We start from the raw sequence: 57,671 nt of genomic DNA on the forward strand, positions 1-57,671 counted from the left end.
GGTTATGAACCATGTTTCTGTATTTCCTCATAGTAACAAAGAAACCTACGTTATAACAAGACAACAAAGGCCAAACATTGGCAATATCCAATTTTATACTGGAAGTTTGAGTGATCTGATTGTGAAACTCAAGGCACAGGAGGGAAAACATATTTTTGTTGACGGAGGTGCAGAACTTGTGAACGCGCTATTGAAGGAAAATCTCATTGATGAATTTATCATTTCAATTATTCCTGTTCTTCTTGGCAATGGGGTGAGCTTATTTAAATCTGACAACTTTGAAATTCCTTTGAAATTGGTAAGTACTAAGCAATTTGACAAGGGTCTGGTTCAGCTTCATTATAAACGAATGCCCACCTAAGTTATATGTAACTTGCAGAATATTAACCATGATGATAAAAGGACTAACAACCAATGAAGCGATTGATCGTTTGAAGTTACACGGATTCAATGAACTAGCATCTGCTAAACCCAAGAACATTTTACGTATTGCTTTAGAGGTAGTTAAGGAGCCCATGTTTCTTTTATTGATCAGTTGTGGATTACTTTATATGCTTTTAGGTGATTATAGGGAAGGCATTATACTATTGTTTACTATTTTTATAATAATATTCATTACCTTTTATCAATATCAAAAAACTGAAAAAGCATTAGAAGCACTTAAAAGACTTTCTTCTCCCTGGGCATTAGTCAATCGCGACGGAATAGAAGTCAGAATTCCGGGAAGAGAAGTTGTGCCTGACGACATTCTTATATTAAATGAAGGTGACCGCGTCCCAGCTGATGCAAAACTAATTGACAGCTTGAATTTAACCATTGACGAATCTTTGCTTACTGGGGAATCCGTTCCGGTTTTAAAAATATAGATAATGACGATTCAACTACCTTGAGTTTACTTTTTAGCGGAACACTAGTAGTGCAAGGCAAGGGCACTGCCAAAGTTTTGACAACGGGTTCAAAAACTCAATTTGGAAAAATAGGTGCATCCTTGCAAGACATCAAGCAAGATGAAACACGATGATAAAAAGAAATGAAATTGCTTATTCGCACGCTCTTTATTGTAGGTTCCATTATTAGTGTTGGAATAGTAATATTATTTTATTTTACAAGAGGAAATTTAATTCAATCCGTACTTAATGGACTCTCAGCAGCAATGGCCATTTTACCTGAAGAGTTTCCTGTAGTTCTAACTATTTTTCTTGCTTTAGGAGCATGGCGTTTATCTAAGAAAAATGTTTTATCAAGGAAACCTTCCTCCATTGAAACACTTGGCTCTGCTACAGTTTTGTGCAGCGATAAGACAGGAACTATTACAAAGAATAAAATGGAGGTCGTTGCTTTGTTTAGTAATGGCAATTTGTACAACAAAATAGATTTTCAACAGAATAAAGAGCAATTAACAGATTTAATTGTAAGTGCATTTTATGCTTCACAAAAGGACTCTATTGACCCTATGGAGAAGGCAATCAGTAAGGTGCATTCTGAATTAATTGCTGATAGGAATCCTGGTACTAAGCTATTAATGGAATATCCATTAAGCAAACAACTTTTTGCCATGACACGTGTATTGCAGGATACTTCGGATGATTCGATATCAGTTTATTGTAAAGGAGCACCGGAAACTATTTTTAAATTATGCCAGTTGGATGCTCAGGAATCTACCAAGAATTTAGCGATTCTGAATCAATTGGCAGGGAATGCATATCGAGTTATTGGGGTTGCAAGTGCTTCATGGAATCGCCAAGCTTTGCCTGATACACAGAAGGATTTCGATTTTAAACTGATTGGTCTCATTGCTTTCGAAGATCCTATACGAGTAGAAGTTCCACAGGCTATAAAGGAATGCAAAGAAGCTGGTATAAAAGTGATTATGATTACAGGAGATTTTCCTGTTACAGCTAAAAGTATAGCCCAACAAATTGGACTTGAATGTGATCATGCAATTTTAACCGGAAGTGAATTGGAGCAAATGAATGAAGCTCAACTTAGAGAGCGGATTAAAACCACATCTATTTTTGCTCGAATTATACCGGAACAAAAGCTCCAAATCATAAAGGCATTAAAAGCAAATGGTGAAATTGTAGCAATGACTGGCGATGGGGTAAATGACGCGCCTGCATTAAAAGCAGCTGACATTGGAGTAGCCATGGGAGGAAAGGGTACGGATGTAGCAAGGGAAGCATCTTCTTTAGTATTGCTTGATGATAATTTTGCATCAATTGTATCAGCTATAAGGTCTGGGAGAAAAATATACGACAACTTGCAAAAGGCCATGTCCTATATTATAGCAATTCATATTCCAATAATAGGACTTACACTTTTACCTGCCTTTGATAGTTCACTCCCCTTGTTATTAATGCCATTGCATATTGTTTTTATGGAACTCATTATTGATCCAATTTGTTCAATAGCTTTTGAATCTCAGCAAGAAGAAAAAGGTATTATGAATCGTCCCCTCGAAATTCTAATGAATTATTTTTTGGTTGGTCTAAATTGGCATCCAGTTTATTTCAGGGGCATTGTTATTAGTAATGGTATTAACCGTTTACTATTTATCATTACATGAAGGTCACAACGAAGGAGAAGTAAGAGCAATCGCATTTTCAGCTCTTATTGTTGGAAATATTTTTCTCATTCTGACTTCATTGTCAAAAACCAGAAATATTATTTCTGTATTGTCAGAAAAAAATATTTCTGTATTAGTAATTATTGGGATTGCGTTAACTTTACTATTTCTCACGATATCGGTACCAGCGCTTCAAAATATTTTTAGCTTTCATTTTCCAGGTTTTAATCATTTTATTACTTCTCTAACAGGCGCTTTTATCATATTGGTACTTTTTGAATCGTATAAATTTTACAAGACGAAAAATGCTTGGTAATGAAATTTGGTTTAGGTATTATATATCACGCATACAGTCCCAACATGCTTGAACTTGAAGTATTATGTTTAATTCGCTGAGTTCGGTAAAATTAATTCTTAGATTATCTTGAAGAATGAATAAAAGGATATTATCTTTTATTAGAGATACTCAGATTCTCTTATGTGGAGAACTTTAAGTAAAAGCCGCAAATAGCTTCAAATAGATCTAAATCGCTCCGGCTTGAATCTTTTATATAATTTAACTTTCTAAAAATCTATTTTAGTTCTCAGTAAATGTTTAAATAAAGGGCTTGGCCAGTCATTATACATAGTGAACTGAATGTCAGTTATAAGCTTAATAATAAGCATTTTAAAATTGTTCGTAAAAATGCTTTGATTATTTTTGAATCAAGTCAAATTCACATTTTTATTAAAAATCAATAGATTTGCAAATTATTTAAGAAATTAAAATGATATTTAAAATTACGGTGTCAGCCATTTACAATTGTTCTTTAGAGCGTGCCTTTAAAACTCCGATGCTATGCGATGTTTCTAAAGTACATACAGGGTATGGCTTAATGCCAAAAGTTACACATAGTACAGATGATGAGCACTGGGGAACTCCAGGCTACTCAAAGAATATATTTGTTGCAAAATCACTCACACAAAATGGCGGTTGGGCTTCAACGGATAAAGTTTTAGAACGGATTGAAAATGCATACTGGAAAATTGAAGTAAGTAATTTTAAATCCTGGATGTTAGGCTTTTCTAAATTTATTGGGGAGTGGAAAACAACTGAACTTGAACCTAATAAAATTTTAATTGAGTATTCCTATTCCTTACATTCAGACATTGCAATACTTTATCCATTAAATTGGCTTTTCGCTAAGACCTTTTGGAAACGGTATATGAAAAGAGTTTTAGAGAATATCCGAACAATGACACTTATGAAAGAACCCTATTTATATAATTAAAAATAGTGGACCAATATGTCTAAAAATAGTAAAAAGGAACTTAATTCAACTCAAATTACTGAGCTGCTAGAGATTTTAAAAAGTCGTTTTGATAAAAACATGCAACGTCACAAAAATCTTGATTGGAATCAAGTACAAGCGAAACTTAAAGCTCAGCCCGGTAAACTTTGGTCACTCCAAGAAATGGAACAAACGGGTGGTGAGCCAGATGTTATTGATTATGATAAAAAATTGGATGATTTTATTTTTTGTGATTGTTCGGTTGAGAGTCCAAAGGGCCGGAGAAGTTTATGTTATGATCGCGAAGCCTTGATTTCAAGAAAGGAATTTAAACCTGAAAATAGTGCAATGGATTTGGCAGAAACCATGGGCATTGAACTATTGACTGTAGAAAATTATCGGGATTTACAAAAACTTGGAACCTTCGACGCAAAAACTTCGAGTTGGATAAAAACACCTGCTGCAATTAGAAATCATGGCGGTGCATTATTTGGTGATTTTAGATACGGTACTGTATTTATATACCACAACGGTGCATCATCGTATTATGCGGCAAGAGGATTTCGGGGATTGTTACGCGTTTAATTTTTTATCTAAACTTTTCCTCCAAAATAATTGGAAAATAAATTTTGAGCTTAGTCAATTTACATTGCTTAAAATCCTTATTAATATTTTTGTCTTACGGACCCTCAGTTCCTCAGCCCTCCAGTCCCTCAGACCTCCAATTCCTCAGCCCTCCAGCCCTCCAGTCCCTCAGCCCTCCAGCCCTACAGCCCTCCAGCCCCTCAGCCCCTCAGCCCTCCAGCCCTACAGCCCTCCAGTCCCTCAGCCCTCCAGACCTCCAGTCCCTCAGACCTCCAATTCCTCAGACCTCCAGACCTACAGCCCTCCAGCCCTCCAGCCCTCCAGCCCTCCAGTCCCTCAGCCCTCCAGCCCTCCAGTCCCTCAGACCAACAGACCTCCAGACCTCCAGTCCCTCAGACCAACAGACCTCCAGACCTCCAGTCCCTCAGACCTCCAGCCCTCCAGTCCCTCAGACCTCCAGCCCTCCAGACCTCCAGTCCCTCAGACCTTTAATTTCATCCATTAAAATTATACTACCTTATTTCCTTTCCTGGAACTTCCGGCATTTTATAAGCTTTGTTTTTTAATAAGCTTTGTGTTTCCTGCAATGCTCTTATCAATTGCGCATCCTTACCATTCGAAAGTGCAGTTAAATCTTCCATAACTTCGATATCTGGATCCACTCCATGACCTTCTTTAAACCAAGTGCCGTCCGGATTGTACATTCTGAAAGTAGGTGCAGTAATTCCGCCCCCATCAATTAATCCAGGAACCCCACTGATTCCAATAAGTCCACCCCAGGTACGAGCACCAATTAGCGGTCCTAATTTCTTCTTTCTAAAATAATCAGGGAAGGCATCACCACCAGAACCACTCCAACCATTAATTAGCATAACTTTTGGACCAAAATGAGCGTAGGGTGGCCATGGCCAAGATTTACCATCACGAATGGCCCAAAACGCCAAAGGTTCTCTATTTAATAATTCGACAAAACGATCAGGAATTTGTCCGCCATTGTTAAAGCGTTCATCAATGATCAATGCTTTTTTCTGCCATTGTGCATTAAACTGACGGACCAACTCATTTTGTCCGTCCAATCCGGTACTGCGAACATAAATATATCCTACTTCACCATTGCTATTTGCATCCACCCATTTGCGATTGGATTCTATCCATGCTAAATGTCTTAAACGAGCTTCATTGGCAATTGTTTGAACAATAATTTTCTTTGCATTTTTCCAATCTGGAGTGGTGTTATAGGTTAATTCAATGGCTTTGTTTGCAAGACCTTGCATAAAGGCCGCTGGTTCTTGACTTGTGTTTAACGAGTTGCCATTTACAGCCAAAATATAATCCCCTTCTTTAATTTGTAAACCAACTGCATCTAATGGGGAGCGTACTTCTGCATCCCAATCTGCAGCGCGGATAATGTTCTTAATTTTATAAAAATTTCCTTCTGCTTGCCAGTTGATGCCCAAATACCCAACATTTTTACGGATTGCCTGCTCTTCATCGCCCCCCCCATTATAAGTATGAGATGCATTCAATTCGCCGATCATTTCACCCAATATAAAGTTCAATTCCTCCCGCGTGGTAACCCCTTCAAGCATTTTCAAATAACGTTGTTTAACTTGTTCCCAATTGACACCATGCATATCCCCATCATAAAAATAATCTCGCTCCAAACGCCAGGCATCTATGAGCAATTGACGCCATTCTTTCATGGGTTCAATCGTCATTTCCATTTCATTTATACGAATTGGTTTTTCAAATTTTTGATTTTCTTCCGGTTTGATTACAGCAAATGATCCATTTTTTACAATCAACATTTTAGAACCATTTGCACAGAGCAAGTAATCTTCGGAATCATCCATTATAGTTTTTTCTTCACGTTTTTCAATGTCATAAAAAACAGTAGATGCTTTACTATTTGCAGACGCACCCGTGTTTGGATATTTTTGATAGATAATTTTACCCTTAACAGCGCTCAGGTTTCCATAATTTCCTGCTTTGAGAGGAAGTAATTCCAAACGGGATTCAATTCCCGTAAAATCTATTTCTACGGGTGAAATAACTGGTTTCTTACCAGATGCAGTGTCTTTAGTAGCTGATTTGGATTTCTTTTTATCTTTTGAATTTTCATCCGCAACGATGTCTTCTTTTTTAATTTCAACCGTATCGTTTTTGACATAAAGTAAGGAAGGAGTTGTTTTTAATAAACTAATTGCAGCCAGCTGTGTGGAATTCGCATAAATAAAGGTGTTATCCAGATCGCTGTATGATGGTTGGAAATATTGATTTGTTAGCAAGTAAAGGTATTTTCCTTCAGGATCAAATACTGGATTGTTGCATTCATAATATCCACTGGTTATCTGATGGCTTTTATTATTTTGCATATCAAAAATAAAAACTGCATTGTGATAATTATCAAGATCCCGGTGGTAAGCCATCCATCGACTGTCCGCTGACCAATTGACTTTAAATCCAAGTAAAGGACCATGCGACATGCGCATTCCCTTGTCAACATCCGTAGTAAGCCCTGTATTGATATCCAATACTTTTATTTGCATGGCTTTGTCAATAAATGCTAATTTCTTACTGTTTGGTGACCAATAAGCTTGGTATCTGAAACCAGGACCGTAGCTGGTAATTTTTTTCGGTTCAAATTTACCTTCCGTACTTTGGATCCACAATTCATATTCACCCGATTGATCACTCCAATAAGCAATTGTTTTTCCATCTGGAGACCATATAGGAGCGCGTTCTGCAATGCCACAACTTGAAGTAAGGTTTTTTACAAAACCATTTTCAGCCGGCAATGAAAATACATCCCCTCTAGCTTCGACCAAAACCCGATTTCCATCTGGTGCAATGGATACATTTTGAATTAATTTATCAACCGTTTCAATTGAATTTTTAAGAGCAATTCGGTCTGATACAATGTTTACTTTTATTTCTTTTAATTGTTTGTTGTTAAGATGAAATAAATATAATTTTCCTTCAGCCTCAAAAACAATTTCTTCAGGTCCGATGGACGGAAAATGTACGTCATATTCTTTAAAAAAACTTAATTGACTGCGAGTTTTAGAATTTAGATCGTATTCCCAAAGATTCATTCGTTTTTCAGGGCCATTATCAGATAAGTAGTAAATTTTTGAACCATGCCACATAGGCAATTCTTCGCCCGCATCTATTTTAGAAGATATGTTTTCAGAGGCTTTATTTTCTAAATTAAAAAGGTAAATATCTGCAACGTCTCCACCCCGGTAACGCTTCCAGGTACGGAAAACCTCAGAACGAAATACCAATGCCAATTGATTTCCATCTGGCGAATAGCTGCCGAACTCCCCATAGGGTAAGGGTAATTTATCTGGATTGCCTCCATTTCTGGATATCGTATAAAATTGATTGAAGCGCTCTTTTTCACTTTCCCGACCCGATGCAAACAAAATTTTACTTCCATCCGGATGCCAGTTGATTACCCGGTCTGTCATGCTGTGATAGGTGAGTCTTTGTGGAATCCCTCCATTTACAGAAACTAAATAAACATCCGTATTCCCGTCATAATTTGCTGAAAATGCGATCTCTTTACCATCAGGTGAAAATTTTGGAAAACTTTCCACCCCAACCGGTGAACTCAGTTTTGTTGCGGTACCACCTGTTTTAGGGACTAACCATAAATCATTTGAGTAACTAAAAACGATTTGATCCTTTGAAACATCTGGAAAGCGATATAATCCGGCATTGACTTGCGCCTCCATGTTGTGTAACTGAAATAACACACAAAGCATAAGTGATACGAAACGTAGCATTTAATAAAATTTTAATTATTTTTGAATGGACACACAAGATAACAGGAAATTCAAATTGCAAAATGTATTTGACACTATTTTATTGCACGCCTGGCTTAATTTAACCTAATTTTTGTTGTAAATCTTTAAAGGACTTTTTGGTTTAGTAAAAGCATCAATTCATCCTTCTTTTTAGGAGAAATTGCAACAGATGCATCATCAGACATGACTGCAAAACCGCCATCTGATTTTATAATTTTTTTGACTTCCTTCAGATTAATCAGATGCGAATTATGAACTCTAAAAAAACCATGTTCAGATAGCATCATTTCGTATTCCTTTAAATTTTTACTGATCATTAGTTTCATTCGATCTTTAAAATAAAAATGGGTGTAGGGCCCGTTGGCCTCTAAATGGATTATGCTTTTTATAGGAACAAACTCAATCCCTTCCAGGGTTGATAAACTGATTGAAAAATCTTCTTGCTTGGTTTGAAGTAAATTTCTCATTAAGAGATCCAGTTTAGCTTCTGATTTACTTTCAATTTTGCTATCTATTTTGGAAACTGCTTCTTTTAATTCTAAAATATCAATAGGCTTTAATAAATAATCTACAGCTGAAAATTTAATGGCTTTTAATGCATAATGATCGTATGCTGTAGTGAAAATAACTTTAAACGAACGATTTTTAAGTCTTTGCAATACATCAAAACCGGTTCCGGTCTGCATTTCAATATCAAGAAATACCAAATCCGGTTTTTTATCACTAATGAGGTTTATAGCGTCCTCTACTTCATGTGCCATTCCAATTATAGTAAGCTCCGGGCAATGATCCTTAAGCATATTATTTAAGAGCTCAGCACTTAATCGTTCATCTTCAACTATAACAGCAGTAATCATTGTAATCGTGTTAATTTGGCTAATATTAGCTATTTCAAGAGCTAAATTGCATCTATTTTTTGGGATTCCTCTTCATGAATTTGAGCTCTTTAATGAATGAGCCTTTCAAGTTAATAAAACCATCATTTGGCTTAACCTGCTTTTTAGCAGATGTATACCGAATTTATACCTTTGTACAGTAATGAACTATAAATTAATCTGTAGGGTTCTGATTGCGCTCCATTCCTTTGTTGTTTGCAGGAGTCAATCCTGTTTTCAATCTGAAAATTTGATTCTGACTGACGGGCTATCAGATCTAAGGGTACAGGATATTGTGCAGGATAAGTATGGGTACATGTGGTTTGCTACAACGTATGGCTTAAATCGGTATGATGGATATACCATAAAGCAATTTATTTATGATACCACCAGGCAAAGTATTCCATCAAACGGAATTTACAGTATGTTCAAAGACAGCAAAGGTGATTTATGGATTGGTACAACAAATGGGATTGCAAAAATTGACTATACCAACGGGGTATTCCTTCGCATGGATTCCATTTCGGGCCATAGAATGGGTTTTATTAGAGTAATCACTGAAGATCCAGACGGCAATTTATATGTTGGAGGCTCAAATGGCATTTATAAATTTAATGCTTCCTTAAATTCCTGGAGTTCGATTACTTCCGTTTTTAAGAGGCCAAAAGAACTGAGCGCAGTCAGAGGGCTGTATTTTAAAGACAAGAAAACCTTGTATGTTACTACCGAAAAGAGAGGGTTCTATGAGCTCGACCTGATTCATTTAAATTGTAAAATGATTATTTATGAAGATCAGGAAGCGTGTTACTGGGATGTATTGATGTATGATATAGAGCCTATTGGCAATGAGGAATTGTTGATCAGCTTTTTAAGTTTGGGAGTTAAATCTTACAATATGCGCACGGGTGCAATTCGAAGCATTCCCGGTCCATTTTATGATTCAAAAACGGTTCGCTGGAATACCGTTCCAAAAATTTACCGGGACAAACAAGATAGAATTTGGATAGCTTCAACTCATTTTGGACTATGTGAATACCTTGTAGCAAAAGATACAATTATTAGCTATTTAAACAGCGCACAAATGCCTTATGGTTTGGAAACCGGTTCAGTAAATTGTGTATTTCAAGACAATCAAAATAATTTATGGATAGGTACAGGTAGTCAAGGTGTTTTTAAGTTGAACCCTTCGCAAAATCGTGTTTTTTTTTATAATCAAAATGATTTTCAATCTACGAAACTTCAAAGTTCAAATGTAAATAGCATTAGTGAATGGAATCCACAAACACTAATTATTGGTCAAACAAAAGGATTTAGTTTATTTGATCTCAATTCGAAAACGTTTACAAATTATCCAGGTGATGCCAATAATAAAGGAACCAATTTTCTAAAAGGAGTCTATTCAGTTGGATTCGATCGTAAAAATAACTTGTGGTTTGGGACACTAGGTCTTGGTATCATGGTGTGGAGTAAAGGAGACCAATTTACGCATAATTATTTCCGTGGTGAATTTGGTAAAATTAATTACCCAAATGTTTTTATTTCTCAGTCTATTACCTTGTCTGATGGCAAATTTTTAAATCTTGGGATTGGAAAATTTAGTTTGTTAGATCCGAACCATTTGACCAATAAAACAAATTTGAATTCAACCGACACCCTTTATAAATATGTTGATGCAAGGTATATCCATAATTTGGGAAACGACAGTATATTGATACTACATGGTAATAATGATTTTAGTATTTATGACCATACCAGAAACAAAATAACTCGCAAAACAAATTTTCTAAACAAAAAGTTTCCAGGTATTCGCGTAAGTAAAATGGAACAAGATACATTTGGAAATTTATGGTTTGCAACTACTCAAGGATTGTTATTAATGAAACCGGATAGCAGTTTTCATCTTTACAAAATGGAAATCAATACAGAGGATCGTTTTTCATTAACCGGATTTCAGCGAGTTGGGAGCGACATGTGGGTAGCAAGTAGCCGGAGAGTAGGGAGGCTTAATTTAGAAACAGGAATAATTCAATATCTCACTGAGGCCGATGGCTTTTTTCGAAAGCAACTCAATGGCAATACATTGACACGAGCCTCCAATGGAAATTTGTATTTGGGTTGCACCGATGGTATTTATGAAATTAATCCTGAACATTTTAAGGATGAACCCAAGCAATACGATCCTAGAATAATATCCTTTACAATAACAAATGAAAATCCGATTCCACTTTGTCTTGAAGACAGTTGTACGCTATATTTAAAATACAACCAAAACTATTTTTCTTTTCAACTAAGTGCATTTGATTTTTGCGAACGTAAAGATCTGAAATATTCTTATAAATTGGAAGGTTTTGATAAAAACTGGATCGATATGAGCAATGATCGAATGGGTTTTTATACGAATGTAGATCCTGGTAATTATACCTTAAAGTTTAGGGTTCGGAATATTACTAAAAATTGGGTAGAGGGTAAACAAAAATTGTCTATACATATCCAACCGCCATTTTGGAAAACAAAGTTATTTGCATTTTTACTTTTTGGTTTAATTTCCGGACTTATCTATTGGTTTTTTCAATTTAAATTGCAGACGATGCAACGTGAGGAACGTCTTCGTTCGGAATTTGAAATTAAAATCCATGAACTTGAAAACAGTGCCTTGCGAACTCAAATGAACCCGCATTTTATATTTAATTGCCTCAATACAATTAATGCTTTTGTCCAAAAAAATGATCGGGCCAATGCCGGTTTAATGATCAGTAAATTTTCGAAACTCATTCGAATGATCTTGAATCATTCCAGAGAAAAACGAATTTCTCTTAAAGAAGAATTGGAGGCACTTGAACTTTACATTCAAATTGAAAGCACACGATTTGAATCAAGATTTGAATACCAAATTAATATTGCACCTGATATTTATACGGATGCTATTGAATTCCCATCATTGATTATTCAACCCTTGGTTGAAAATTCGATTCTGCATGTTTTACTTCCATTGAAGGAAAAAGGTTTGTTATCCATTTCTATAAAAACAGAAGACAATCATCTATTATGCAGGATTGAAGACAATGGAATTGGCAGAGATGCTGCAAAGAAACTTCGGCCACAACAGAGTCATCAAAAATCACACGGGTTAGAAATTACGCTAAAGCGTATTGAAATGTATAATCTAGAGCATAAATTTAATGGTGTCGTTAAGATTTCCGATCTCAAAGATATAGATGGGAACGCATCCGGGACTTTAATAGAAATACCCATTGCAATGAGTTTGGCTTTTTAGAATTGAGTCTGTATCAAAAGCTATTTTATTTCATTGTTGTCCACGCGAATCTGGATAAATTAAATATGAATTGTCTCCACAATTTGATTTTGTATTATCTGATATAATACATTGCTTAACATTCATTTAATTTTAAGAGAAAGCACTCCTAAAATAAAATTCAGCATTCGTTAAATGAAAATGCAGTTTTGTTAATTGACCCATAGAACCTTTATGTAGGTATTTACATTTGTCCCATCAAAATTAATTCAATAAAAAAAAAATGAAAATTCAACATTTAAAAAATCTAAAGTTACTGATGGGATTAAGCTGTTTGTTAGTTTTAACGGCTTGTCAAAAAGATGAATCTTCCACAGTACTTTCTACAGATCCGGTTTCTCTGGATGACCGGGACAATGGAGCCATAGCGCTTTACACCTTAAATGTAGACAAGTTTGCAACCGGCATTGAAAATGCATTCAATGGAAAAGTTTCAGGACTTGGTTATACCATATTTCATAACAATCAGGTTTATTACAAAGGAACAGGCGGTCTTGGTTGGTTGAGAAGACCCATCGATGCGCCTCAACGTGCACACAGTGCAAATCAAAGACAAGGACTTGCCAGTACATCAAAATATGCTACAGCAATCTTGGTTGCTAAAATACTGGAGCGAAATGGTAAAACATTGGATGAAAAACTATATAAGTATCTACCATCCAATTGGAATCCAGATGTAAATTTTAAAAATTTAAGTTTTCGTCAACTGTTAGCTCATAAAGCTGGCCTGCTAAAATATGGAAATAAGTATGCACATATGAAAAAAACAGTTGAGGGAGGTATTAATAACATTCAGGTAGCATTTGGTACACGGGTTTATGATAATATAAATTACTTTTTACCACATTACCTGGTTGCTTATATGATCGGTAAACTTGAAAATCCAAATGTATTGAGTCAATTAAAAAATGCGGAGAAAGATACCAATGCTTTAAAAGAAATACTCGCCTATAACTTTAGAGCATATATGAGAGCCTATGTTTTTAAACCCAGTGGATTAACGTATTGGGAGCGGGTAGATTTTCAACCCTGGGATAATTATGGTCCTATTCCATTTACACAAGGATGTAAATATTATGAAACAGCGAATCTGAATGAAAAAGGAAGCGATCCAAATCAGAAGTATTATGAATCCGGTCCTGGCGGTTTATATATAAGTGCAATTGAATATGCGCAAATGATTAATGCAACTGCCAACGGTAAAATAATTTCAAAAAATTTATATTCAACCATGAAAAAAGAATTATTGGGATTTGATTGGGCACTTTCAGGAAAATATGGACCCTATTATGCTAAAAATGGCAGCGCACGTTCGGAGGAAATGCTGATAGATTTTGGTGGAACCCAGGTTATCGTAGTGTCAAATTGTCCTTATAGTAATCTTGCTGAATCCCCATCGCTGATAACAAATGCATTTGATGCCGCCACAAATTAATTGTTTAAACTTAAAATTGAATTTATATGAAAACCATCGTTATCTTTTTGTTTTGCTTGATTAGTTTTTCAATACTTCAAGCTCAAGTTAAAATTGGAGGAGCAGCAACCAATCCACATGCATCTGCTATTTTGGAATTAGACGGAGGCACCACGCGCGGCTTGTTAATGCCACGTATGACGACTGCCAACATGAATGCCATAGCCAGTCCGGCGGAGGGCTTGATGATTTATAATACAACGGATAAAGCTACTTATATCCGTACCAACAATGCTTGGGTTAAAGTTGGAAGTGGATCCGGATTTGCATTGCCTTATGATGGACAGGTTAATGCACCAAATATTCCAGCATTTAGCGTTTGGAATATTGGAAATGCGGGTACAGGTATTTTTGGTAAAACTTCTGTTGGAAGCAATGGAGGCGCAGGGGTGCATGGCGATGCTACAATTCTAGGATCCTATGGTATTAAAGGTACTGGACTAGACGGAATAGGAGGTTATTTTAGTTCAACAAACAAATATTCATTGGTTACAAACAAAGGAAACGTAGGTTTTGGTACACTAACTCCTACCAATGCCTTTGTAGAAGTAAATGCACTCAATACAAATGCAACTACCATGATGTTGTTAGATGAAAATCCTACGATTCAATTGAGTAATTCAGGGGGTAACAGCGGGGTCATTAATAAGGGATTTCTGCAAGTTTCAAATCACGACTTAAAAATTGGAACAAATTTCGAAAATTCATTAGGACAATTCATCATTCGCACAGGTGGCGTGGATCGCGTTTTTGTGTGGAGTAATGGTTATACTCGTATTCCTGGAAATGTAGGTATCCTGAGTCGTGTTGGCATTGGTACAGATTCAGCAAAAGCCAAACTGGAAATCAACGCATTAAATACTTCCGATCCTGTTTTGGTTTTAAATGATGAATCGCCTACTATATTTTTTCAAAATGCCGGGGTTGATAAAGGATTTGTTCAAGTCGCCGGAAATGATTTAAAAATAGGAAATCCATTCTCCAATTCTGATGGAAAATTTATTATACGTACAGGCGGAACGGATCGCGTTTTTGTTGACAATAATGGCAATGTGGCCATCGGAAGTTCGCAAGTTGCAAATGGCTATCGACTCAGTATAAATGGAAGAGTGATTGCGGAAGAAATGCGCATTCAAAACAGCACTGCATGGCCGGACTACGTATTTAAATCAGACTATCACTTATTGTCACTTGCAGAAACGAAAGCGTTTATCTCAAGAAACAATCGCTTGCCTGGAATTCCAGCCGCAGCTGAAATTGAAAAGGAAGGCATCCCAGTAGGAAAAATGCAAACGTTGATGATGGAAAAAATTGAAGAACTCACTTTGCATTTAATTAAAGCTCAAGAGCAAATCGAACACCTGCAAAAAGAAGTACAAAAATTATCAACGAACAAATAATGGGTTAACACTCAAATTCATAAAAATGAAAAAGATATTATTCTTTATGGTATTCATTTATTCTACTTGTGTATTTGCACAACCTGCAACCATTCCACAAGCATTAAAAATGGAACTGTCAGATAAAAATTCTTTGCAAGGCATCATGGAAACTGTTTATAATTATTATGGTTTCAAGTTGGGTGAAGCATTAGATAGTACAATACAATCAAAAATTGACAGGAAAGTAAAACGATCATTGAAGCAATGGAATCGGTGGGCTTATTTTATGTCAAGTCGAACAGGACCCAATGGGGAATTGGTAGATATAAATTCAATGTGGCAAAAAAACAGTACACGGGATCAGGAGCCTATAAAAAACCTACAACAATCAATTGCCAGTACCGGAAATTGGGAATTAGTAGGACCAACGAATGTACATTATGGACATCAACGCCAAATTGGGGTTGGTAGAATGGATCGCATCGTTTTCCATCCCACCGATGCTGACATTTATTATGTCGCTAGTGGTGAAGGAGGACTTTGGAGAACGACAAATGGTGGTAGTACCTATTCCTGTCTTACGGATCATTTGCCTTTGATGGGTGTGAGCGGGATTGTTGTAGATTATAATAGCCCAACTACAATTTATATTCTTACTGGAAATGGGGATAATGCTGGATGTTGCAATGTAGGCAACTCTGGTTATGCCCATAGCAGTCAGGGTGTATTTAAATCTACTGATAATGGTAAAAATTGGAAACTTACCGGACAATTGACAACGCCTGGTAAATATGTTGGCTATCAGTTGGTGCAGAATCCGTCTAATCCATCAATGTTACTTGCGGCTACAAGCAAAGGTGTATTTCGCACGACTGATGGCGGAGCTAATTGGACAAGAACTTCTACAAATGATGTTTATCATGATGTCAAATTTAAACCAAATGATGGAAGCATCGCTTATTGTGTAGGTATCGTTGACGATAAAATGACATTCTTTTATTCTACCAATAGTGGTGCTTCTTGGATGGCTGCAAACTTTGATAAATCAATAGACAATGCCAATAGGTGCAGCATAGGGGTCTCTCCGGCAAATGACGATAAAGTTTGTCTGATATGCGGGCCGGGTAGCCTTCCGGGAGGGAAATATACCGGTTGTTTTGTGAGTACGGATGAAGGAAAAAACTTCAAACGGAAAAATAACAGTCCAGATATCTATTATAATAGTGAAGATAAAAGTGGTGATCAATCGAGTTATGATAATTGCATAACAGTAAAACCTTCTGATGCAGATATTATTATCACCGGTGGTTTAGTCGTATTTAAATCTGGGAATGGTGGAAACAGCATTGGTCAAATTACGCGTTATGAAGACGGTATAGCTTCGGAACGAGATGATTATATTCATCCAGATGTACATGCTGTTGAATATAATCCTTTAGATAATAAATTGTATGCTTGTACGGATGGTGGAGTCTATATGAGTACAAATGATGGAGCATCCTGGAGTCGCCGATTCAACGGCTTGGCAACAGCTCAGATTTTCCATATGTCTAAATTAGATGGCAGCAGTACGCAGTTTATGTTTGGAAATCAAGACAATGGTATCCATACAAGATATAGTGACAATTCTGATTTTACTCAATCTGTAGGTGGAGATGGATTTGATATGGATTTTTTTGATAATACCAATAATCGGTTTTTTGGTGTGGTTAATAGTACAGTATATAAATATTATACAGAAGGTCTTACCGATAAAGAATTAATGAATTTTGCCCCTAACTTTTTTCCATCCATGGCCAAACATTTATCAGATGATGATCTAGTATTTATTGGAAATCCTGGTAAGGCTCAAATCCATTTTTATGATCTGGATGGCATAGATGATATTACAACTTACAATATACCTGCGAGTTGGTATATACGCCAAGCACCGTCCAATACAAGTCGTTTGTATGTTGCCGGTGAGAAATCGGCTTTTAAAGCAAAAGGTGGTAAAATACACCGATACGATGGAGATGGTGATTGGACTCGATTAGATAATAAATTTGGCTTTCCAGACATGGACACCTTAAATGTTCGCATCACCTGTATTGCAGTGCACCCTACAGATCACGACAGGGTTTGGGTAAGCATGGGAGGATTCTATGATGGATTAAAAGTTTTTTATAGCAATACAGGAGGTTTATTTTGGGATAATATTACTGGCTCATTACCTAACCTACCAATTAATAGTTTGGTGGTTGATGCAAACGGGAATTTATACGCAGGAGGTGATGACGGTGTATTTTATCGGGGTGCTGGTTGGGCAGATTGGAAACCTTTTTATAATGGCCTTCCAAGAGTACCTGTTACAGATTTAATTATTACAGCGAATAATTATGTGTACGCATCTACATTTGGACGCAGCGCTTGGCGTAGTGAGTTGTATAGTGATTGTCCAACTAATTTAGACATTTCTGGAACTCAAAACGGTCAGAAATTTTATGAAGCATCTGGTAAAATTTCTACAACTGGTAAAAGTATGGGTGGAGCAGGTACGGAAGTGTTTTACAGAGCGGGCGATCGGGTGGATTTGAAAGAAGGTTTTGAAGGTGGCAATGCTAGTGAATTAAAAATTTATAATGGTCCTTGTAACAGTGGTATTCCAACATTATTTAAAAGGACAAATACCGGAGATTTAAATTTAGCATCTTACCGAACTGCATTGCTACCTAAGGAAAATAATATGGAATTTCCATTTGCCTATATTCGAAATTGGTCTAAAAAAGAAACTCTGGTAAACTTTAAAATTGAAATTGTTAAGGAAGGCGAAGTCAGTCTGGTGTTAACAAATAAAGAGGGTACAATGAACAGAGCATTATGGAGAGGATCTGCAGTAGGAAAAAATCTTGCACCATTGAATATCCCTGAATTAATGGATCAACAATGTACTGTTTTGCTTTTCCATAATGACGTGTTAGTACATTGGCAGGATTTAAATTCTAAAATTCTTAATCCGACAAAATAAAATTAAAATGAAAAACGTATTGCTAAGTTTTATATTACTTCTTGCAATTTATAAATTAAACGCACAACAAAACATTGTGATTCTATCGGGCACTTCTATTACCACAGCGAATAATGCAGTGCTTGTATTTGAAAATTGCAATTTGAGCAATTCCAGTATCAATGTCAACTTTACTAATGCATTGTTGACGGAAAGTGGGAATTTAAATACAACTATCGGTGGCACAGGGGTACTGAATTTTAAACAACTCACTATGAATAAACCTGCTGCAAGCTTAAAAATGATAAATGATCTTACGATTCAGGATAAACTAATTTTTCAATCTGGAAATGTAGATTTAAATGGACACATCCTTGAGTTGGCTCCTTTGGCCTTGTTGATCGGAGAAAAAGGAACCAGTCGGCTTGTTGGAGATAATGGAGGATTTGCAGCTATAAACGTGATTATGAATAATCCCAATTTGCAAAATCCTGGAAATCTAGGTTTGAGTGTTACGTCAAGTGCCGATATGGGAACTGTAAGCATCTTGCGTGGACATAAAATTCAATCACAAGGAGGCTTGCCCTTTAGCATTAAAAGAAATTATGCAATTGAATCAAACAATGGTGAAAATTTCAACGGTCTGATGCGATTTGCATATTTCGATGAAGAATTGGCCGGGATTGATGAATCCGTATTGCAAATCTGGAGCAGTATCGATGCAGCAAATTGGATTAACAGAGGCTATACATCAAAAGATCAAACACTTAATTATTTGCAATCAAACAATTTATCAAAATTGGAGTGGTTTACCATGAGCGATCCAACACCAGGAATTGGTACGGATCCTATTTTCGAGCAGAGAGTGTATGTGAGTAAAAATGATGCAGACCAATTTAAGTTGGAAGCCCAACTAAGTCCGAATCCAATCAAACAAAATGAGCAAGTTTGGATAGAACTAACCGTTAACCGCGAGGCAAAGGGTAGGATTCAAATTTTAAATGCTGTTGGCAAACAAATAAAAAGCAATCCAATTTTTGTAAAGGTGGGGGCACAAAGAATGCAATTAAATACAAGTGAATTTTTACCAGGCTTATACCTGATTCAATTAACCTTTGACGAAGGGTGCAATAAGATTTTGAAATTGCAAGTTCATTAAAATATGTAAGTTTTAAAGAATAAAGTGCAATCTTATGTAAAAGCGTCTTTGCATTGCAAAGACGCTTTTACTTTAACTAAAATTTACAAGTGCTTGAATCTATTTAAATACGGGCATTCAGTTATTAAAGGATTGCTTTTACAAAACCCCAATTAATTCCTTTTACAAATTAATTTTAATACCTTATATACAGTAATATTATTGGAGTGAGATAATATAAATTCCTGTCTAAGCCGTTTTTAGAGAAGTTCTAATGGAAATAATTCAACAAACTACTTGCTTAATTGGGATTATTTTGTTAACTTGCCGATATATTCTAATAAATGCAACTAAAAGTTGAATAGTACTGTTAGAATAAATAGATATGATGGGGCTTTTTCGAATCCATTCTTTTACCCTAAATCTGATTTAAGTCCACATCATAAACAGAAATTCCTGTCTTAGGTTTTAGCTATCGGCAAACTTTATAGAGCGTTTTTCTTTATTTAAAATCAGCAGGATAGAATTTAATGAGTTTAAAATTGAATTTATGAGTAAAGATAAAGGTACTAAAAATGTTAAAAAATTGCCGGCAGACAAATCTTCTGGTAAAGGTAAAGTGTTATCAGATTATAAATCTGAGGGCAAAGGATTGAGTAAATCACCTGTTGTTGATGCTTTTATTCCTAAGAATGATCAAAAATCAGGATCTAAGAAATAATCTTTGTTTTTGATTTTAGCAAGTTAAATTGGACACAAACAATTTATTATAGCTTTCCAACATTCCAGTTAAAGTAATGGTTTTATACTGATTGTCTTGTTTATTGTTGGAACCTATCTTTAGGAATTAATAAAAATTCGACTGAATACGTATCTGAAATTTTAGGATGCTATCAGAGCTTCTTGACATTCTTATGAATGTAGTCGAGAAAAAATTTATAAATACAACACCCATAAATGGTCCAATTAACAAAACACGGCGTCCTTTTAAATAAAACCAGCTTAGGTTTTGAAAACGAAGGCGTTTTAAATCCTGCTGCAATACGAGTCGGTGAAAACGTTCACATGTTTTATAGAGCCGTTAGCAAGGGAAATTATTCCAGTATTGGATATTGCATGTTAAATGGACCGCTCACAGTAGTGGAACGTTTAGATTCGCCTCTATTGTATCCTCAATCAGAAGCAGAGTCGCATGGAATTGAAGATCCTAGAATTTCTAAAATTGAGGATACCTATTATTTATGTTACACAGCATATAATGGTGTGAATGCATTGGGTTCATTAGCCACTTCTAAAGATTTAAAGCAATTTACAAAATATGGATTAATTGTACCTCAATTCAATTATGATGAATTTAGGCACCTCGCAACTTGTAAAGGAAAAATAAATGAAAAATATGCTCGTTACAATGAAAATTATCATACAGGTACTGTTGTAGAGAAAGGCACATTGCTTTGGGATAAAAATGTTATGTTCTTTCCGCGACGCATTCGAGGTCAGTTGGTATTTATCCACCGGGTTCGACCGGATATTCAAATTGTTAGTATTAATGAACTATCAGATTTGACCCATGAATTTTGGGAAAATTATTTTATCAATTTAAATGATAATATTGTTCTTCGCTCAAAATACAAACATGAAGTAAGTTATATAGGAGGAGGTTGTCCACCCATTGAAACCACAGAGGGTTGGTTGCTAATTTATCATGGAGTTCACGACACCAATAAAGGTTATGTGTACACAGCCTGTGCTGCACTACTTGATTTAAATAATCCAAAAATTGAAATTGCCCGCTTGCCATATCCTTTATTTAAACCCGAACATGATTGGGAATTAAAAGGGGAAGTAAATAATGTTTGTTTTCCAACTGGGTGTGTCCTGTTTGACAATACCCTGTACATATATTATGGTGCCGCTGATGAGCGCATTGCTTGTGCATCGGTTAATCTTGATGAACTTTTAAATGAACTCCTATTAAACAAAACTACACATGAAATCGCAAAACTCATTTAGTGAGACCAAGTTGATTGAAACTAATTTTACGCAATTACCTGATTTCATTGAGCCAATACCGGTACTTCAAAAGGTGATTTTACCAGAAATTGTCTGTATCTCTTCTTATCCTCCGAGAGAATGTGGAATTGCGACGTATTCTCAGGATTTAGTTAAGTCCATTATCAATAAATTCAGCAACTCATTTACAATTAGCATTTGTGCTTTGCAAGATGGTTTTAATGATTTCAAATATTCTGAAGAGGTTCGCTATAAATTGAACACAAGCGATGCTGAAAATTATGAATCACTTGCTAAGCAACTAAATTCCAATGATCGAATTCATCTGGTAATGCTTCAACATGAATTTGGTTTTTTCCAAGGGGTCGGCGAAATGGATTTATTACAATTTATGTACAGTTTAAATAAACCAATTATCATAGTATTTCATACCGTCCTGCCAAGGCCATCCGAAAAATTGAGACTCAGCGTTCAGCGCATTGCAGCAATCTGTAAATCTATCGTTGTGATGACAAATAATTCAGCGAAAGTGCTGCACCAGGATTATAAGGTTTCGGAGCGGAAAATAAATGTAATTGAACATGGAACGCATTTGGTCCCGCACTTAAGTAAAGATTTATTAAAGACAAAATACAAGCTAAAAGGGAAAAAAGTATTGAGTACTTTTGGATTGATTAGCTCTGGCAAAGGAATTGAAACCACATTAAATGCACTTCCGGAAATTATAAAATATAATCCAGATGTCGTTTTTTTAGCAATTGGAAAAACACATCCTGGTGTCATTCAATCTGAAGGAGAGAAATACAGAAATTCACTTGAACAAAAAGTAATCGATTTGGGTTTGGAAGCTCATGTGAAATTCATTAATAGCTACCTTCCTTTGCAGCAATTGTTGGAATATCTTCAATTAACGGATATTTATCTTTTTACTTCAAAAGATCCTGAACAAGCTGTAAGTGGAACCTTTTCATATGCGATGAGTTGCGCTTGCCCAATTGTATCTACTCCAATTCCGCATGCTATGGAAGTATTAAGAGAGGATACAGGAATTATTATTGACTTTCAAAGTAATGTGCAATTAGCACAGGCTGTAAATTTTTTATTGAAAGATGAGTTGCTTCGGAAAAACTTTAGTTCAAATACCCTTCAACGCATAGTACCAACAAATTGGGATAATGCAGCAATTTCTTATGGTAGATTATTTCAAAAAACAGTTGGTAAAAAAATCAAAGTATTGCCTAAATCCCTCCTTGAGATAGGTAAGAATATAACAGATCCGTCACTACAACCCATTTTAGAGTTGGAATTTAGGATACCAAAAATAAATCTGGATCATGTAAAAAAACTCACAACAGAATTTGGTATGATCCAGTTTTCTAAAATCAATAAGCCAGATATTGAATCAGGATTTACACTAGACGATAATGCAAGAGCTTTAGTTGCTATGAGCATGAATTATAATTCAACTAAAAATCCGGCTGATTTAAATTACATTGAAATCTATTTAAATTTTATAAAATTCTGCTTTAGCAATGAAGGAGTGTTTCAAAATTATGTGGACAAAAATCAGCAGTTTACAAGTCAAAATGAAGAAATAAATCTATCCGATGCAACTGGCAGGGCAATCTGGGCTTTGGGTTTTGTAAAATCATTGGAATCTGTTCTGCCTGAGTCACTCGTCAAATCAGCAGACCAAATCATTTTAAAGGCAATTCCATTAATCCAAAAGATGCATTCTCCCAGGGCAATGGCTTTTAGTATAAAAGGACTTTATTACTGGAATCAACGGGTAAAATCAAACGATATTACAACAACCATTCAATTGCTTGCAGATCGCTTGGTTCAAATGTACCGACATGAATCAGAAGCAAGTTGGAATTGGTTTGAGTCTTACCTTACGTATGCAAACAGCATTTTACCGGAAGCGCTCCTTTGTGCCTGGTTGGAAACTAAGAATGCAGATTATAAAACGATTGCAAAGCAATCATTTGACTTTACTTTCACTGTTATTTGAAAATGATTCTATCAAAGTGATATCCAATACCAGTTGGCTTCACAAAGGTCAACAAACAGCAACCCATGGAGAACAACCGATTGATGTTGCTTATACAATTCTTGCGCTTGAGAAATTTTACAATGTTTTTGAAGACCCGGAATATTTACACAAAATGAAGAGTGCATTTAGTTGGTTCCTTGGAAAAAATCACCTCAATCAGATCATTTACAATCCCTGCACGGGAGGTTGTTTCGATGGCCTTGAAGAGAACCATGTCAATTTAAATCAGGGTGCAGAATCTACAGTTAGTTATTTAATGGCTCGTATGACAATCCAAAATTTTAGCGATTCGGAATAACCTAGACGAATTACTCGAAAGTTCAATAGCCACCGGATGAAAATAAAACTCCGGGCTTGCCTTTTCCAATTGAATTAAGCAAATTTATTTGAAGTTTAAAATATTATTGACTTAGCTTATATTTGAAGATTATTCAATTATTCGGATGCTAAAGTCAATAAATTATTCTCTGATTTTTTTAATCCAACTGCTATCCATAGCATTGCAGGCTCAATTACTCGCTCCATTGTTTCATTTGGATGCTAGCAAGGGAATTACCAGACAAAATGGAAACGTAACGGAATGGTTAGATCCCATAAGTCAAGTAAAAGCAATCCAAAACACAGTTCTAAATCAGCCGGAATGGATCCCTTCAGGATTTGGCAACAAGCCTACCATCCGATTTAATGGCAGTTCGACCTATATGAACATGCCTTCCCTGTTTCCAGTCAATAAAGATTATACCATTGCAGTTGTATGCAAGGCGAATGGTCCTTCCAATAATATATTGGGCGGAACCACGCATACCCTATGGATGGCAGGAAACACCAGTACAAAAATTTTACACAATGGAGATTTTAACAATCAGGTTAGTTCTAGTTTTGATCCGGGTTTGGAACCGGTTTTAATTCTAGCACAATACAACAACAAGTCACAAATTGGCAAACTGGTTTTGAATGGCATTTATGAAGACTCTTCGTATTGTCCCGGAAATTCTGATAATACGATTTATCTTTCAGCATATCAGGCAGGGTATTACTTTAATGGAGATATTTCGGAAATCCAATTGTACGACCGATATTTGGACCATACTGAACGAAAAAAATTAGAAACCGATTTGAAGCAAAAATATTCAATTAAAGATCCTCCACCTCCGGATACAAGTTTTTCACAAATACCTCAGGATTATCAATTTTATCCTAGAGATTCAAATGATGAAGCTACCATACAGGTTGCTGGAATCACAATCCAGGCGGGTTTTGATTCAATCCAGTTGTTACTATATAGAGATCAAACACTCGTATCTAAAACAAGCCAACGATTGCAATTTGATACTACGAGGAAAGCAAATTTTTTATTTAGCACAAAAATTAAAGCCGAATTAGCAAATTATGCGATTGAAATTAAATTGACACAAGATGCAAAGGACAGTCTGCTTGCACGAAGAGTTAATTTAATTGCAGGCGATGTATACATTGTTTCAGGTCAATCCAACAGCATATTTGGTGGGAATCCATATACGAATTCGTTTATTCGAACCTTTGGTAAAAATTATTCTCTGAATAAATCTGATACAAACTGGACGATTGCATCGGCAGTTGGTTATGGAGGAGGTCCCGACATTGGAGCTTGGGGTATGGACCTGGCAAAGTCCATCGTAGAAAATTATAAAATACCTGTTTGTATTTTAAATGGGGGTGTTGGAGGAACTTCTATTCAACAACACCAACGGGATGATATCCAGCCTGCACTTCCAGTAAACATTTATGGCAGTTTATTATACAGAGCAAAAAAATCCAATTTAACAAATGCGGTAAAAGCAATTTTTTGGTATCAAGGTGAAAGCAATGGCAGCGCCCTTTATTTTGAAAATTTTAAAGCATTACACGATGATTGGAAACTTGATTTTCCAAATGTCCAAAAAATCTATGTAGTGCAAATACATCATGGGTGCGGTGCCGGCGATCATGCGGCATTACGGGAAATTCAACGAAGATTGCCTGAAACGTTTCCAAATATCGAATTGATCAGTACCATGGGTTTGCCTGGTCACGATGGATGTCATTATACCCTGGATGGATACCTTCGTTTAGCGAAGACAATATTTCCACTTGTGCAAAAAGATTTTTATCAGGGAATCGATCGGGCTGAATTGTATCCACCAAACATTTTAAAAGCCTATTTTAGTAAACAGGATTTTTCAGAAATTAGCCTGGAATTTAGTAAAGAGCAAGCAAGTTTGGTTCTACCTTCAGATACCCTGGTCAATGGCACTCCAATTGCATTAAAAGATTATTTTGCATTGGATGATCAGTGGAAGCAAATTAAACAGTTGCGTGTTGATGGAAACAAGTTAATACTGGAACTAAAAATTCCAGGGCAGGTAAAAACCATAACGTATTTACCGGAAGTCTATTACCATGATTTTAATGCCGTTTATCAAGGACCTTATTTGATGAATCAAAATCTATTGGGTGCTTTATGTTTTAATAAATTTCCAGTAGATAAAGAAATTCCAACCTTCAATACATATGTAGAGAAATCAAAAGAACCTGAAGTTATACTCTTTCCAAATCCGGGAACTGTTCAGACGTCTCTTACAATTACAACGAATTTCAAAAAAGATTTGAAGCATGTGGAAATTCTATTTAGGAATCTATTTGGTGAAACCGTATTTAGTAAAACAATAGACCATATATCCGCTGGGATCTCACATATTGAAATAGATTTTTCAAGCCAAATCCCTGGAACTTTGATTTGGCAATTAAAATCTGAGAATTATTTAAAAACCGGCAGGTGGTTGTCTTATTAACGATTGAAACGTTTCAATAATTAATTAAAGAGGATTTTCAGCTTTGAATCTATAAATACAAATAAATGCAGAGTGGGCGATTGAGCTGCCTTTAAATAAGAATACTTCGGACCTTACTAATTTAAACCCCGCTTTTAATAAATTCAGCCTTTAAACTTGTTATTAAAAATTAATTTTGTGCTTTGAACACATAAAAATCATGTCCACAGCTTTAACATTACTAAAGCAATATTTTGGTTATAGCCAATTCCGACCCCAGCAAGAGGAAATCATTGATAGCGTGCTCTTGAATAAAGATGTATTGGTTTTAATGCCTACCGGAGGCGGGAAATCTGTTTGTTTTCAAATTCCTGCACTTATAAAACCGGGAATGGCATTGGTTATTTCTCCTTTAATCTCCTTAATGAAAGACCAGGTTGAGGCATTGGCAGCCAATGGAATTTCGGCAGGTTTTATTAATAGCAGCATGACCGTTTCAGAAGAAGCTGAGATGATCGGTAAATGCCAAAATGAACAAGTTAAATTACTATATCTGTCGCCTGAAAAAGCCTTAAGTCTTAGCGGAAATTTTCTTAAACAACTTCCGATCTCCATGATTGCAATCGATGAAGCCCATTGTATTTCGCAATGGGGACATGACTTTAGACCGGAATATGCCCAATTAAAAAATCTAAGAAAACAATTGAATGCAATCCCCATAATTGCATTGACAGCCACAGCGGATAAAGTGACCCGGAGAGACATTGTAAATCAACTTGAATTGATTGATCCGGAATTATTTGTCTCATCTTTTGATAGACCTAATTTTCATTTATCTGTTAGAAGCCAGGTGAAAGCTGCTCAAAAACAAGATGAAATTCTTGCATTCATTCAAGCACATGACCAACAATGTGGCATCGTGTATTGCCTTTCCAGAAAGAGTACAGAATCTATATGCAATTTTCTGCGTAACCAAGGAATCCCTGCCGATCACTATCATGCAGGCATGACTTCTGTAGAACGGTCAAAGGTTCAGGAAGATTTTATTTATGACAAAACAAAAGTCATTTGTGCTACCATAGCCTTTGGTATGGGGATTGATAAATCCAATGTACGGTGGATTATTCATTACAACCTTCCTAAAAATATGGAAGGGTATTATCAGGAAATCGGACGTGCAGGTAGGGATGGAGCTCCCGCCAAAACCATTTTATACTACAACATTTCTGATCTCATGATGCTCAATAAATTTGCTTCAGAAAGTGGTCAGGCAGAACTCAATCTCGAAAAACTAAAACGCATGCAACAGTATGCTGAAGCTCGGGTTTGCAGACGAAAAATTTTGTTGAGTTATTTTGGAGAAAATTACAATCACAATTGCAATTCCTGTGATATCTGCGATAACCCACCCAACTATGTGGATAAAACACAGCTTGCACAAAAGGCCATATCAGCATTGTTAAGGGCCAAAGAGGCTGTAGGAATCCGGATGTTGATAGATATTTTGCGGGGCTCGATGAATGCAGATTTAGTATCCGCCGGGTATAATAAAATTAAAACGCATGGAGCAGGAAGAGAATATTCTTATGAAGTTTGGCAATCTTATATCCTTCAACTTTTACAAACCGGCGTTTTTGAAATGGCTTATGATGAAGGATTTGTTTTGAAAGTAAGTGATTATGGTAAACGAATTGTCAGCGGTGAAGCCAGCATCGAATTGGCTGAAGAATTAGTGAAACCAAAAAGAAGTTTTGTAAAAAAAGAAACCAGCACAAGTTCTGGAGAAACGGATTTATTTTCAGAGCTTCGTTTACTTCGAAAACAAATTGCAGAACGGGAAGCGTTACCACCTTATTTGATATTCCATGATAGCAGCTTGTTGGAAATGGTTGATCAAAAACCAGTAAACCGTGAACAAATGATCAATATTTCCGGTGTCTCCTATACAAAATATTTAAAATACGGACATTTATTTGAAAAATTGATCAGGCAAAAACTAGCTCTTTCTCAAGTAGAAATGGAACCAGATATAAATGAATTCCTAAGCGATGCTAAAATTGCAAATTATATTGGTGAGCTCAGCAAGTATCCAGTCCGGATTTCGCATACTACAATTGGAAATTTACTTTTAGCCACTAAGCAAGACAGCTATCCGGAAGCTTTGCGTGATATCAGTTTTTATGGTTTGTTAAAAAATCAAGCTAATTATAAAATGATTGGACCCAAACTTCAATCCTATTTTAAAAGTAATCAGATTGAAACTGGAACCCCATCAGAAATCGAAGCGGCTAATTACTTTGCCTTTCCAATAAAAAACGAACTCACATCGGATCAAATTCAATCTTATAAGGATACGGTTGCAGGTTTTGATAATAGCAGGCCCTCTGATTCAATTGATAATGAATATATATTAAAGCAACGCAAGGAATTTCCCCGTGCCTATGAGTTTTGGAGTGAAGAAGAAAACGATATACTATTGGAACTTTGTTCAAAAACCAATGATTTAAAATTATTGGAAACAATTTTACAACGCAATGAAACGAATATCAAATCGCAGTTTAAAAGCTGAAGAAGTGATTTTGTATTTTAATAAAATAAGTTAGGAGTTGTCACGAATAAAAATCAATTACAAATTACGAATGATCAATTACGAATTTAAATCGTAATTAAACCATTGCAAATCCTTATTCATTCGTCCTTAATGCGTGCATTCGTGGCAACTTTTCTTTCTTTCATTCGTCCTTAATTTGTGCATTCGTGGCAACTATTCTTTCTTTCATTCGTCCTCAATTCGTGCATTCGTGGCAACTATTCTTTTTTCAATTCGTCCTTAATGCGTGCATTCGTGGCAATAATTATTTTTAATATTTCACAAACTTTATGGATTCAATAGATTTTGATCTATTATGCACTTGAATTATATAGACACCTTTGTTTAGAAACGAAACATTTAAATTGGTTTGTTGCTTAGAAGGATTAGTTTCAATTAATACATCTCCTGATAGATCCTTTAGAATAATTTTGTCAGGAATGCCTTGGGCGGAAATTAAAGTAATTTGATTCCGAGAAGGATTCGGATACACATAGGATTTATCTTGTTTAATTAGATCGGGTTTCGTTGCAACGGCACAGCAATATTCGTAGGGGCCGATATCTGCAATTGCCAATCCATCACCATCCCCATCTATAGGTCTTATGCGCCCATCGAAATCAGTGGAAACACTTCCTGTTAAAAATTTCCCCTTATCAATTGCTAGATTACTTGAACTTGTTAAATGAAAATCGAATGCAGAAACAAAGTTTGGATTACCTTGAACTCCGTTTAGTTCATGCGTTGGATGATTCGTTCGGAACGTAGCCAAAGAAGTATAATAATTGCTACCAATATTTAGAATATTTCTGCCGCCAGCAGGATAATAATAGAGATTGTTGTCGAGGGTAATGCCATTAAGTCCTGTAGTTGAAATAAAGCCAAGCAAGCTGTGAACAACCGTAGCAGTTGTTTTATAAAAAATGTTATTTATAATTTGCAAGTTAATCGGATTGATTGCATTTGTCAGAAACAAAAAGGGTTGATTAGCACCTGTATGAATTAAATTATTGAAAAAATAAATATCTTTTACCGGACCATTGTCTGATATAAAAACTTGGGCCGGAAAAATGTTGTTCCGCACCATGATGTTTTCACTAAGCAAGGTTTGGGTACCAGATTCTGAACTAATTCGCAAACCTTGTGGAGCATCATAAATTAGATTGCCTTCGATAATTACGTTTTTTGTACCAGAAGATTGGTCTCCGCCTACATGCATGGTATGGATGTATGTATTGTGAATGCGATTATTGCGTATAATAAGATTTTCAGAAGCACGGAGTTTTAGTCCATCATCCGCATTTTTAATTTCATTGTCTTCGAACAAAATATTTTTGGATTGGCTGATGTAGATGCTGTGAACAAACACACTGCCACAGCCATTGCTGTCCAGTACATTGCTTTTAAATTGAACATCCGTAGCTGAACAGAAAATTCCTTGTCCTTGGTTGTCATTGCCATTTTTTTCGAGCAGGCAATTTTCAACAATAATATTGTTTTGATATAAAATCATTCCACTTTGACAACCTGAAATATACAAACCATCTAGAATGATGTGATGCGGTTTAAGGCTGTAAAAGCTTTCATTAATATAAACACCAACAGGCCGGTTTCCAACAGCAGAAGCACTTACCAAGGCCAAATCTTGAAACTTCAAATACGACGCAGCCGCATTGGCCGATCCTCGGCATAACAATATTTCACCAGTTCCAGATTTATTAATTCTTGGCTTGTTCCCTTGACCATAAGATCCAATAAAAATGTACGCATTTACAGTGCCTTGTGCAGCATTTGCAGTGATCCCAGTAGTCCCTGACCATTGATCGCCTCGTTTTAAAAAAATACTATCCCCTGGTCTTGCAATTGTATTTAAAAGCGTATTGAATGCATTCAGGCTTTTTTTAGGACCATCTGTATTACTAGCATTCGGAAGAGACAGCCTGCCACTCCAAGAATCATTTCCGAGACTTTCGGAGATAAAATAATTGGTGGAATGGATTCTAATGGAATATAAAGTCAGGAAAACGATCAGGATGTTACTTAGTTTCATTTTTAAAAATACTTTAGAATATTAGCAAATTCAATTGTGAATTTATGAAACAAACTTGAGATTTTATTTAATGAGGTATTGGGATACTATCTAAACTCATAATTTAAACCATTTGCCTGTGTCAGTAAATTTGCAGGAGCATCTGTCGCAGTTGCCCGCCCTTCTAATTTGGGGGATACAGGAGAATGTTTAGCTAAATATTCCTCCATCACATCGTGAATTAAATTGGGCAATCGGTTTATTTTAGTTACATTTTTAATTCTACAAATCAAATTTTTAGGATCACCCTCTCGTTCACAAGATACAATTTGATAGTTTTTGTTTAGGTCAATTTTTTTGCCTTTTATTAAAATTTCATTCACGCGTTTACCATATTCACGAGCAATGGTGAAATTAATTTTCATACCTTGAAAACGAACCAACCACCCACCAAAACGTTTTGCTGGATCGGATGCAAATACATTTTCCAATTCCTTTTCCAACCAATCCATAATTTGCTGACCACTTACTTCAGCAATAATTAAATTATTATTACTCGGCAACATGCAATAAAGAAAGTCAACAGTGATATTTGCTGTTCCGGATGCATCCGGATTCAAAGGCGGACAAAATCTAAATCCATTAGAAACCGCTATGTCCGGATTAAACTTCCACATCAATGCATCTGTTATCATATTATCCATGGGAGTTTCCAGGATGTAGTATCGAATGAGCGGTGTTTTGGTTTTGCCAATGACCCGATTTAATTTTTGTTGATATGGTTTGCTTACTTCTTGGATCATGGTTGCCATTTCTTCATCGGCTTTATATTTTTCCGGATCTACTTCAATCAATTGATAGGATTCTTCTTTAAGGATTCCATCCTCCAATATTAAATCCAATTTACCTAAGAACGAGCCAAATGCACCGGGTTCAGTTACTTTGGCATACTTTGCTTGTAAGGGCTGGCGAATGCGTTCGTGTGTGTCAGCACCCAATATATAATGCACCCCTTCAGTATATTCCTGAGAAGCAAGATGTATTTGTTGGGTCAATCCCATATGAGTAAGTACAAAGATCAGCTTGCAGTTTTCCTGATCGCGTAAAATTTTTATATACTTGCTGATATTGATTTCCGGCTTTATGAATTTTATTCCATAACTATATGCAGGAGGTTGTCTGGTTGGTGTCAAAGGATCATTGTATCCGATGAATCCCATTTTAACACCTGCGATATAAAATATTTGATAAGGAGGAAACAGAAACTCCGGATTTGTAACATCATGAAACATATTAGTACAAACTTTGCGAGCATTATATCCGCCAAGATCATGTAACAACATTTGTTTGCCATAAGCAACTTCCCAATTTCCGGGAAGTACCAGATCATAGTTTAATAGATTCATTAAAGGTATCAATGCTTTTCCTTCAGATAGTGATGCAACCCCGCTGCCTTGAAAACAATCTCCACCATCAATCAAGAGTGAATTTGGATTTTGCATTCTTAATTCTGAAATCAAGGTTTTAAGGTGCGCAAATCCTCCACGTTTTTTAAAAACTACCTGATCCTTTTCCACAAAAAATTCATCGTGTACGTGCAATTGACCATGTAAATCAGTTGTATGTAGTAAACTGATGTGTTGCACTTTACCAGATTCAATTAATTTGGATTTTAAAATTTCTTCTGTCTTTCCATCTTCCCAAAGCGCCATTGAAGAAATCGGAGCTATACCCAATCCAATGCCAGCTGTACCAATTGTTTTAAGAAATTCTTTTCTGGAAATACCTTCTTGTGATAGCATCTCATTGAAACCACACTTACAATGGGTATTGTGTTTTGTCATGTTACTTTTTAGCAGATTTTTTGCAGCAGCAATTGGTTCAAAAGGTCCGTATTTATGTTGCTGTTCTGAAAACAGATCCGCATAAGGACCGAAAGGATGGTCAACGGGCTTACCAGAAAGTTTAGGCCAATCCATTTTTAAATCTTTCTGAGGGCGATCTTGTGAATTTACATAGGCCGCTATGTCCCAGGCTTCTTCATCGCTAAGAATGATATTTTGATAACTGGCGCCAAAAGGCATATTTTGTTTGATGTATCCGGCAAATCTTGAAAGACGATATAGACCTGCGCCGGTGTTATAACTGTTAGCACCCCAAAGTGGTGGATACTGATACGTGATGCCATCGGCATTTAATTTTCCTACACCCGTATCAGTATGACAACTGGTACAATGCTTTTGATAAGCAGTTTTACCTTTCAGGGGGTCCGCGGCTCTTTTCAGGTATGGTAAATCTACAATGCCAGAACCTTTTGGTTTTTCACCTTTAGGTACTTCATTACCCAACCATTCAATGTATGATTTGATGGCTTGCATTTCTTTACTTAAAGTATCCAGTGCAATTCCATTGAGACTTCGTTCGATGCAGTCATTGACCCGTTTGTAAATTGTTTCAATGCTACCGGAACGCTCTCTGAATTTTGGATAGGTGGAAGCCACGCCACTGTAATTATTTCCGAAAGGTTTTGTGCCGGCTTCCAAATGACAATTTTGACAATTCATTCCATTGCTAAGTTTTGCAACGCTGCCATTTGGACCTAAGTATTTAGCAGTATTTGCAATGAGATCGCGACCATATTCAAGCATCGCTTTTCCTTCTGAATCTGGAACGGCATCCAAATCAGGAGCCATCCAAATTTTATTTTTATCCATTGGCTTTTGAACGGATGGACTTCCATTTGTTGCATTTACAGAATTAGTGGAGTTGGAATTTGTAAGCTTTGTTGTTTTAATAAATCCTGGGGGTCCAAAAATTATTATTAAAATGGCAGCGATTAAAGCAATGCTGAGTAAACCAACTAAATTGCTTAGTCGGTTAATCATTTCAATATAAACCTTGTCTTTATCTGATTGCTCCATGCATTCTAAATGCTACAAATATGAAATAATGGATGGGATTCTATTCAAATAATAAAATCGCAGGTATAACTGCATTGATTTTACAATCCTGCTTTAAGATAGCTCCAACCTTTCTCCTGCTTCATAATAATTTCTCCAATTCCCATAGGCACGAATCCAACTTCAGGTAAGATTTCTTCCTTTTTAATATTTTTTTGCTTCATGGTATTTTCACAGGCAACAAAGCGAACACCGGAATGAATAAATTCATCAATTTTCATTTTTTGGGTGGTTTTTGCATTCATCAATAATTCAATCCCATTTGAATGAGCGACTACTTCAATTTCCACTGCATCGCCCCATCCCTCACGCAGATTCTTAAGATTATTCATTAAACCTTTCCAGGAAGCAGTGTCGTTTGTCGTCAGTTGCATGACAACCCGGTGTTTGACGGCTTTAGAATTTTTTGATTTGGAAGGGTTTGGGTTTGTGCTACCTTGAGCAGAAAGGCTGTTGAAAAGAAAGCCAGAAATTAGGAATAAAAATATTCTAAGCATATTTTAGGTTTATTAAATTGAATAAATTAAGAGTCCAAATATAATACAATTTCAAACATTCAGAAAAATGGTAAAATGACTTATTTTGGAGCACAATTTCAAATTTAATTAAATGAGGATGAACTATCTTTGTTATGAATAATACCTAAATCAGGGATTATTTAATATAACATCAAATGAAATCAACGAACTTAATTCAATTTGTTTGCCTTTTTTTAATTGCGTTATTTTCTTGTAAGCAATCTGTGAGTGCTCCCATTCAGGAAACACCCATTCAAGCTGAAGTTATTAAAGCTCCGGAAAATGATACCACTGCGATCGTACAGGGAATAAGAAAATTTATCCATTGGTATCAAGAACATTATGCAATGGTTAATCAAGTTAAATTTTTAGCTAAAGATAAATCAAGTAACTATCAGGTAAATTTATCTGAATGTTCTCAGTATTTAAAAAATCTTGAATCCAGTGGATTGATCTCACCAGATTATCTTAAAGAGTGGAATAAATATTTTGAATCCAAAGCTGTTTATTTGAAAGAGAATCCCGTATCAGAAGGTCCGCCGGAAGGATTTGAATTTGATTTGGTGTTGATCACTCAGGAACCCGAGTTAGTATGGAATGCTATTGACAGTTTAACGATTGAAGTAAAAATGACTTCAGACCAAAAAGCCGTAGCGACCATTCTAGGAGATTTTGCTTATGAAATTGATATGAGCAAATTGAATGGTGTATGGAAAATTGATTACATCTCCACCATGAATTATGATTAATTTTTTCGGAATCTACTTCTGTTTTAATTTCATTTCAATTAAACTATAACTATGCTTCCTTTGATTGTAAGATTTTAACTGGTATTACTTGTATGTTGATGCAATGATGTAGAATTTCTTGTAGGGTTTTAAAAAATAGTTGTAATTACTTGTTAATTACCATACAGTAGGAATGCATTGAAATCTGTTTGTATATTTAATGGGACTTACAACGAGAGGAAAATTTTTAAATAAAGACAACTCTAGAACGGGCATTTGACTGTTAAAAAACAGAACCCGATAAAAGCCCGGATACGCTTCTTGAAAGTTAATCGTTTTAGTGTCAGAAAATCCATCGAACTGCTGGATTTTCTGATTGCTTAAGCTATCGTAAATTTCAATCGTATCGAATTTCTTCTCACCAGTGCTTAGCAATAAAATGTTATTATTAAATGGAAATAGTGTTCCTTCTAACTGTACTTTTAAGAATCGTTCTGTAATTAATTGAATAGTTTCAGGGTCAATTGGATGCTCTTTGACTGCTGTAATCCGACACGGACCATTTTTGATATTGATGTTGATGAAAATTTCTTCCGAACAAAGCATCGTATCCTGCACAGGCAATTCAGCGGATCTGCCGTTTCCGGCATCTGGAAGCAGGTAAATTTTATTTGCAAATCTGGATTGTTTTTCTAAATTTCGTTCATCTACATCCCAGTCAGATGGATAAACTGCTTCATTTAAATCAAAAACACTGCCAGCATAATGTTTAACAAATGGATTCAATAAAATAACTCTGGGCATCGTTTTAAAGCTGCCAAATTACAAGAGCTGGGACAATTTGATTACCAGCCCAGGAAATCCAACGGCACAAAAAACAAGCCCCCACCGAAATAATTTGCTGGGCAAGCTTCCTGTTTGATCATCTTCCAAAGCAAACTGTTGAATGGACTTGTATATGTAATAATAAATTTTAACAGATTGACCTGGTTTATAGGGACTCGGGTTTTGAAACGTCCTTGAATAATGCATATACTTTCCATTATCAGTTTTAAACTCGACGACCGGAGCCACAGGATGATTATTAAATGATTCCACTGTATTACCGGATTCGTCTCGCATTTCGATAACCATTCCATCAGCTACTTGACCCTTGGACAAGGTATGTGCAATTTCATTGCTTTTTTGATGGGCAAGAATTAATAAATATGTACCCAATAAGACTAAAATGGGTCCAATGGAAATTAATATATTTTCAATAAGCTCCATAATTGCGGACTGTTTTTAAAATTACTTGCTAACGAATCGGAATTATAATTGAACAATTAAAAATGATTTGAAACCAATTGCAAAAATAATTATTTCCCGGATTGCATAAAGAGAAGTAAGATAATCAGTCCACCGATTATAACGAGAATAAAGATTCCTATAGGAATGTATAAAATAAGGTTGGCTGCCCGCTCATTCCCAATATGCTTCATATAATACGAACCAACTAAAATACCCAGAGCCAAAAAGATGCGTTTAAAATTCATCCAGTTGTAATAATTTCTATCCGACCAGTCATTGATTTGATAGAAATACAATAATATAAACATCAATAACACAAGTGCAATAATGATAAAACAAGGCCAGTAAAGTTTATTGAGGAGTGTGTGAAGCATTGATATTATGGATTAATGTGAGGTCAATTTAAAAATAGTTGGATTGGATTATTTTGCTAATGTACTGGAAAATGTAAATTTAGTAAACAAAATCCGAAATTGATGGGAGCTTTGATTAGAATTGAATCTTTAATTGAAGCTATGTTTGTAGGCATAAATATGCAATAAAAGCCAATAGAAATTAGAGTGTCAACCACAACCATTAGCGAAGCACTCGGATATACATTAGAAAAGATGACTCAGGGATATTTTGATTCTTTTGAGAATGATATGGTAGATAAATATCATGATATGATAATCGACCTTTCATCTTAAGTAAGACGAAAATTTATGGGCCATTTATGCCATTGGTTAAATCATAAATGCTCCTTTTGTTTCATTTTCATCAATCAGATATATAATTACTTTTCATTACGACTTTGTTGAACGAACCTGGCTAAAGTGATATAAAAAAATAATTAAAGCTTGGATCAATACCCAAATTCAATATGATCAAGAATTTTACAAGGTCCGTAAACCAAAATCTGAAAGTTCTGGCTGCCAATAATGGAATTACAGATGAAATTTCAAGTTATTGGGCCAGACATAGTTTTGCAACAAATTTGATACGTTCAGGTAAAAGCATGGAGATTATTGGCGAGGCTTTTGGTCACAGTGATAAAAAAACTACTCAAAATTATTTTGCTGGTTTCGATAACGAAACCAAAAAGGAAATTAGCAATGATTTGATGAATTTTCTGGAGCTATAAAAATAGGTTTATATCACCTGCTTTTTTATGAATTACCCCAGTTGTACTTTTCCACACAATTTGATAGACATACACCCCCGGCAAACATTTTTTGCCTTGTACACTGCCATCCCATTGTAAACACTGGTATGTATTGACCAACTCTCTACTACATTCAAATACCCGATTTCCCCAACGATCAAATACTTGTATACTTTCTAATGTCCCACTTCCTTGCTCCAGAATTGGTCCCCAATGATCATTGATCTTGTCCCCATTTGGGCTAAAACTATTGGGTACATAAAGATCTTTTTCCTTTTTAATTACCCTTATAAATATGGAATCAACAGATGTGCAACCATTGTCATCTTTTACAGTAATATAGTATTTGGTATCCACTGCTGGACTGATTTTTGGTCGGAAGCAATTTATACAACTCAATCCGGTAGATGGGGACCAGATAACCCGGCTTACATTGGACGAATAATATGGATCTATTAATAGTGAATCACCTTCTTCCATGTCTTGCTCCGTGAGTACATCAACTATTATATCGTCGTACCAAGTTGTCGTATAATTATATGTTGAATCGCATCCATTCTGATTATGCTTGCGGATGATCCAGTTCCTTTCATTTTTAATCCAGTTGTTTTCTATCCATATGGAATCTCCCTGACAAATATAAAATTGTAGGTTTACAGTTTTTGGTATTTCCTTAAATTTAATTAAGGACCAATGTACTGAATCGCATCCGTTTATATCTTGATAATGTGTTTCAATTTGAGCGGTATTATAAATCCATTTACCTTCGATTTGGATTGAATCTCCTGGACACATTTCATATTTACTGGTATCTGATATTTGTGAGACATACAATTTTATGTTAAGTGCCCAAATAGAATCGCAACCCTGATAGTTGGGAAACACTATTTCTTTTTGTAAACTGTCTTTATACCATACACCTGAAAACAATACGGAATCTCCTTTGCACATGATATGATTAAATTGATTGATTTGATTCTTAGGATACACCCTCACTTGAATTATGTGATTTGAGTCACATCCATTTCGATCTGAATGTGTCTGAACAATATCAATGCTATCCTTATACCATTTCTGATCAATACGAACTGAATCACCGGAACAAATCCAAACCTGTTCAGTAGATGAATTGGAAGGAAGATTTCTTATTAGTTGTATATAAGATACCGAATCACAACCTGATTGATCCTGATGGGTGAATGATAACAGGGTATCGCCGTAATAAGGAAAGTTATCAATATAAAGTGTATCTCCAGAACAAAACCATAGACTATCCCGATGTATAATTGATTGTTTTATAGACTTTATACAAACCAAAATGCTACTATCACAAAACTCATCAAACTGAATTTTCATATCCAAACAGGTATCAGTGTTCAACAATGCTAAATCAAAACTGTCCGATTGTAGAAATTTTCCATTGATAAAAACACTGTCTGCATTTGAGTTGAATTTAAACCTGGCCGGACTCCCAATACAAACTAGCGTATCCTGTTGCAACCAATTAAATGAAGGCTTGCAATTGCAATTATTGACCTTTATTTTAAGGGTATCACTTTTATATCCGCAGGGAGTGGGATAGGCAGCTATGACCCGTTTATATCCTGGTTTTGCAAAATAAACTTCGATCGTATCTCCATTGTGATTGGTAATCACTCCTCCGTCGGGTAACTCCCATTGAAGATCCGGATGAGGGCAAGGATCCGTCAACACATACCTGACAGTAGTATCTGCACAAAATTCATACGGGCCATGTGTATAAAGTCTGTAAGGAAACTGCAAGCTTTGTGCAAAATGAGGTGCTCCAAGTCCTGATTTATCTCCCAAATAAAATCCTTGTAATAGAAAATCACAGGTTAAGCCTTTTTTATTCGGTTTTTCTATTGTATAAAGAAAATCTCCACTAAAAAATGATGTTATATAAATTTTCCCATCAGGTCCTAATACCGGAGCCCTGTATTTCTTCTGTATTGATCAGATATCAACACCAGGCTTTTATTAATTTCTGCGGTATCAAGAACACTTAAGTCAATTTGCCATATCTTTGAGCCTGTAATATAAAGTTTGCTATCATCGGATGAAAATTCAGCTCCGTATACAAATTCATTATACAAATTAAAAGTAAGAGGTAATCCATTGTATATTGTTCCGGTCAATGGATCAAAATGATGCAATTCTATTGCATTTAGATAAATCCTGTTTACTCGATCGTATCCCGAAGTAACTTCAGCAATTTGAGCTCCAGAATGCGAAGACTTTAAGTAACCTCTTAACGCAAATTTCCAATCAATATTATTAGAAACGCCAGAGTTCATTTTACCATTCAGACTTAATCCATTTTGGTCCAGTTTCCAAACTGTAAATTGCTCAGTAATAGCATTCTGCCCAATGATCCACCAGTCTTTACCATTACAATGACGTATTCCTTCCACTCGCTCCGATGAGGTATCCATCAGGATTTGATGTTTTTGAACTACTTTTCCAAGTCCTCCGTTTTGACTCATATCAATAATAGCATATCTGAGTTTTTTAGCAAAGGTATCTGTTTGGTCTGTTATCTGATCCGGATAAAAAAACCAATACAAAGAATCACTGCCAGGTTCAGGTAGGATTAGATTCATTGTACTTGATCGACCACCAGCTCGACTTGGAAAATAAATATTGCCATTATCCATAACCTGGTGCAGTGAATTAAATATGTCATTATTGTCTGTATAAAACAACAAATTGCCATTGCGATCACAAATAGATGTTTGGGCTTCACCACCGCGAATTGCATATCCGGTATCAACTGCAGAGAAGCCCTTGTTCCAATTTAAACCATGCTCACCAATATACCAAATTGAAGTTTCAAGCCCTGTTGGGCAGGAATCTTTTAGTAATACTGAAATTTGATTGTAAACAGATTCACCAATTCTGGTGATATTTCTCTTTGACCTGAGGATATCTTCATAGGCTGTAAACTGATTTTCCTTTTTTTTAACCAAGGAATTATTATTCTTATATAGTTCTATTTCAATAACATCAATATCCCAAATTAAACTCCTGAAACTAACTCCAATAATCAAAAATAAACATATCCAAAAAATATATACATTTTTCATCACTGCATATTGCTTTTTATAAGACCCCCTTATACTGTTAAACGCTTTCTAATAAGTTCAATTCAAGGTCGTTGAGAAGAAGATAACTTAAAGATAAATTATTTGATGAAATATTTACACATTTAACTTAACTAACCAAAACATCCTAATGGATTTGTCCCTTGTAAAATTGCTTGAGAGAAATTTTAAGTATTTTAAATTGCTTGACCCATGCGTTCTTCTGTAAGGCCTCAAGTGCATGACTGTGCTTCAAACTTAGCTGTCCAAGAATTTTCATCTCATCGTCTTGCAAGAAGTCGGTAAATGTGTTGGAATATTAACTTCTTGTCATGTCAGGTATTTTCGTTTCGTATTATACATCAGCAAATACCCTCTCTTGTTTGCATCACTTAAAAATGAACGGCTCACCAATGTTTCCATAAAAGGATGCTTTTCTAAAAATGGACTCAATAGTTTTTCAACTCTACCTTCTGTTACACCTATTCTTTTTGCAAATTCAATAAAGTCGGTTTTAGAAGGGTGTCCGTTTTTTTTGTATGCATCACTTTTAAAATTATCGGCAAACAATCCCCTGTCCAACGCAAAATCTGAATCGTCCACATGCAGCATTGTATTTACCAAATCGTAAGCAGGACTAAGCAAATAATCACCTTTGGATGATTCAAGCAAAGAGAAGTTTTTCAAATGTGCATCACCATTAGAGAACAGGAAATTGAAAACCACCAACGAAAAATATTTTTCTATCTCCACTCTCCAAGCCGGAACATATTTTTGTATCAGCATTCCAACTTCTTCATAGCTGTATTCATATTTGAAATTGGCTCCGGCATTGTCTTTTGTTTTTCCTGCCAGTGTTGCAAAATCTTCCTTCCCCCACTTTCCGCCTTCTTCTTTTACATCAAATCGTTTGGTTATGTATGCAGGTGAGCCATTCTTAAAAAATATCATGGCACATTCGGCAGCGTTTAATCCATAAACCTGTTTCGCTATTTGCATTGTCAGATGTTCGTTTGCGGGAACTTGGTCAACCTTCTTTAAATCTCTTGGTATTGGTTTGAGTATGTAAGTCCCTTGTTCTCCTTCGTTAGTCAAACGCAGCAGATTTTTCTCAAGCAGAAAACTTAATTTTTCTTGTACACCCGATATTGAAATGCGTTTGCGGTTTTCCATAAATTTTTCTGCTACTTCTTCACTTTGCTGTGGCTGTTCATAGGGCAAAACATGATTTACTTTTTTGCCACTAAACAAATTTCGTAAACAACTTGGACTGTAAGTTGTAAACCCTTCGGCCAAAGTTCCCGGGCAATATTTCAATTCATCTAAGTTCATTTTGCTGTGATTGGTTTTACTGTTACTGCTCCTATCGTATCAAACTGTGCTGTCGCCATCAACAAACCGAAATTGTCTTCTTCGTCTATTTTCAATTGAGTGCATTGCAATTTTCTGTTTACACCTTCACTTAGTAAGTTAAAAAAAAATGGGAACAAAATTTCGCTGCTGTATTCTTTTTGAGTTTTTGGTATTGTTAAACTGATAGCCGGTTTGGTCACATCATTAAAATAATTGTCGTCATACCTGAACACAAAATGCTGACGATTTTCTTCCGTCAGCGTTCCAGCTAAAATTCCGTTACGGTATATTTCCATTGCTCTCATTTATTCAATGTTTCTTTTTCACTTCAAGTAGCAATTCCATTCCCAACACTTCTGCTAATTTGTTTAGCACATCCAGTGACGGATTACCCTGTCCTCGTTCCAGTTTATACAGCGTATTGGTGCTTACTTTAGCCAGTTCTGCTAGGTGTGGTTGAGTTATACCCAACTCTTTTCTTCTGTGTTTTATGGTTTCCCCAAGTTGCTTGACTAACATTATAGTGTGATTTGTATGGTAAAAGTAGTTTTTGTTTTCTAATTAAGCAAGTAAAATCACAACATAATGTGATTTTGTAGAAAATTCATGGGAGATGGAAGGGCAAACCTTATTGAATCAAATTTTAGTGTGAGTTCACTTTTGTTTTATTGTCAGTTTGTTCAAGGCACAAATATTCAAAGTTAGCAGTGACCCCAAGCATTGCAGTTAACTTTTACATATCGTTCAATACCTCTTTTCTTGATTTTGGTTTCTAACAGAATAGCTTGAGACCGATTTTCGACAGGGATCGAAAGAATATGGACCCAGGGAATTCCTTTACTCGTAAATTTTGATTTACCGTGATTATGTTCTTCAAAACAAATTTCAAAATGTTGGGTAGAACCAACATAATATTTATTTAATAATGCACTAATTAAGATGCAAACAGTATACATTTTTAAATCAAGGGTGTTCAAAAAAGCTCTTGGTAAAATTACCAAGAGCTTTGTGGAGGATCAGGGATGCCGACGATCCCCTGTTTTAGCTATTTAACATGTAAAGAAAACAGAACAGTGGATGTCGGCATGCTGACATCAAGGCCGAGTTAGTTAAAATTATAGAATGAATTTTAAGCCTTGATCGTCAGCATTCGAACCCATTTTACTACAAATAAAAAAGGGCTGTCTAAAAAGACAGCCCTTCAGTGTGGAGGATCAGGGATGCCGACGATCCCCGTTTATGTTTTTTCACATTTGAATATTTTTCCCACGGGTATGTTGGCATGCAGACATCAAGGCGGTATAAGTAAAATTTATTTAATAATTTATATGCCTTGTTTGTCTGCATTAGAACCCAGGCCCCTGACTCAAAAAAGAAACTACTCTAACGAGTTGAGTTATTTCTCTATCATAGGATTAATGTCCTTTAAGTATCGTTCAATACCTCTTTTCTTGATTTTTGTTTCTAACAGGATAGCTTGTGAGCGACTTTCCAATGGAATTGAATAAATAAGAATCCAAGGAATTCAAGTTTTGGTAAATGGGGTTTTACCATGATTATGTTGGATAAATCTTTGTTCAAAATTCTGGGTAGAACCAACGTAAAACTTATTCAGTTTTTGACTGAATAAAATATAAACAGTATACATTCGAAATAAGGGTGTTAAAAATAAAGACCGGACTAAAGTCCAGTCTTTATGTGGAGGATCAGGGATTCGAACCCAGGACCCCCTGCGTGCAAGGCAGGTGCTCTAGCCAGCTGAGCTAATCCCCCAAGTCAAATTTTATAGATGCAAAGCATCAATAAAATGAAAAAGTAAATATAAAAGCTTCCATACATTAAATGGAAGCGAAGAAGGAGAAACCCAGAACCCTGGCGCCTAAAGCGCCATGCTCTAGCCAGCTGAGCTAATCCCCCAAGTGATAGTTTGTTTTATATTTACTACTCATCATTACAAGTAGTTTGGTTTTTGAACCCAGGACCCTGGCGCTTTTGGCGCCATGCTCTAGCCAGCTGAGCTAATCCCCCGAGGACAGTAGTCAGCAATTAGTAGTCAAAAGTCAATCAATTGCTGATTTCTTAATTTAAAAAACGGTACAAAGATAATTTTCTTTGTAACATTTGGTAGTCCCGCCCAGATTTGAACTGGGGACCCCTACATTATCAGTGTAGTGCTCTAACCAACTGAGCTACGAGACTATTTTTTAAAAAAAGGATAGCCAGGATGAACAAAAAATTCCATTAAAAAGAAGCCTAATAATAAACAATTAGAGTCAATCTGACCGAAGTCAATATTGTTTTTCTCTTTAAAAGGAGGTATTCCAGCCGCACCTTCCGGTACGGCTACCTTGTTACGACTTAGCCCCAGTCACCGGTCTTACCTTAGATAGCTCCCAGTAAAGTCACCATCTTCAGGTACCCCCGGCTCCCATGGCTTGACGGGCGGTGTGTACAAGGTCCGGGAACGTATTCACCGCGCCGTGGCTGATGCGCGATTACTAGCGATTCCAACTTCATGGAGTCGGGTTGCAGACTCCAATCCGAACTGAGACCGGCTTTCTGGGATTTGCTCAACCTCGCGGTCTGGCTTCCCTCTGTACCGGCCATTGTAGCACGTGTGTCGCCCTGGGCATAAAGGCCATGATGACTTGACGTCATCCCCACCTTCCTCTCGGCTTACGCCGGCAGTCTCTCTAGAGTCCCCATCATTACATGCTGGCAACTAGAGACAAGGGTTGCGCTCGTTGCGGGACTTAACCCAACACCTCACGGCACGAGCTGACGACAGCCATGCAGCACCTTGCTTTGTGTCCTATTACTAGGCCTAATTGCTTTCACAATCATTCACGCGCATTCTAGCCCAGGTAAGGTTCCTCGCGTATCATCGAATTAAACCCATGCTCCACCGCTTGTGCGGGACCCCGTCAATTCCTTTGAGTTTCAACCTTGCGGTCGTACTCCCCAGGTGGCTTACTTATCGATTTCTCTTAGTCACTCAACTTTTCAGTCAAACAACGAGTAAGCATCGTTTAGGGCGTGGACTACCAGGGTATCTAATCCTGTTCGCTCCCCACGCTTTCGTGCCTCAGCGTCAATATAGGTCCAGTCAGCTGCCTTCGCAATCGGTGTTCCATGACATATCTAAGCATTTCACCGCTACATGTCACATTCCGCCAACCTCAACCTCATTCAAGCTCTGCAGTATCAATGGCAATTCCATGGTTAAGCCACAGCCTTTCACCACTGACTTACTAAGCCGCCTACGCACCCTTTAAACCCAGTGATTCCGGATAACGCTTGCACCCTCCGTATTACCGCGGCTGCTGGCACGGAGTTAGCCGGTGCTTATTCTTCTGGTACCGTCAGTTCTCGATAAATCGAGCTTTTTCGCCCCAGACAAAAGAAGTTTACAAGGCAGAGCCCCTTCATCCTTCACGCGGGATGGCTGGTTCAGAGTTTCCTCCATTGACCAATATTCCTTACTGCTGCCTCCCGTAGGAGTCGGGTCCGTGTCTCAGTACCCGTGTGGGGGTCCACGCTCACGCCCCCTACTGATCATCGCCTTGGTAGGCCGTTACCCTACCAACTAGCTAATCAGACGCACATCCATCCTATACCGACTCATCTTTAATTATCTAATTATGCAATCAAATAATACTATGGAGTATTAATCTCAGTTTCCCAAGGCTATCCTCCTGTATAGGGCAGGTTATGTACGCGTTACTCACCCGTGCGCCGCTCTAGGTCATCTATATTGCTATAAACAACTTACCGCTCAACTTGCATGTATTAAGCCTCCCGCTAGCGTTCATCCTGAGCCAGGATCAAACTCTCCATAGTACTGTATCTTACAGTCTAGTGACTTTCGATCCATTGGCCTCTCAAATAATTTTCAGGTTTTTCTTAAATTCCTTCCTAGCTTATCCTATCAAAGATCGTTTCCCCTTGAGTGTTTCTCTCAAAAGGACTGCAAAAGTATCATTCTAAGACTGTTTCTCAAAATATCTTTTTGAAAAATATCCAGATCATCGTATCAAACTGAGATCTCCCCAGATTCGCTGGATTTCTAAGGCCGTATTGCTGATTTCTATATAATAGACATAAACTCCTGGATTTAAATGGCGTTCCTCTACTTTTCCATTCCATCCTTTTAAAGGCTCATTGACCGGAACATTGCGTGCTTCAAATACCTGATTTCCCCAGCGATCAAAAATTTGCATTAATTGAACTACCGCTTGTGGGTCACCTTGCACATAAAAATAATCGTTGATGTTGTCTCCATTCGGACTAAAACTATTGGGTACAAAAACTTTGGCATCTACCCGAACACGGATTAAAACAGAATCTAAACTTTCACAATTTCGTTCATCAATTGCTAAACTGAATATCCAGGTATCCTGATTCACTTGAAAGGTTACTGGATTGCAATCTACACATCCGATCACTCCCGATGGATTCCATTGGATATGCTGCCAATTGTGATTGGTTTGTAACAGCAATTGAACCTGACTGCCTTTATTGACCAGTTGCTCATTTCCCAATTCCGTTGTAAAAGCTTCCGGATTTTGAAAATCGATTTCTATTGAATCTGTTATACAACCCTGCTGGTCTTTGATATAAACCTGATGCTTTCCGGGACCCAAATTAGTGAGTTGGTTTTGTTGACCTATATTGCTTTGATTTAAATAAACAACATAAGGTTTATTAAAATCCTGCTCGTTGAGTATACGGATCTTTGCATCTGCTTTGTCATGACAACTTATGGAATCCAATTTAAATTGCAAACGCAAAGGAACCAACAGGGTATTTGTGATCACTAAACTGTCACATCCATTGCTCTTTTGCAACTGAATTGTATCCAGCCCAGCTGCTGAAGCCAAACAAGTACTTTGATTAATTAAACTGGTATCAGAAGATTTAAAGGACGTATTGATAATTACCAAACTGTCACAGGTGCTTGTAGCAAAGAGCATACTGTCTATACCGACTTGATTGACATCACAACTGGTTAGAAAAATTCGTGTGGTATCGGAAGGTGTAAATTGTGTATTGATAATTACCAGACTGTCGCACGTGGACGTATTGTAAAGTTTGCTGGTAATGCCAACTAAATTTAGATCACAGCTGGTTTGTTGGATAAATGTAGTGTCTGAAGGAATAAATTGCGTATTGACGATTACGATGCTGTCACATGTTGCTGTTTGGTAAATGATGGTATCAACGCCTGCTTGGCTTAAATCGCAGCTGTTTTGTTGAATAAAGCTGGTATCAATTTTTAATCCGATGTGATTGGTTATTACCAAACTGTCGCAATTGGATGTTGAGAAGACGAGGGTATCGGTATAGTTTTTAATCAAACCGCATTCGTTTTTTGAAATAAATTGCGTGATAACTCCAGAAAATGTGGTGTTAATACCTACCACACTGTCACATCCAAAAACATTGGTGAGATTTAGAAATTTGAATCCTACATCCAAACTGTCACAACTGCTTTGTTGAATAAAAATACTGTCCTTTCGCAATGGAATTTTTTCGGTCAAGACCAGTGAATCACAAAACTTTCCGATAAAAACAGCGGTATCCACAACAATACTTGTAAAACTGCAATCATAAATTTTTAGTCGACTGGTATCCATGGGATGAATAACGACCTGTGTAAAAATGATGGAATCACAGCCAAACTGATTGTTCAATCGCAGGGTATCAAAAACGTTTATTTTAGGATCGCAACTCGATGTATTGATATAGGTGCTGTCAGCACTTCGTCTTATTTTTTCAGAAATGACGACACTGTCACAGCCACCGGAACTAAACACCATGGTATCCAAACTGTTTCCGGGAAAAGTGCAGGAGAATTGAGTGATCCGAAAAGTATCGGTTCCACTTCGATAGCTAAAACTTGCGGTACTGCTGTCAATATTTCCACACCGGTCTTTTGCATAAAATGTAAGGACCATTGGATTTTTCGTTGAATCTCCGTCAAAATTACTGGATCGGATGATTGTATCGCAGTCCATAGCATTGGAAGAATAGCCAAAATTTTGTAACCAACTTCGCAAGCTGTCGCGGACATTTGGAATGCAAGAAAACGATTTATCAATTGCAGGTAAAATAAAACGGGGAGCGCTGGTATCTCTAACTATAAATTTTGCAGATTCTGTACTTTCTTTTCCACAATGATCTGTTGCTTTAAATGTAACAATTACCGTGTCGCAAGCCAATCGGGGCGTTCGAATGAAACTCGAATTCCAATTGATTACATCACAGGCATCTGTTGCTATGGCAAATCCATTTTGTCTTACCCAATCATTAAATAGTTTCAATACATCTTGTTGACAATAAGTAAAAGTATCTTTAGGCAATTGTGTAAATTCTGGTGGAAATTGATCTATGATATTTATAATTTGAACTTCTGTTTGAATGTTGCCACAATCGTCTTTGATGTCCCAGCTTCTGGTAATTTTTTTAGTGCACGGATCAAATGTTTCTTTAGTTTCTCTAAATGCAATCACTGGGTCCGCATCGCAATTATCCGTGATGTCTAAAATTGGAACCGGTGGCACATCCAAATCACATTCTACATTGTAATCATCAGGAGGGTTGTTGACTACAGGTTTTTCAAGATCGGTCGGACATTCGAAAATTGTAATATCGTCTATCAGCATTCCAATTTGATAGGTGGCTGAACTGGAACCAGTATCTGTAAAGGAAAGAGTGGCAGTTGTAGCTTGTGCAACAAATGTATATGTCTTCTCTAACCAAACAGCAGCCCCCGGATTATTTGCAGTCCAACTTACATTAAGCCAGGATCCATTTGCAACTTTTAAATTCGCAGAAAAACTCCCATTCGATGTGAATGTTGCATACCAAAATTTAATGGTATACTGGTATCCGGGAGTCAAGCCATACAATGGATATTCTATCGTGCCGGCAATGCTGCCAGTAGACGGTGAACCAAACAAATCTATAAAGTGACTTTGCCCGTTAGGATTTCCGAGTCCAAGTCCTCCACAGTATTCCGCACCCCCATGATCAATTGTCCCTTGGGTAACATTCCATGGACCAAACGTAGTAAATGCAGTATAATAAAAATAGTTATTTAAAGGTGGAAACGGATCAATTTCAAAATCCAATCCAGGAAAATCCAATTGCCTGGGTGCGCCGCAACAACACAATACTCTGGAATTTTGATAAGAAAAGATAGCCGTGGCACTATCTATATTTCCACATCGGTCTTTGACATAAAATTTTACTTGAATTGGATTTTTTGTAGAGTCTCCATCAAAATCAGTACTCATAATAATTGTATCACAACGTGACGAGGTTTTAGAAAAACCAAAAGTACTAAGCCAGGATCTCAATGAATCTCTGATATTTATATTGTCAATAAAGTTTTTATCCTGTGGTTTGCTGATAAATATGGGAGCAACAGTGTCTTTAACCAGGAAATAAGCAGATTCAATAATTTCATTACCACACGGATCTATTGCAATAAAATCAACTGTTATACTATCACAATTTGTATTTGGCAAACGAGGGAATATATGTCTCCAACGAACTGTTCCACATGCATCTGTTGCAATTGCATCTCCATTTTTTTTGAGCCAATCAATAAATTCAATTATAACATTACTATTACAATATGCGATTTTATTTTCCGGATATTTTAAAAATTGTGCCGGGGTTTTATCAATTACATCAATAATTTGTTTTTGATTCGTTATGTTTCCACATACATCATTGATGATCCATTGACGGGTTATCTTCTTCGTACAGAAATCAATGATATCGGTATTTTCTTTAAATGATACCGAAGGATTTAAATCACAAATATCACTAATATCCAACTTGGGAATATTTGGAATATCCTTATCACATTCTACTTCTAGATTTTCCGGAGGATTATTGACAATTGGGCCTCCCAAATTATTTGGACATTCGAATATTTTAATATCATCCAGTAAAACACCGACAGAATAAGCAGGAGAGCTTGCACCCGTATCTTTAAATGACATTGTCGTAGTCGAAGATTGTGCAACAAATGAATAGCTTCCCTTCAACCAGATAGAATATCCTGAATTTGAAGCTGCCCAGCTTACATTTAGCCAGGCACCATTAGCTACTTTCAAATTGGCAGAAAAATTTCCTACCGTTGATATCGTTGCATAATAAAATTCAATAATATAAGTATAGCCGGGAGTCAAACCATCTAAAGGATATTCTATGGTACCCGCTGCACCTCCTGAACCTCCCCCAAATAAATCAATAAAATTGGAAGGCCCATTTGGATTTCCTGAATTCAATCCCGGGACATAATCTTTATCATCATGATCTATTGCTCCCTGTGACAAATTCCAGGGTCCAAAATTTGTTACAGCAAAATAAACTATGACTCCACCAATTGGAGGGGCAGGGTCAATCTCAAAATCTAATCCGGAAAAGTCCAATTCAGTTGGCGAGCCGCAACAACATTTACTTTGACTAAGCGTGTCGGATAACAAAAATAGACTAAAACAAATTGTTGAAATAATATATTTTGAGAACGTAAAATTCATTTATGCTAAATCTTTTTCATTTAATTAATGTAAAGTCTCCCTTTAATTCAATATTTCTCTGATCATTGAATCTAACTTTTGCATAATAAACAAAAACACCCGGATTCATTTTCTCAGATTTAAAAGAACCATCCCATCCTTTTAAAGGTTCATTGACCGGAACATTGCGTGCTTCAAATACCTGATTTCCCCAGCGATCAAATATTTGCATTAATTGGACGATCGCTTGTTGGTCACCTTGCACATAAAAATAATCGTTGATGTTGTCTCCGTTCGGACTAAAACTATTGGGTACAAAAACTTTGGCATCTTCCCGGACACGGATTAAAACAGAATCTAAACTTTCACAATTTCGCTCATCAATTGCTAAACTGTAAATCCAGGTATCCTGATTCACTTGAAAGGTTACGGGATTGCAATCCACACACCCAATCACTCCTGACGGATTCCATTGGATATGCTGCCAGTTGTGATTGGTTTGTAACAGCAATTGAACCTGACTGCCTTTATTGACCCGTTGCTCATTTCCCAATTCCGTTGTAAAAGCTTCCGGATTTTGTAAATCGATTTCTATTGAATCTGTTATACAACCCTGCTGGTCTTTGATATAAACCTGATGCGTTCCGGGACCCAAATTAGTGAGTTGGTTTTGTTGACCTATATTGCTTTGATTTAAATAAACAGTATAGGGTTTATTAAAATCCTGCTCGTTGAGTATACGGATCTTTGCATCTGCTTTGTCATGACAACTTATGGAATCCAATTTAAATTGCAAACGCAAAGGAACAAACAGGGTATTTGTGATCACTAAACTGTCACATCCATTGCTCTTTTGCAACTGAATTGTATCCAGCCCAGCTGCTGAAGCCAAACAAGTACTTTGATTAATCAAACTGGTATCAGAAGATTTAAAGGACGTATTGATAATTACCAAACTGTCACAGGTGCTTGTAGCAAAGAGGATGCTATCTATACCGACTTGATTGACATCGCAACTGGTTATGAAAATGCGCGTGGTATCGGAAGATATAAAGGAGGTATTGATGATTACCAAACTATCACACGTACTGGTAGCAAAGAGCATACTGTCTATTCCCACTTGACTAATATCACAACTGGTTAGAAAAATTCGTGTGGTATCGGAAGGTGTAAATTGTGTATTGATAATTACCAGACTGTCGCACGTGGACGTATTGTAAAGTTTGCTGGTAATGCCAACTAAATTTAGATCACAGCTGGTTTGTTGGATAAATGTAGTGTCTGAAGGAATAAATTGCGTATTGACGATTACGATGCTGTCACATGTTGCTGTTTGGTAAATGATGGTATCAACGCCTGCTTGGCTCAAATCGCAGCTGTTTTGTTGAATAAAGCTGGTATCAATTTTTAATCCGATGTGATTGGTTATTACCAAACTGTCGCAATTGGATGTTGAGAAGACGAGGGTATCGGTATAGTTTTTAATCAAACCGCATTCGTTTTTTGTAATTTGTTGAATGATAACACCAGAAAAAGTGGTGTTAATACCTACCACACTGTCACATCCAAAAACATTGGTCAGATTTAAAAATTTGAATCCTACATCCAAACTGTCACAACTGGTTTGTTGAATAAAAATACTGTCTTTTCGCAATGGAATTTTTTCAGTCAAGACCAGTGAATCACAAAACTGTCCGATAAAAACAGCGGTATCTACAACAATACTTGTAAAACTGCAATCATAAATTTTTAGTCGACTGGTATCCATGGGATGAATTACGACCTGTGTAAAAATGATGGAATCACAACCAAACTGATTGTTTAATCGCAGGGTATCAAAAACGTTTATTTTAGGATCACAACTGGATGTATTGATATAGGTGCTGTCAGCACTTCGTCTTATTTTTTCAGAAATGACGACACTGTCACAACCACTGGAACTAAACACCATGGTATCCAAACTGTTTCCGGGAAAAGTGCAGGAGAATTGAGTGATCCGAAAGGTATCGGTTCCACTTCGATAGCTAAAACTTGCGGTACTGCTGTCAATATTTCCACACCGGTCTTTTGCATAAAATGTAAGGACCATTGGATTTTTCGTAGAATCTCCATCAAAATTACTGGATCGGATGATTGTATCGCAGTCCATAACATTGGAAGAATAGCCAAAATTTTGTAACCAACTTCGCAAAGAGTCTCGGATCCCAGACACACAAACCAGATTTATGTTTTGAGCTTTTTTAATGAATTTTGGTGCCAAGGTATCCTGTACAACAAACCAGGCAAATTTAGTTACCTCATGACCACATGGATCAGCAACAATAAATTCACCAAGAATTGAGTCACAAGATTTAAAGGGTGAATGATCATAACTCGTACGCCAGTTAACTACACCACAAAGATCGCTGGCTTTAGCATTTCCTCTGGATTGCAACCAATCGTTAAATTCCTTAAGAATATCCTTATCACATGATACCAATTTGTTTTCCGGATCTTTTGTAAATTGAGGATCCGTTTTATCTGTAATAAATAAAACCTGATCTTCGATTGCTGTATTGCCGCATGCATCGGTTATTTCCCAGGTTCTGGTAATTTTTTTAGTACAGGCATCAATTACTTCTTTGGTTTCTTTGAATACTTGTTTAGGATTTAGATCGCAATTATCAGAAATTGATAACACAGGAGCTTTTGTTACATCCATTTCACATTCAAAGTCTAAATCATCGGGTGGATTTATTACTTCTGGTTTCTCGGTATCAAGTACACATTCAAAAATTCGAATGTCGTCAATGAGCATGCCGCAACATGGCGAAGCACCGGTTCCTGTAAATTCCATGTTCGCAACTGATCCATCGGCAATAAAAGTAAATGATTTTTCTAACCAAACGACATTTCCAAAATTACTGGCGGACCAACTTGTATTCAATAAACTTCCGCCATTGACAGTTAGTCTAGCAGAAACATTGGCACCAAAACTATGAATGGCGTACCAAAAATTAATGGTATATTCATTGCCTGCGGTTAATCCGGTTAATGTATATGAGGCAGCTCCCTGATTGAATCCATGCAAATCCATGTGTTGGGTTGATCCATTTGGATTTCCATCACCCAAATTTAAATGTGCGGGATCATGAATGCTTATGGATCCTGAAGTGATGCTCCAACCTGCATAATTGTCTCCTGCACTGTAGTCAATCCATCCTCCGGGTGGAGCAGTTGGAGGGGATTCAAAATCAAGATTGGAAGAAAACAATTCATTGGGAGTTCCACAGCAGCAGGTGACACTGCTTGAAGATCTGAATCCAAAGGTAGCAGTTGCACTATCTATATTTCCACAACGATCTTTTATATAAAATTGAAGCATTAATGGATTTTTTGTAGAGTCTCCATTAAAATTTGAAGTAAAAATGACGGTATCGCAATTGGATTTTGCCGATGAAAATCCAAAGTTAACCAACCAGTCTCTCAAAGAATCTCTAATAGCTGCTCCGCTTGTAAAAAATTTATCTTGTGGTTTTACATTAAAATGGAGACCTGCTAAATCCTTTACAATAAAATAAGCACTTTCGACCCGTTCATTGCCACAATTATCGAAGGCTATAAAATCTACCAACACGCTATCACAAATCGATTTAGGTACATGATCATAGATAATCCGCCAGCTTACGGGTCCGCATGCATCCATTGCTATTGCATTTCCATGTGCTTTAATCCAGGCATTAAATTCTTTTGAAATATCGGCATCACAATTTACACTCAGATCTACAGGTAAAATAGAAAAATCTGGAGGATTCTCATCAATCACATCAATGACTTGCTGATATACCATAGAATTTCCACAGGCATCTTTAACAGTCCATTCGCGGTTTATCTTTTTTTTGCATACATCCAAAACAATTTTTGATTCTTTATAGCTAATTATTGGATTCGCATCGCAATCATCTGTAGCAATTAATTTTGGTACCGGTGGAATCTGTGCATCGCATGCTACTTGTAAATCTTCAGGAGGATCCTGCAAGCTGGGTTTTTCTACATCATTCGGACATTCATAAATTGTAATGTCATCTATCAAAACGCCGATTCCATAGCTTGGTGAAATATCTATAAATTCTAAATCAGCAGAAACTGCCTGGGCAACAAAATTGTAAGATGCTTTTAACCAAATAACATTTCCAGGATTGGTTGCTGTTAATTTTACATCCAACCAATTTCCATTAGCCACCTTTATGTTGGCGCGATAATCTCCGGGAATATCAAATTTGGCATAATAAAATTCCAAGGTATATAAATAGGATGGAGTAAGTCCTGTTAAGGTATATTGCATTGCACCAGGATAACTTCCTGTATTGGGTACGGAACCATATAAATCTACAAAATTGGTCGCTCCATTTGGATTTCCACTTGCGGTATTAAAATAATGGGCTTTATCTACATGATCGACGTATCCGGTAGTTATCAACCAAGGACCCATATTGGATCCAACCGGATACCAGATAAACCAACCCGGAGGCGGATCTGGAGGAAATTCAAAATCAAATCCAGGGAAATCTAAAACCCTGGGTGAACCACAACAACATTTTGGTTGACTATATGCATGAAACTCAAATTGAATAAAAATCAATGCAAACCAAATCCACTTAAGTAGGAGTTTAAAATTCCTTTTTTTCAATTGATTTTTCATCTAATTAAACTGAGATCTCCTTTTAATTCAACTAAAACTTGATTACTGAATTTTATTCTTGCAACATAAATAAAAACTGCAGGATTCATTTTTTCAGATTTATAGCTTCCGTCCCAGCCTGAAACTGGATCATTAACAGGGCTCATTGTTTTTTCAAATACTAAATTACCCCAACGATCAAAAATTTGAAATAATTCAACGATGGCAGTTGGGTCTCCCTGGATATAAAAATAATCGTTGATGTTATCGCCATTTGGAGAAAATCCATTTGGAACAAAAACTTTTGCAGGTTCTTTAACACGGATTAAAACAGAATCCAAACTTTCGCAATTTCGTTCATCTACAGCTATGCTATATATCCATTGTTCGTTTTGAACTTGAAATTGTACTGGATTGCAATCAATGCATCCGATAAGAAAAGAGGGGCTCCAGTTAATATGTTGCCAAATTCGATTCGTTTGTAATTCCAATTTAACCAAACTGCCTTTTTCAACTTCCAAATCCTTGCCAAGTTCTGTTATAAATGCTTCCGGATTATTTAAATTAAAAAAAATAGAATCGGTTACACAGCCTTGATTGTCTATTATAAATAATTGATGTTGACCGGGATTCAATTGATCAACCCGATCCTGAAAGCCAAGAGTTTGGCCATCAAAAAATAAGGTATAAGGTGTTTGAAAGTCTTGTGTATTTAAGATCCGAATCTGCCCATCTTTTTTATCAAAGCAACTGATTGAATCCAATATGAATTGGATTCGCAAGGGTTCATACAAGGTATTCGTTACGATGATACTGTCGCAACCAAATTTATTCATTAAAAACACTGTATCAATTCCTGCATTTGCAGGCAAGCAGGATTTTTGAGTTCGTTGAATGGTATCCGAGGGAATCCAATTTGTCTGTAAAAAGACGATGCTATCACACTGACTTGTTGCATACACTAATGTATCGATGCCTATTAAGGTTACATCACAAGTGTTCCGACTTATATAACTGGTATCTGAAGGAATAAATTGCGTGTTTACAATGACCAGGCTATCACAAGGTGCTGTATTAAAAAGCAAGGTATCCACTCCAACTTGTTTAATATCACAGCTTGTTTGTGTGATTCGAGTTGTATCGGAAGGGATAAACTGCGTATTGACAATAACGAGACTATCACAACTGGTGGTACTAAAAATGCTTGTATCAATCCCTGCATTGTTTAAATTACAAGTAGTTAAAATAATCCGGGTGGTATCTGACGGTTGAAACAAGGTAGTTTCTATTGAAATACTGTCGCATGTACTGGTTTGATATATTATGGTATCTACTCCGGCTTTTAATATATCGCAACTTGTAGTTGTAGAATACGTGGTATCTATTTTCAAGGCAATGTATTGTGTGATCACTAAACTATCACAATTAGCAGTTGAAAATGTCATGGTATCTACATAATTACTTAACAAGCCGCATTCCATTTTAGTAATATAATTACTTATAATTCCTGTAAAATCAGTCTGGATCCTTACAATGCTGTCGCAACCAAATCGATTTTTCAATTGAAAAATTTTAACTCCTGCTGTAAGACTGTCGCAGGTAGTTTGTTTTATTTGGAAACTATCTTTTAGTAATGGAATTTTTTCAGTTATAATAACCGAATCACAAAATTGACCTTGAAGATGCGTTGTGTCGATTGTTAAAACAGGAAAATTGCAATCAAATACTTGGAGTCGCGTAGTATCTAAGGGTTTAATTTCTGTTAAGTAAAAAATCAATGAATCGCAGCCATTAACATTCAATAATCGAAGGGTATCATGTGTGTTTGCACGAGGATCACAACTAAATTGATTGATATGGGTCGTATCAGAATTTTGTTTTATTTGTTGTGTGATTACCACACTGTCACAACCATTGGAACTAAATACTGTGGTATCCATTTGATTACCAGAAAAATTGCAAGAATATTGTATGATACGAAATGTATCGCTATTGTTTCGGTAGCTAAAACTTGCTTTGCTGCTATCGACATTTCCACAAGCATCTCTTGCATAAAAGGTAAGTGTCAAAGGATTGCGAGAAGAATCCCCATTAAAATTTGAACTTTTAATAATGGTATCGCAATCCGATTGATTGGTTGAATATCCATAACTAGCTAACCAGTTTCGTAAGGAATCTCGTATGCCTGATACACAAACCAGGTTTTTGTTTTGTGGTTTAATGATAAATTTAGGAGCAAGGGTATCTCGAACAATAAAGGGTGCATATTCCAAATTTTCTTGTCCACAATGATCAATTGCTATAAACTCCACTAGAATTGTATCACAATGTTTGGAAGGAGGATGATCGTAATTTGTTCTCCAACTAACCGGACCGCAGGCATCCGTTGCCAAAGCATTTCCATTTTTTTTAATCCAGTCATTAAATTCCTTGACAACATCTTTATCGCAGAATACCGTTTTGGTTTCGGGCAGCTTGGTAAACTGTGGCGGATTTCGATCAAT

The 57,671-nt window shown here is 36.4% G+C and carries 35 protein-coding genes, 2 tRNA genes, 1 rRNA gene and 2 pseudogenes (2 of these 40 cut by a window edge); 19 read left to right on the forward strand and 21 right to left on the reverse strand.

The window, feature by feature from the left end; genetic code table 11:
- The 7 genes from IPK91_12765 to IPK91_12795 form a co-directional block, all read left to right on the forward strand.
- A protein-coding gene (locus tag IPK91_12765) for a dihydrofolate reductase (protein ID MBK8298123.1) crosses the window boundary here: on the forward strand, positions 1 to 361 show its 3' portion. 179 nt of this gene lie to the left of the window's left edge; the window shows 361 of its 540 coding nt (coding positions 180-540); its start codon lies off the left edge, out of view; its stop codon occupies positions 359 to 361.
- Positions 362 to 389: 28 nt separating this feature from the next.
- Positions 390 to 866, forward strand: coding sequence for a hypothetical protein (locus IPK91_12770; protein ID MBK8298124.1), 477 nt, complete (start codon positions 390 to 392; stop codon positions 864 to 866).
- Positions 867 to 886: 20 nt separating this feature from the next.
- Positions 887 to 1,021 (forward strand): hypothetical protein, encoded by a 135-nt coding sequence (locus IPK91_12775; GenBank protein ID MBK8298125.1) that lies wholly within the window; start codon positions 887 to 889, stop codon positions 1,019 to 1,021.
- Between the two features lie 9 nt (positions 1,022 to 1,030).
- The gene (locus IPK91_12780) at positions 1,031 to 2,566 is read left to right on the forward strand and encodes an HAD-IC family P-type ATPase (GenBank protein ID MBK8298126.1); all 1,536 of its coding nucleotides are present in this window, start codon (positions 1,031 to 1,033) and stop codon (positions 2,564 to 2,566) included.
- Positions 2,532 to 2,882, forward strand: a complete 351-nt coding sequence (locus IPK91_12785; GenBank protein ID MBK8298127.1) for a cation transporting ATPase C-terminal domain-containing protein — start codon at positions 2,532 to 2,534, stop codon at positions 2,880 to 2,882. The genes IPK91_12780 and IPK91_12785 overlap by 35 nt, the downstream gene beginning before the upstream one ends.
- A 451-nt stretch (positions 2,883 to 3,333) precedes the next feature.
- Positions 3,334 to 3,837: a hypothetical protein gene (locus IPK91_12790; protein MBK8298128.1), complete on the forward strand. Its 504-nt coding sequence runs from the start codon at positions 3,334 to 3,336 to the stop codon at positions 3,835 to 3,837.
- A gap of 15 nt (positions 3,838 to 3,852) precedes the next feature.
- Entirely contained in the window at positions 3,853 to 4,422 is a 570-nt protein-coding gene (locus tag IPK91_12795; GenBank protein MBK8298129.1) for a DUF4256 domain-containing protein, read from the forward strand.
- A 512-nt stretch (positions 4,423 to 4,934) separates the two neighbouring features.
- Here IPK91_12795 and IPK91_12800 read toward each other — a convergent pair.
- Positions 4,935 to 8,213, reverse strand: coding sequence for a PD40 domain-containing protein (locus IPK91_12800; GenBank protein MBK8298130.1), 3,279 nt, complete (start codon positions 8,211 to 8,213; stop codon positions 4,935 to 4,937).
- A 125-nt stretch (positions 8,214 to 8,338) separates the two neighbouring features.
- Positions 8,339 to 9,091, reverse strand: coding sequence for a response regulator transcription factor (locus tag IPK91_12805; GenBank protein ID MBK8298131.1), 753 nt, complete (start codon positions 9,089 to 9,091; stop codon positions 8,339 to 8,341).
- Between the two features lie 268 nt (positions 9,092 to 9,359).
- On the opposite strand from IPK91_12805, the gene IPK91_12810 reads away from it, so the two are divergent.
- The 10 genes and pseudogenes from IPK91_12810 to recQ all read left to right on the forward strand — a co-directional run bounded on the left by IPK91_12810 (position 9,360) and on the right by recQ (position 28,829).
- The gene (locus tag IPK91_12810) at positions 9,360 to 12,383 is read left to right on the forward strand and encodes a histidine kinase (protein ID MBK8298132.1); all 3,024 of its coding nucleotides are present in this window, start codon (positions 9,360 to 9,362) and stop codon (positions 12,381 to 12,383) included.
- Positions 12,384 to 12,645: 262 nt separating this feature from the next.
- The gene (locus tag IPK91_12815) at positions 12,646 to 13,857 is read left to right on the forward strand and encodes a beta-lactamase family protein (protein ID MBK8298133.1); all 1,212 of its coding nucleotides are present in this window, start codon (positions 12,646 to 12,648) and stop codon (positions 13,855 to 13,857) included.
- 26 nt (positions 13,858 to 13,883) lie between these two features.
- Positions 13,884 to 15,296 carry a hypothetical protein gene (locus tag IPK91_12820; protein ID MBK8298134.1) on the forward strand — a complete coding sequence of 471 codons (1,413 nt, stop codon included), beginning with the start codon at positions 13,884 to 13,886 and terminating at the stop codon, positions 15,294 to 15,296.
- A 25-nt stretch (positions 15,297 to 15,321) separates the two neighbouring features.
- Complete coding sequence (locus tag IPK91_12825; GenBank protein ID MBK8298135.1) at positions 15,322 to 18,285, forward strand: hypothetical protein; 2,964 nt, start codon at positions 15,322 to 15,324, stop codon at positions 18,283 to 18,285.
- Positions 18,286 to 18,292: 7 nt separating this feature from the next.
- Positions 18,293 to 19,423 (forward strand): T9SS type A sorting domain-containing protein, encoded by a 1,131-nt coding sequence (locus tag IPK91_12830; GenBank protein MBK8298136.1) that lies wholly within the window; start codon positions 18,293 to 18,295, stop codon positions 19,421 to 19,423.
- 529 nt (positions 19,424 to 19,952) lie between these two features.
- Positions 19,953 to 20,123, forward strand: coding sequence for a hypothetical protein (locus IPK91_12835; protein ID MBK8298137.1), 171 nt, complete (start codon positions 19,953 to 19,955; stop codon positions 20,121 to 20,123).
- Between the two features lie 236 nt (positions 20,124 to 20,359).
- Positions 20,360 to 21,415 (forward strand): pesticidal protein Cry7Aa, encoded by a 1,056-nt coding sequence (locus tag IPK91_12840; GenBank protein ID MBK8298138.1) that lies wholly within the window; start codon positions 20,360 to 20,362, stop codon positions 21,413 to 21,415.
- Positions 21,393 to 23,769, forward strand: a pseudogene (locus tag IPK91_12845) (glycosyltransferase). Before IPK91_12840 ends, IPK91_12845 begins: the two are co-directional and overlap by 23 nt.
- A gap of 145 nt (positions 23,770 to 23,914) precedes the next feature.
- Positions 23,915 to 26,281, forward strand: coding sequence for a hypothetical protein (locus IPK91_12850; GenBank protein MBK8298139.1), 2,367 nt, complete (start codon positions 23,915 to 23,917; stop codon positions 26,279 to 26,281).
- Positions 26,282 to 26,480: 199 nt separating this feature from the next.
- Positions 26,481 to 28,829 carry a DNA helicase RecQ gene (recQ, locus tag IPK91_12855; GenBank protein MBK8298140.1) on the forward strand — a complete coding sequence of 783 codons (2,349 nt, stop codon included), beginning with the start codon at positions 26,481 to 26,483 and terminating at the stop codon, positions 28,827 to 28,829.
- Between the two features lie 292 nt (positions 28,830 to 29,121).
- Here recQ and IPK91_12860 read toward each other — a convergent pair whose 3' ends face one another.
- The 3 genes from IPK91_12860 to IPK91_12870 all read right to left on the reverse strand — a co-directional run bounded on the left by IPK91_12860 (position 29,122) and on the right by IPK91_12870 (position 34,336).
- Entirely contained in the window at positions 29,122 to 30,900 is a 1,779-nt protein-coding gene (locus tag IPK91_12860; protein MBK8298141.1) for a right-handed parallel beta-helix repeat-containing protein, read from the reverse strand.
- Positions 30,901 to 30,986: 86 nt separating this feature from the next.
- Complete coding sequence (locus IPK91_12865; protein MBK8298142.1) at positions 30,987 to 33,800, reverse strand: 5'-nucleotidase C-terminal domain-containing protein; 2,814 nt, start codon at positions 33,798 to 33,800, stop codon at positions 30,987 to 30,989.
- Between the two features lie 80 nt (positions 33,801 to 33,880).
- Entirely contained in the window at positions 33,881 to 34,336 is a 456-nt protein-coding gene (locus IPK91_12870) for a DsrE family protein (GenBank protein ID MBK8298143.1), read from the reverse strand.
- 176 nt (positions 34,337 to 34,512) lie between these two features.
- Here IPK91_12870 and IPK91_12875 point away from each other — a divergent pair, with 176 nt between their 5' ends.
- A complete protein-coding gene (locus IPK91_12875; protein ID MBK8298144.1) occupies positions 34,513 to 35,106 on the forward strand; it encodes a hypothetical protein in 594 nt (197 codons plus the stop codon).
- Positions 35,107 to 35,262: 156 nt separating this feature from the next.
- On the opposite strand, the gene IPK91_12880 is transcribed toward IPK91_12875, so the two are convergent.
- The 3 genes from IPK91_12880 to IPK91_12890 form a co-directional block, all read right to left on the reverse strand.
- On the reverse strand, positions 35,263 to 35,889 hold the full coding sequence (locus IPK91_12880; protein MBK8298145.1) for a hypothetical protein: 627 nt from the start codon (positions 35,887 to 35,889) through the stop codon (positions 35,263 to 35,265).
- An 18-nt stretch (positions 35,890 to 35,907) separates the two neighbouring features.
- Complete coding sequence (locus IPK91_12885) at positions 35,908 to 36,354, reverse strand: DUF3592 domain-containing protein (GenBank protein MBK8298146.1); 447 nt, start codon at positions 36,352 to 36,354, stop codon at positions 35,908 to 35,910.
- An 89-nt stretch (positions 36,355 to 36,443) separates the two neighbouring features.
- Positions 36,444 to 36,749 carry a hypothetical protein gene (locus IPK91_12890; GenBank protein ID MBK8298147.1) on the reverse strand — a complete coding sequence of 102 codons (306 nt, stop codon included), beginning with the start codon at positions 36,747 to 36,749 and terminating at the stop codon, positions 36,444 to 36,446.
- A gap of 488 nt (positions 36,750 to 37,237) precedes the next feature.
- Here IPK91_12890 and IPK91_12895 point away from each other — a divergent pair, with 488 nt between their 5' ends.
- Positions 37,238 to 37,498 carry a tyrosine-type recombinase/integrase gene (locus IPK91_12895; GenBank protein ID MBK8298148.1) on the forward strand — a complete coding sequence of 87 codons (261 nt, stop codon included), beginning with the start codon at positions 37,238 to 37,240 and terminating at the stop codon, positions 37,496 to 37,498.
- Here the strand turns inward: IPK91_12895 and IPK91_12900 are convergent.
- The 13 genes and pseudogenes from IPK91_12900 to IPK91_12960 form a co-directional block, all read right to left on the reverse strand.
- The gene (locus tag IPK91_12900) at positions 37,493 to 39,346 is read right to left on the reverse strand and encodes a gliding motility-associated C-terminal domain-containing protein (GenBank protein ID MBK8298149.1); all 1,854 of its coding nucleotides are present in this window, start codon (positions 39,344 to 39,346) and stop codon (positions 37,493 to 37,495) included. The two genes, IPK91_12895 and IPK91_12900, sit on opposite strands and share 6 nt — an antisense overlap.
- Before the next feature lie 113 nt (positions 39,347 to 39,459).
- Entirely contained in the window at positions 39,460 to 40,623 is a 1,164-nt protein-coding gene (locus tag IPK91_12905) for a hypothetical protein (protein MBK8298150.1), read from the reverse strand.
- A 327-nt stretch (positions 40,624 to 40,950) separates the two neighbouring features.
- Complete coding sequence (locus tag IPK91_12910; protein ID MBK8298151.1) at positions 40,951 to 41,952, reverse strand: HipA domain-containing protein; 1,002 nt, start codon at positions 41,950 to 41,952, stop codon at positions 40,951 to 40,953.
- A complete protein-coding gene (locus IPK91_12915) occupies positions 41,949 to 42,278 on the reverse strand; it encodes a HipA N-terminal domain-containing protein (GenBank protein ID MBK8298152.1) in 330 nt (109 codons plus the stop codon). Before IPK91_12915 ends, IPK91_12910 begins: the two co-directional genes overlap by 4 nt.
- 4 nt (positions 42,279 to 42,282) lie before the next feature.
- Positions 42,283 to 42,492, reverse strand: coding sequence for a helix-turn-helix transcriptional regulator (locus IPK91_12920; protein ID MBK8298153.1), 210 nt, complete (start codon positions 42,490 to 42,492; stop codon positions 42,283 to 42,285).
- A 182-nt stretch (positions 42,493 to 42,674) separates the two neighbouring features.
- Positions 42,675 to 42,950, reverse strand: coding sequence for a GIY-YIG nuclease family protein (locus IPK91_12925; GenBank protein MBK8298154.1), 276 nt, complete (start codon positions 42,948 to 42,950; stop codon positions 42,675 to 42,677).
- A 419-nt stretch (positions 42,951 to 43,369) separates the two neighbouring features.
- Positions 43,370 to 43,621: pseudogene (locus IPK91_12930) on the reverse strand (GIY-YIG nuclease family protein).
- Between the two features lie 51 nt (positions 43,622 to 43,672).
- Positions 43,673 to 43,746: transfer RNA gene (locus IPK91_12935), tRNA-Ala, on the reverse strand.
- Between the two features lie 349 nt (positions 43,747 to 44,095).
- A tRNA-Ile gene (locus IPK91_12940) sits at positions 44,096 to 44,172 on the reverse strand.
- Positions 44,173 to 44,282: 110 nt separating this feature from the next.
- Positions 44,283 to 45,813, reverse strand: a 16S ribosomal RNA gene (locus IPK91_12945).
- A 185-nt stretch (positions 45,814 to 45,998) separates the two neighbouring features.
- Positions 45,999 to 50,528 carry a gliding motility-associated C-terminal domain-containing protein gene (locus IPK91_12950; GenBank protein MBK8298155.1) on the reverse strand — a complete coding sequence of 1,510 codons (4,530 nt, stop codon included), beginning with the start codon at positions 50,526 to 50,528 and terminating at the stop codon, positions 45,999 to 46,001.
- A 16-nt stretch (positions 50,529 to 50,544) separates the two neighbouring features.
- Positions 50,545 to 55,188, reverse strand: a complete 4,644-nt coding sequence (locus IPK91_12955; GenBank protein MBK8298156.1) for a gliding motility-associated C-terminal domain-containing protein — start codon at positions 55,186 to 55,188, stop codon at positions 50,545 to 50,547.
- A protein-coding gene (locus IPK91_12960) for a gliding motility-associated C-terminal domain-containing protein (GenBank protein MBK8298157.1) crosses the window boundary here: on the reverse strand, positions 55,185 to 57,671 show its 3' portion. Its footprint extends 867 nt past the window's final position; the window shows 2,487 of its 3,354 coding nt (coding positions 868-3,354); its start codon lies beyond the right edge, outside the window; it ends in the stop codon at positions 55,185 to 55,187. Before IPK91_12960 ends, IPK91_12955 begins: the two co-directional genes overlap by 4 nt.

Source organism: Saprospiraceae bacterium (genome assembly GCA_016712145.1).
Taxonomy (GTDB): Bacteria; Bacteroidota; Bacteroidia; order Chitinophagales; family Saprospiraceae; genus Vicinibacter.

Bases quoted from the DNA above. Each gene is read 5' to 3' on its own strand.
- IPK91_12770 (MBK8298124.1), top strand. From the start codon at position 390: ATGATGATAAAAGGACTAACAACCAATGAAGCGATTGATCGTTTGAAG.
- IPK91_12780 (MBK8298126.1), top strand. From the start codon at position 1,031: ATGAAATTGCTTATTCGCACGCTCTTTATTGTAGGTTCCATTATTAGT.
- IPK91_12785 (MBK8298127.1), top strand. From the start codon at position 2,532: ATGGTATTAACCGTTTACTATTTATCATTACATGAAGGTCACAACGAA.
- IPK91_12790 (MBK8298128.1), top strand. From the start codon at position 3,334: ATGATATTTAAAATTACGGTGTCAGCCATTTACAATTGTTCTTTAGAG.
- IPK91_12795 (MBK8298129.1), top strand. From the start codon at position 3,853: ATGTCTAAAAATAGTAAAAAGGAACTTAATTCAACTCAAATTACTGAG.
- IPK91_12800 (MBK8298130.1), bottom strand. From the start codon at position 8,213: ATGCTACGTTTCGTATCACTTATGCTTTGTGTGTTATTTCAGTTACAC.
- IPK91_12805 (MBK8298131.1), bottom strand. From the start codon at position 9,091: ATGATTACTGCTGTTATAGTTGAAGATGAACGATTAAGTGCTGAGCTC.
- IPK91_12815 (MBK8298133.1), top strand. From the start codon at position 12,646: ATGAAAATTCAACATTTAAAAAATCTAAAGTTACTGATGGGATTAAGC.
- IPK91_12820 (MBK8298134.1), top strand. From the start codon at position 13,884: ATGAAAACCATCGTTATCTTTTTGTTTTGCTTGATTAGTTTTTCAATA.
- IPK91_12825 (MBK8298135.1), top strand. From the start codon at position 15,322: ATGAAAAAGATATTATTCTTTATGGTATTCATTTATTCTACTTGTGTA.
- IPK91_12830 (MBK8298136.1), top strand. From the start codon at position 18,293: ATGAAAAACGTATTGCTAAGTTTTATATTACTTCTTGCAATTTATAAA.
- IPK91_12835 (MBK8298137.1), top strand. From the start codon at position 19,953: ATGAGTAAAGATAAAGGTACTAAAAATGTTAAAAAATTGCCGGCAGAC.
- IPK91_12840 (MBK8298138.1), top strand. From the start codon at position 20,360: ATGGTCCAATTAACAAAACACGGCGTCCTTTTAAATAAAACCAGCTTA.
- IPK91_12850 (MBK8298139.1), top strand. From the start codon at position 23,915: ATGCTAAAGTCAATAAATTATTCTCTGATTTTTTTAATCCAACTGCTA.
- recQ (MBK8298140.1), top strand. From the start codon at position 26,481: ATGTCCACAGCTTTAACATTACTAAAGCAATATTTTGGTTATAGCCAA.
- IPK91_12860 (MBK8298141.1), bottom strand. From the start codon at position 30,900: ATGAAACTAAGTAACATCCTGATCGTTTTCCTGACTTTATATTCCATT.
- IPK91_12865 (MBK8298142.1), bottom strand. From the start codon at position 33,800: ATGGAGCAATCAGATAAAGACAAGGTTTATATTGAAATGATTAACCGA.
- IPK91_12870 (MBK8298143.1), bottom strand. From the start codon at position 34,336: ATGCTTAGAATATTTTTATTCCTAATTTCTGGCTTTCTTTTCAACAGC.
- IPK91_12875 (MBK8298144.1), top strand. From the start codon at position 34,513: ATGAAATCAACGAACTTAATTCAATTTGTTTGCCTTTTTTTAATTGCG.
- IPK91_12880 (MBK8298145.1), bottom strand. From the start codon at position 35,889: ATGCCCAGAGTTATTTTATTGAATCCATTTGTTAAACATTATGCTGGC.
- IPK91_12885 (MBK8298146.1), bottom strand. From the start codon at position 36,354: ATGGAGCTTATTGAAAATATATTAATTTCCATTGGACCCATTTTAGTC.
- IPK91_12890 (MBK8298147.1), bottom strand. From the start codon at position 36,749: ATGCTTCACACACTCCTCAATAAACTTTACTGGCCTTGTTTTATCATT.
- IPK91_12895 (MBK8298148.1), top strand. From the start codon at position 37,238: ATGATCAAGAATTTTACAAGGTCCGTAAACCAAAATCTGAAAGTTCTG.
- IPK91_12905 (MBK8298150.1), bottom strand. From the start codon at position 40,623: ATGAAAAATGTATATATTTTTTGGATATGTTTATTTTTGATTATTGGA.
- IPK91_12910 (MBK8298151.1), bottom strand. From the start codon at position 41,952: ATGAACTTAGATGAATTGAAATATTGCCCGGGAACTTTGGCCGAAGGG.
- IPK91_12915 (MBK8298152.1), bottom strand. From the start codon at position 42,278: ATGAGAGCAATGGAAATATACCGTAACGGAATTTTAGCTGGAACGCTG.
- IPK91_12920 (MBK8298153.1), bottom strand. From the start codon at position 42,492: ATGTTAGTCAAGCAACTTGGGGAAACCATAAAACACAGAAGAAAAGAG.
- IPK91_12950 (MBK8298155.1), bottom strand. From the start codon at position 50,528: ATGAATTTTACGTTCTCAAAATATATTATTTCAACAATTTGTTTTAGT.
- IPK91_12955 (MBK8298156.1), bottom strand. From the start codon at position 55,188: ATGAAAAATCAATTGAAAAAAAGGAATTTTAAACTCCTACTTAAGTGG.